Here is a 57,671-nt window from a genome sequence, read left to right on the forward strand (position 1 = left end):
AGCTGGCCGACGAGGTGACCGCGGGGCTCGAGGGCATGGAGGTCCCGCTGCGGGTGGCGGTGATGGGCTGTGTGGTCAATGGTCCGGGTGAGGCTCGTGAGGCCGACCTCGGTGTCGCCTCCGGCAACGGCAAGGGGCAGATCTTCGTCAAGGGCGAGGTGATCAAGACGGTGCCCGAGTCGAAGATCGTCGAGACCCTCATCGAGGAAGCCATGAAACTCGCCGAGCAGATGGAGAAGGACGGCGTCCCCTCCGGCACTCCGACGGTCATCGCCTCCGGCGAGGACGAGGCCGGCGCCAGCTGACGCGCCCCGCGTACGGCAGTGCTCCGCCCGCAGCGGCGGAGCACCGTCGTCTTCCCACCTCAAGGGGGGTACGCGCGGGAACCGAGCAGGTACAGTTCCAGGACCTGTTCCCCCTTGGCCTCCGGCCCGCGACGGTGAGGCAACCCGACACGTGTTGACGACGACCACCACCAAGGTCCTGGAACCCGGCGAACTCGACGCCGCTCTGGCCGTCCTCGACCGTGACCCCGTCGCCAACGCCTTCGTCACCGCACGCGTGCGCATCGCCGGTCTCGACCCGTGGCGGCTCGGCGGCGAGATGTGGGGCTGGTACGCGGGCGGGCGCCTCGAATCGCTCTGCTACGCCGGTGCCAACCTCGTCCCCATCTGCGCGGGCCCCGAGGCCGTACGGGCCTTCGCCGACCGCGCACGCCGCTCCGGCCGCCGCTGCTCCTCCATCGTCGGCCCCGCCCCCTCCACCGCCGCCCTCTGGTCGCTCCTCGAACCCCACTGGGGCCCCGCCCGCGAGGTCCGCGCGCACCAGCCGCTCATGGTCGCCCGCGCCATGCCCCCGGACATCGAGCCCGACCCGCTCGTCCGCCGCGTCCGCAAGGACGAGATGGACGTCGTCCTCCCCGCGTGCGTGGCCATGTTCACCGAGGAGGTCGGCGTCTCGCCGCTCGCCGGTGACGGCGGACTCCTCTACCAGGCCCGCGTCGCCGAACTCGTCGGTTCCGGACGCTCGTTCGCGCGCGTCGAGAACGGCCGCGTCGTCTTCAAGGCGGAGATCGGCGCCGCCACCGACCGGGCCTGCCAGATCCAGGGCGTCTGGGTCGCCCCCGAACACCGGGGCCGCGGCCTGTCCGTCACCGGCATGGCCGCCGTGCTGCGCTATGCCCTGCGCGAGGTCGCCCCGGTCGCCAGCCTCTACGTCAACGACTACAACGCCGCCGCGCGCGCGGCCTACCGCCGCGTCGGCTTCGAGGAAGTCGGCGCGTTCATGAGCGTGCTGTTCTGACCCGTTCCGGCCCACGGACCCGGCATCCCGCCAGGTAGCCTCCCGGCATGGATGACATCGTGGTCGGGCCGCTCGACCTCGCCGCGCGGGTGGACGACGCGCTGGCCGTGCAGGCACTCGCCTTCGGGCTCACCGCGGAGGAGGTCGGCGTCCGGCGGCACATCGTGCTGCGACACCTCACCAGCCCAGGTGCCCGCGCCCTCGGTGCGACGACGGAAACGGGACGCCTCGTCGGCTTCGTCTACGGCATGCCGAACGACCGCACCCACTGGTGGTCCACGGTCGTCGAACCGTATCTGCGGGCCACGGGGTGCGAGGAGTGGCTCGACGACTCCTTCGTCATCACCGAACTGCACGTCCACCCCGCCTTCCAGAACCGGCGGATCGGCCGCACGCTCATCACGGAGCTCACCGCGGACGCGCGCGAGCCCCGCTCGATCCTCTCCGCCCTCGACATCGAGAGCCCGGCGCGGGCGCTCTACCGCAAGCTCGGCTACCGCGACCTGGCCCGGCAGGTGAGCTTCCCGAGCGCGGCGAGTCCTTACGCGGTGATGGGCGCGCAGTTGCCGTTGCTGCGGTGACGGTGCGTCGGCCGGGGGTCCGGGGGTTGCCCCCGGGTGATGCGGTCCGAGCGCGGCGAGTCCTTATGCGGTGATGGGCGCGCAGCTGCCGCTGCTCCGCTGACAAAAAAGCGGTACCTCGCCGCCGTCGGCCGCGGCTACTCTCCTGGCACTTCGTACCTTTCCCGCAGGAGACCCACCATGGCCCGAGTCCAGCGCATGTCCGCGACGATGCTCAAGACGCTGCGCGACGACCCGGCCGACGCGGAGACCGCCAGTCACAAGCTGCTGGTCCGCGCCGGCTACATCCGCCGTACGTCCGCGGGGCTCTGGACCTGGCTGCCGCTCGGCAAGCGGGTGCTGGACAACGTCGCGCGCGTGGTGCGGGAGGAGATGGACGCCATCGGCGGCCAGGAGGTCCTGCTGCCCATGCTGCTCCCCAGGGAGCCGTACGAGGCGAGCGGGCGCTGGGAGGAGTACGGCGACCTCCTCTTCCGGCTGCGGGACCGCAAGGGCGCGGAGTATCTGCTCGGGCCCACGCACGAGGAGATCGCCACCCTCACGGTCAAGGACCAGTGCACGTCCTACAAGGACCTGCCCGTGATCCTCTATCAGATCCACACGAAGTACCGTGACGAGGCGCGGCCCCGCTCGGGCGTGCTGCGCGGGCGCGAGTTCCAGATGAAGGACTCGTACTCCTTCGACACCACCGACGAGGGCCTCGCCGAGTCCTACCGGCTGCACCGCGAGGCGTACGTCCGGATCTTCGAGCGCCTCGGGCTGGACCACCGCATCGTGTCCGCCGTGTCGGGCGCGATGGGAGGCTCGGCGTCCGAGGAGTTCCTGGCCCCGGCAGCGGCGGGGGAGGACACCTTCGCCAACTGCCCGGCCTGTGGCTACGCGGCCAACACCGAGGCCGTCACCGCGGTCGTGACACCTCCGGCCGCCGAGGAGCACGGCCCCGTCGAGGAACTGGCCACGCCGGACACCCCCACCATCGAGACGCTCGCCGCGCACCTGGGCATCCCCGCCTCGGCCACGCTCAAGAACCTCCTCGTCAAGGTCGACGGCAAGATCACGGCCGTCGGCGTGCCGGGCGACCGCGAGGTCGACCTCGGCAAGCTCGCCGAGCACCTGGCACCCGCCGTCGTGGAGCTGGTCACGGCCGAGGACTTCGCGGACCGGCCCGAGCTCGTACGCGGCTACGTGGGCCCGCAGGGCCTGGACCTGCCCTACATCGCCGACCCGCGCGTCGCACCCGGCACCGCCTGGGTCACCGGCGCCAACAAGCCGGACACGCACGCGCGCAACGTGGTGTGCGGGCGCGACTTCACGGTCGACCGCCACCTCGACGTCGTGGTGGTCGAGCCGGGCGACCCCTGCCCCCGGTGCGGCGAGGGGCTGGAGCTGGACCGGGCGATCGAGATCGGCCACATCTTCCAGCTGGGCCGCAAGTACGCCGACGTCTTCGGGCTCGACGTACTGGGCCCGGAGGGCAGGCCCGTACGGGTCACGATGGGCTGTTACGGCATCGGCATCTCCCGCCTGGTCGCCGCCCTCGCCGAGCAGACCCACGACGAGGCCGGCCTGTGCTGGCCCCGGGAGGCCGCCCCGGCGGACGTCCACGTCGTCGCGGCGGGCAAGGCACTGCAGACCGAACTCGCCCTGGAGATCGCGGAGAAGCTGGGCCGGGCGGGCGTCCGGGTGTTGGTCGACGACCGCGCCGGGGTGTCGCCGGGCGTGAAGTTCACCGATGCCGAGCTCATCGGTGTGCCGGCCATCCTCGTCGTGGGCCGCCGAGCTGCCGAGGGCGTGGTCGAGCTGAAGGACCGCCGCACCGGGGAGCGCGAGGAGCTGACCGTCGACGAGGCCGTCGGACGGCTCGTCGGCTGAACCCCGTCGGTTGAACCCCTGTCAGCTGACCAACCCGGCGAATTCCAGCAGGAGTTCGCCCGCCGGGCGGGCGCCGAGCGCGAGCTCGCGCACGCCCGCTTCGGTGGCCCGGAAGACCGCCCAGCCGCGCAGCCGGTCGCGGTCGACGTCCAGCGAGTCGGCCAGCTTCGTCACCCGCCGCCGGGCGGTGGCCGTCGCACCGGGCAGGGCCAGCAGCGTGTCGAGCCGGTCCCGGACCGGCCGGGCGAGGTCGTACGCCCGCTCGCCCACGAGCGGGCGCGGGCCGACGGCCAGCCATGGGGTGCGCTCGCCCGCCAGCACCTTGCCCTGGTGGTAGTCGCCGTGCAGCAGCCGGGGCGGCTCGGCCGCCCCGGCGGTCAGCGCGTCCCGCAGCTCCAGCGCCTCGTCGATCAGCGTCCGCGCGTCCGCCGCCCACGGCTGCTCGCGGTGCTCGCGCAGCACGTCGGCCGCCGCCGCGGTGTGGTCGGCCACCGTCGGGAAGCGGTGCCCCGGGGGAGGCTGTACCCACAGCCGCTGCAGGGTCGCCGAGGCCTCCAGGACGGCCTTCGGCTCCGGCAGGGACCGCAGGTTCACATCGCCGTGCAGCCGCTCCAGGAGCAGCGCGCCCGCCTCCGGCTCGGCGCGCAGCGTCCGTACCGCGCCCAGGCCGCCCCAGTGCGCCAGTGCCGCGCACTCGAGTGCTGCCGTATCACCCGGCGGGGTGAGTTTGAGGGCGGCCGGGGTGCCGTCCGCCTGCCGTACGAGGACGACCATGCTGTTGCGCCCGCCCGGAGTCTGCACTCGTTCGGGTGTCAGCTCCCAGCGCTCCAGGTACTCCTCAGCGGTGGCCGGCAGTGCCGCGAGCCACTGCCGTGCGGCGTCCCCGTGGGCGGGGTCACAGCCCAGGGCGCGTACCAGCCGCTCCGGCGGTTCGAGGCGGTCGTTCGCGTTGCCCATCCCCGTGCTGTCCCTTTCGTTGTCACTGGTCAGGCCCGTTCGGCGAGCCCTGGGAAGGCTACGCTGCCACCTCGCCAGCGCACCGCCCGCACCGCCGCCTCGCGCAGCGCCGCCGCCGCGTCGCCGCGCACCGAGCCCTCGGCGGCGCGCACGAGATCGGCGTAGACGCCCGCCACCCGGCTCTCCAGCTCCGCCGCGAGCCGCAGCGCGGCGTCCGCGTCCGGCACCGGGAACGGCAGCGCGTACGCGGGAGCCGCGGCCTCGGGCCGCCCGCCCAGGTCCCGTACGGTGCGCGACATCGCGTCCCGCCGCGCCCGGTGCGCGTCGTACGCCTCGCGCGCCTCCTTGGCCCGGGCCCCGGCCAAGTGGGCGCCGGCGACCCCGTATCCGTACACGGCGGCGTGCTCGGCGGCGAGCGCCGCCTGGGCCGCCGCGAGGGCACCGTCCGTCATGAGTCCTCTCCCAGCAGCCAGATGTGGGCCGCGCCCGCCGCAGCGACGGAGGCCAGGAGCCGGGCGAGCTCGGGCGAGGCGGAGCCGAGGGCGGCGGTACGGGTGTCGGCGGTGCGCCGCTCGGCGTCCGCGAGGGCGGCGAGAGCCGCCTTCTCGTCCGCGGGGACGGCGGTACGGGGAGCCGGTGACGCCGAGGCCCGCGGCCCGAACGCCTCGGCGTGCCGGGCCACTTCGGCCCGCAGCGGGCGCAGCCGGGGGGCGAGACCGGAGTGGGCGGCGAGGGTCGCGTCGTAGTGGTCCAGCAGCGCCGCCGAGTCCGCGGTGGCGCGGGCGCGCAGCCGCCGGTCGGCGGTGGCGCGTTCGTCTGCTGCGTCGTGCGGGCCCGTGGAGCATCCGGACAGCAGCAGGGCCGCCGCACCCCCTGCCAGAACCCCGCGTCTGCGCGGGCCGTCGCCGCCCCGCGTCGTCGTCGTGAACGGCACGATCCTCTTTCCGCCGAGCCTCAGTTGATCACCGCAGGTGAGCGTACCGGCGTGCGGGAGGGTGCCGGTGTACCCCGTGGGCGCTGCACCGAATCGTCAGTCGGCTGTCGGAACAGATAGGCTTTGACCTGACACGCGACTTTCCCACAACAGCACACGCGGCCGAGGAGTCACCCGGATGAGCACCACCCAGAGCGAGCGGCTGCGCGAGCTGCTCGCCCCTCTCGTCAGCGCACGGGAGCTGGATCTGGAAGAGGTCGACGTGACACCGGCGGGCAAGCGCCGTGTGCTGCGTGTCGTCGTGGATTCCGACGAGGGCGTCCAGCTGGACGAGTGCGCCGAGCTGAGCCGCGAGGTCTCGCAGCTGCTCGACGAGACGGACACGATGGGCGGAGCCCCGTATGTCCTGGAGGTCACCTCCCCCGGCGCGGACCGCCCGCTGACCCACCACCGCCACTACGTCCGGGCGACCGGCCGGCTGATCAAGGCACAGCTCACCGAGGGCGGTGAGCTGGTCGCGCGGATCACGGCCGTGGACGACGAGGGACTCGACCTCGAGGTGCCCGGAGTCAAGGGCCGCAAGCCCACCGCCCGCCGACTGGCCTTCGACGAGATCGCCAAGGCCCGGGTGGAGATCGAGTTCAACCGCAAGCCCGCGCAGAGCGCGGGCGACGAGAGCCAAGAGGAGGCGTAGCCGTGGACATCGACATGAGTGCCCTGCGGGGTCTGGTGCGAGAGAAGGAGATCTCCTTCGACCTGCTGGTCGAGGCGATCGAGTCGGCCCTCCTCATCGCCTACCACCGCACCGAGGGAAGCCGCCGGCGGGCCCGCGTGGTGCTGGACCGCCAGTCCGGCCATGTGACGGTCTGGGCCAAGGAGGACCCGCAGGATCTCGAGGAGGGCGAGGAGCCCCGCGAGTTCGACGACACCCCGTCCGGTTTCGGCCGGATCGCCGCGACCACCGCGAAGCAGGTCATCCTCCAGCGTCTGCGCGACGCCGAGGACGAGATCACTTTCGGTGAGTTCGCGGGCCGCGAGGGCGACGTCGTCGCGGGCGTCGTCCAGCAGGGCAAGGACCCCAAGAACGTCCTGGTCGACATCGGCAAGCTCGAGGCCATCCTGCCGGTGCAGGAGCAGGTGCCCGGCGAGGAGTACAAGCACGGCACGCGCCTGCGGACGTACGTCGTCCGGGTGGCCAAGGGTGTCCGCGGCCCGTCCGTGACGCTCTCGCGCACCCACCCGAACCTGGTGAAGAAGCTCTTCGCCATGGAGGTCCCGGAGATCGCCGACGGTTCGGTGGAGATCGCCGCCATCGCCCGCGAGGCCGGTCACCGCACCAAGATCGCCGTCCGGTCCACCCGGTCCGGGCTGAACGCCAAGGGCGCCTGCATCGGCCCGATGGGCGGCCGGGTCCGCGCGGTGATGGCCGAGCTCAACGGCGAGAAGATCGACATCGTCGACTGGTCGGACGACCCCGCCGACCTGGTGGCGCACGCCCTGTCGCCCGCGCGGGTGAGCAAGGTCGAGGTCGTCGACCTCGCCGCGCGCTCGGCCCGGGTGACCGTGCCCGACTACCAGCTCTCCCTCGCCATCGGCAAGGAGGGACAGAACGCCCGTCTCGCCGCCCGGCTCACCGGCTGGCGGATCGACATCCGTCCGGACACCGAGCCCTCGGACCAGGCGTAGCGGACGGGAACGGTCACGGCGTGCCGGAGCGGTCGGGGGGCGCGCGGAAGCGGTCCCCCCGACGGTGACGGAAAAGCCGTGTGACATCCGGTCCCGGGACCGGGATCATGGTTGAAGCGGAAGCGCTGCCGATCTGTGCCCCAAAGGGGTGAGGTTGGCGCGGGGAGGTAGACTTAAGCAGTGTCTGGCCGGACGCATGCCCGCGCATGCCCTGAGCGCACCTGTGTGGGGTGCCGGGAGCGAGCGGCCAAGGGTGATCTGCTGCGGATCGTGATGATCGAGGGAACCTGTGTCCCCGATCCTCGCGGTACGCTGCCCGGCCGGGGTGCCTCTGTGCACCCCACACTGGTCTGTCTCGAGCAGGCGGTCCGCCGCCGGGCGTTCTCCCGGGCCTTCAAAAGCCCGGGGCCGTTCGACACCGCGGAACTGCACCGGTTCGTCGAGCGGATCGAACAGCAATAGATCGAACAGCAATGTTCGGCCCCGCCGCAGGTGGGGATGGTCCACGTCAGGTACCTCGCGAGTTGGAAGTAGGTCGAGATTGCGATGAGCACTCGATGAGTACGCGATGAGTACGCCCATGAAGTAGCGACGGTCCGGTTGACAACCCGGACCTAGAAGGAGCGAAGTGGCTAAGGTCCGGGTATACGAACTCGCCAAGGAGTTCGGAGTGGAGAGCAAGGTCGTCATGGCCAAGCTCCAAGAACTTGGTGAGTTTGTCCGTTCGGCGTCCTCGACGATTGAGGCGCCGGTCGTCCGTAAGTTGACTGACGCGCTGCAGGGACCCGGTGGCAACGCCGGCAAGTCCGGTGGCGCCAAGCCCGCGGCGCCGCGCAAGGCCGCGGCCCCGAAGCCGGGCGCGCCCACTCCGGGCGCCCCTCGGCCCGCCGCCCCGGCGCCCAAGCCGGCGGCAGCCCCCACCACCCCCAAGCCCGCAGGCGCCGCCCCGGCGCCCGGCCCGCGTCCGGGTCCCAAGCCCGCCCCCGCGGCTCCGGCTCCGGCCAAGCCCGCTCCGGTCACCCCGGTGCCGGCGGCCGAGTTCTCCGCGCCCCCGGCGCAGCCCGCGGCCCCGTCCGCGCCGCGTCCCGGTGGTGCCCCCGGCCCGCGTCCGGGTGGTGCCCGTCCGGGTCCGTCCGGCCAGCAGGGCGGCGACCGTCGTGGTCAGCGTCCCGGCCAGGGCCAGGGCGGTCCGCGTCCGGGTGCCCGTCCGGCCGGTCCGCGTCCGGGCAACAACCCCTTCACCTCCGGTGGCTCCACCGGCATGGCCCGTCCGCAGGCCCCGCGCCCGCAGGGGCCGCGTCCCGGCGGCGGCCAGGCCGGCCCCGGCGGTCCGCGTCCGCAGGGCGGTCCCGGCGGCGCTCCGCGTCCGCAGGGCGGTGCCCCGCGTCCGACTCCGGGCGGCATGCCCCGTCCGCAGGCTCCGGGCGGCGCTCCGCGCCCCGGCGCCCCGGCGGGTAACCGTCCGAACCCGGGCATGATGCCGCAGCGTCCGGCTGCCGGCCCGCGTCCGGGCCCCGGTGGCGGCGGTCGTGGTCCCGGTGGCGGCGGCGGTGCCGGTCGTCCCGGCGGCGGTGCCGGTCGTCCGGGCTTCGCCGGCCGTCCGGCCGGCCCCGGCGGCGGCGGTCGTCCCGGTGGCGGCGGCGGCTTCGCCGGTCGTCCCGGTGGCGGTGGCCCCGGTGGTGGCGGCGGCTTCGGCGGCGGTCGTCCCGGCGGCTTCGGCGGTCGTCCCGGTGGTCCGGGTGCCCGTGGTGGCACGCAGGGTGCCTTCGGCCGTCCCGGCGGTCCGGCCCGTCGTGGCCGCAAGTCCAAGCGTCAGCGGCGCCAGGAGTACGAGGCCATGCAGGCCCCGTCCGTGGGCGGCGTGATGCTGCCGCGCGGCGGCGGCGAGACCATCCGTCTCTCCCGTGGTGCCTCCCTCACCGACTTCGCGGAGAAGATCGGCGCCAACCCGGCGTCGCTCGTCGCCGTGATGATGAACCTCGGCGAGATGGTCACCGCCACGCAGTCGGTCTCGGACGAGACGCTCGAGCTGCTCGGCGGCGAGATGAACTACACCGTTCAGATCGTCAGCCCGGAGGAGGAGGACCGCGAGCTGCTCGAGTCGTTCTCCATCGAGTTCGGTGAGAACGAGGGCGGCGAGGAAATGCTCGTCTCCCGTCCGCCGGTCGTGACCGTCATGGGTCACGTCGACCACGGTAAGACCCGACTGCTCGACGCGATCCGCAAGACGAACGTCGTCGCGGGCGAGGCCGGTGGCATCACCCAGCACATCGGTGCCTACCAGGTCGCCACCGAGGTCAACGGCGAAGAGCGCGCGATCACCTTCATCGACACCCCGGGTCACGAGGCGTTCACCGCCATGCGTGCCCGTGGTGCGAAGTCGACCGACATCGCGATCCTCGTGGTGGCGGCCAACGACGGTGTCATGCCGCAGACGATCGAGGCCCTGAACCACGCCAAGGCGGCCGACGTGCCGATCGTGGTCGCGGTCAACAAGATCGACGTCGAGGGTGCCGACCCGACCAAGGTGCGCGGTCAGCTCACCGAGTTCGGTCTGGTGGCCGAGGAGTACGGCGGCGACACGATGTTCGTCGACATCTCCGCCAAGCAGGGCCTGAACATCGACAGCCTGCTGGAGGCCGTGGTCCTCACCGCGGACGCCTCGCTCGACCTGCGCGCCAACGCGGAGCAGGACGCGCAGGGCATCGCGATCGAGGCCCACCTCGACCGTGGCCGCGGCGCCGTGGCCACCGTGCTCGTCCAGCGCGGTACCCTCCGCGTCGGTGACACGATGGTCGCCGGTGACGCCTACGGTCGTGTCCGCGCGATGCTCGACGACAAGGGCCAGAACGTCGAGGAAGCGGGTCCGTCGACCCCCGTCCTCGTCCTGGGTCTGACCAACGTCCCGGGCGCCGGCGACAACTTCCTCGTCGTCGACGAGGACCGTACGGCACGCCAGATCGCCGAGAAGCGCGCTGCGCGCGAGCGCAACGCCGCCTTCGCCAAGCGCACCCGCCGGGTGTCCCTCGAGGACCTCGACAAGGTGCTCAAGGCCGGTCTGGTCCAGGACCTCAACATCATCATCAAGGGCGACGCGTCCGGTTCGGTCGAGGCTCTTGAGTCCTCGCTGCTCCAGCTCGATGTGGGCGAGGAGGTCGACATCCGCGTGCTGCACCGTGGCGTGGGTGCGGTCACCGAGTCGGACATCAACCTGGCGACCGGCTCCGACGCCATCGTCATCGGCTTCAACGTCCGCGCCGAGGGCCGTGCCACGCAGATGGCCGAGCGCGAGGGCGTCGACGTCCGGTACTACTCGGTCATCTACCAGGCGATCGAGGAGATCGAGGCGGCCCTGAAGGGCATGCTGAAGCCGGAGTACGAAGAGGTCGAGCTCGGTACGGCGGAGATCCGCGAGGTCTTCCGCTCGTCCAAGCTGGGCAACATCGCGGGTGTCCTCATCCGCTCCGGCGAGGTCAAGCGCAACACCAAGGCGCGCCTCATCCGCGACGGCAAGGTCGTGGCCGAGGACCTCACCATCGTCGGTCTGCGTCGCTTCAAGGACGACGTCACCGAGATCCGCGAAGGCTTCGAGGGCGGTATCAACCTCGGAAACTTCAACGACATCAAGATCGACGACGTCATCGCGACGTACGAGATGCGCGAGAAGCCGCGCGGCTGATCGCACTGACCGTATCCGGGGCCGGTCGGCGGGAAATCCGTCGATCGGCCCCGGCCGTTGCGTGTACGGTTCGAATGAGCCGTGCGAATCACGGATACCTGAGGCCCCACGGGTGGCATGAACCCGCATTGCATGTACGTAGGGACGCTGTCCTTCGACCTCCTCCTCGGCGACGTCCGGTCGCTGAAGGAGAAGCGCTCCGTCGTCCGTCCGATCGTCGCCGAGCTGCACCGCAAATACGCGGTGAGCGTGGCGGAGGTCGGAGACCAGGACCTGTACCGCAGAGCCGTCATCGGCCTGGCGGCGGTCTCCGGGGACGCGGTGCACCTCACGGACATACTGGACCGCTGCGAGCGCTGGGTCGCCGCACGTCCTGAAGTGGAGCTGCTGTCGGTGCGGCGGCGGTTCCACGGCGAGCACGACGACTGAAACAAGTAAGGAGACGGACCAGTGGCCGACAATGCGCGGGCGAAGAAGCTGGCGGACCTCATCCGGGAGGTGGTCGCCCAGAAGCTGCAGCGCGGTATCAAGGACCCGCGCCTCGGCACGCACGTGACCATCACGGACACCCGGGTCACCGGCGACCTGCGGGAGGCGACGGTCTTCTACACGGTCTACGGCGACGACGAGGAGCGCGCGAGCGCTGCCGCCGGGCTGGAGAGCGCCAAGGGCATGCTGCGTTCCGCGGTGGGCAAGGCGGCGGGCACCAAGTTCACCCCGACGCTGACGTTCGTGGCGGACGCGCTGCCGGAGAACGCCCGGACCATCGAGGACCTCCTCGACCGGGCGCGCTCCTCCGACGCGCAGGTGCGCGAGGCGTCCTCCGGCAAGACGTTCGCCGGTGAGGCCGACCCCTACCGGAAGCCGGAAGAGGCCGGGGCCGCCGAGGACGGGGACACGACCGCCGAATGAACCGCAAGTCCACCACGCCGGACGGCTTGATCATCGTCGACAAGTCGGCCGGCTTCACCTCGCACGACGTCGTCGCCAAGATGCGCGGCATCGCCCGTACCCGGCGCGTCGGCCATGCGGGAACGCTCGACCCGATGGCGACCGGCGTGCTCGTCCTCGGCGTCGAGCGGGCCACCAAGCTGCTCGGTCACCTCGCGCTGACCGAGAAGGAGTACGTGGCCACGATCCGTCTCGGCCAGAACACCGTGACGGACGACGCGGAGGGGGAGATCACCTCCTCCGCGGACGCCTCCGGGGTCACCCGCGAGGCCATCGACGCCGGTGTCGCCAAGCTCACCGGCGCGATCATGCAGGTCCCGTCGAAGGTCAGCGCGATCAAGATCGACGGGAAGCGCTCGTACAAGCGGGCGCGCGAGGGCGAGGAATTCGAGATCCCCGCCCGCCCGGTGACGGTGTCCTCCTTCGCCGTGCACGCCGTGCACCCGGCCGAGGCCGAGGACGGCACCCCGGTGCAGGACCTGCTGGTCTCCGTCGTCTGCTCGTCCGGCACCTATGTGCGCGCCCTCGCGCGCGACCTCGGTGCCGACACGGGCGTGGGCGGCCACCTCACGGCGCTGCGGCGCACCCGCGTCGGCCCGTACGGGATCGGCGAGGCCCGCACGCTCGAGGCGCTCCAGGAGGAGCTCACCGTGATGCCGGTGGCGGACGCGGCCACCGCGGCGTTCCAGCGCTGGGACGTGACCGAGGAGCAGGCGCGGCTGCTGGGCAACGGCGTACGGATCCGGATGCCGCTCTTCGACCGGCCCGGAGCGGTCGCGGTCTTCGGCCCGGACGGCACCTTCCTGGCCCTGGTCGAGAACCAGGGCGGCCGGGCGAAGAGCCTCGCGGTCTTCGGCTGAACCGGGGCTGAACCGGGGCTGAACCGGGGCTGAACCACCGTCGGGCGGGGACCGCGGTCCACCGCGTTCCCCGCCCGACGACCCCCCTCACTCGCTGTCTATCCATCTGATACGCAGGATTCACCCCAACGGGCAGGCGCTCGGAGTGAACCAGGGGGGTGGAAGGGGGCGCGTTCGGCCCGCGATCTGTCCCGCGGATCAACCGCTGCCTACCGTCGGAACGCACGCACGTACGGGCGTACGACATGGCGGGGAGGTTCGGCGGATGAGCGGTCGGCGGACCGATGCGGACGAATCACTGGTGCGTATCACCGATCTGGCCGGGCGGCCGCGTGGCACGGGTTTTCCCGTCGACGACCGCTCCACCCTGATGACCAGCCACGAAGCCGTCGACGGCCTCGCCTGCCTGGTCCTGCACGCACCCGGTGAGCGCACCGTGGTCGTCGGCTCCGACGCCGTGACCCCGCTGCCGGAGTGCGACCTCGCCCTCATCCGTACCGAGGGGCTCGACATGCCGCCGCTGGCCGTCGCGGCGGCGAAGCCCGTCGCGTGCGGCACCAAGGTCCGGCTGCGTGCCGGACGCTGGCACCAGGCGCAGGTCGTCGGCAGCGCCGTGGTGACCTACACGGCGACCGACCGCTTCCATCTGCTCGGCACCGCGCTCGAGTTGTCGATCACCGAACGCGCCGCGCTCCGCCTCGGCGACGAGGCCACCGGCGGGCCCGTGCTCGACGCGAAATCCGGATCCGTGGTCGCTGTCCTCGGTACCGCGCTCCAGGCCGACCGCGAGGCCGCCGGATTCGCGATCCCCCTGCACGCCACCGCCGCCCGGGCGGGCGGCACGCTCGCGGAGATCCTCGAGCGCAACGCCGCGACCGTCCCCGCCTACGGCCCCGACCTCAACCTCGCGGGCGCCCTCCAGCTCACGGCCACCTCCCTGGGGTCCGTCGTCACCCCCCGCGTCTGGCGCGACCCGGTCGAACGCCCGGAAACGGAGCGGGAGTTCACCGCCTTCCTGGACGGCCGGGAGGACGGCGCACCCCGCGTCCTCGGCCTCGTCGGCGAACCCGGCACGGGCCGGACCACCGAGCTCGGCGCACTCGCCGGGCGGCGGGCGCGCGGCGCGGAGCCCGCGCCCACGCTCTGGCTGCGCGGCGCGGACCTCCGCGCGGACGACGAGAGCATGCGCGACGCCATCGCCCGCGCGCTGCGCGCCGCCGGCCGGATCGTCGCCGCCTCCGCCGGGTCCACGGTCACGGTGGCGGACATCTCCGCCGCCACCCCCGACGCCGTCGCCGAGCTCGCGCACCGGGCCGGGCGGCCCCTGCTCGTCCTCCTCGACAGCCCCGAGGAGATGCCGCCCCTCCTCGCCCACGCCCTGCCCGCCTGGACGGAGGCGACGGCCGCGTGGCTGGAGAAGGCCGGCGCCCGGCTCGTCGTCGCCTGCCGGCCGGAGCACTGGGAGACGGCCGGCGACCTCTTCCCGCCCGCCCTCCTGTACACCCCCGCCGCCACCCTCGGCGCCGCGGACACCGGAGCCGGCGCACCGTCCTCGCCCGCCCTCCCGGCGTGCGTCCGCCTCGGCGACCTCACGCCCGGCCAGGCCGCCGCCGCCCGCGGCGGCTACGCCCTCCCCGCGGACGCCGTCGACCCCGCCGACGCCTGCCACCCCCTGGCGCTGCGCCTGCTCACCGAGGTCCGCGCCGCGCTCCCGGCCGGTGCCGGCCGGGCCGCCGACCGGGGCCTCCCCGACCGCTGGGACATCTTCTCCGCCCACCTCGACCTGATCTGCCTGCGCATCGCCGTACGGCTCGCCGCGGCCCGCAGGCCGCAGCTGCGCGGCACCGCGGTGCGCAGGCTCGCCGCGCGGGTCGCCGGACAGGTGCACGAGGCGGCCCGGCTGTGCCTGGGCCCGGGCCAGGGCGAGCTGGAGCGCGACGCCTTCGAGGAGCTGTTCCCCTGGCGCACGGGCTGGGCCTCGGCGGTGCTCACCGAGGGCCTGCTCGTCCCGGCGGGCTCCGGCTACCGCTTCGCCCACGAGGAGTTCGCGGACTGGCTGCACGGCACCCATCTCGACCTCGACGCTGCCCTGCAGGCCCTGGTCCACCGCTGGTACGAGGCCGCCTCGGCGTCCGCCCCGCCCGCCGAGGCGGTCGTACGGCTCCCGTCCCGCCGCGGCGGCGGGCCCGCCCCCGGACCCGGCGGCCATGTGCCGCCCCCGCCCGGCTCCGGCCGCTCCGGCCGTACGGGGCGCCGCAAGGGCCGCCGCGGCGGGACGGAGACGCGGGAGGCGCCCAGAGCCCTGCCCGTGCCCCGGCACCGCATCGGCCCCGTCCTCCAGGCGCTCATCATGCTCGCCCGGCGCTCCGGCCCCGCCGAGCTCTCCCGCCGCCTCACCGCCCTGGTCCACGCGGTGGAGACCCTCGTGCCGAAGAAGGACGACCGCGAGGGGTACGGGCACGCGCTCACCGACCCCGCCTGGTGGGCGGCGCACCTGCTCGCCGAGACCCTGCTGCGCGTCCCCGACGCCACCCCCTACCTGGGCGTCCTGCGGCTCCTCGCCGACCGCCTCACCGCCTGCGCCCGGCTCGTCGGCGGCTTCGACAGCGGAGCGACCGACACCCTCGGCGGCCTCACCGAGTTCGGGCCCGCCTTCTGGCTGCGGCTGCGCCTCGGCCTCGCCGACCGCCTCGACCTGCTGCGCCGCCTGATCCCCGCCGACCGCCCGCCCTCCGGCGGCCCCCCGGCGAACCGCTGCGACCGCTTCCTGCCCTCGGCCGTCTCCCTGCTCCTCGAGGACCCGTGCGCCGCGCAGACCCTCGTCTGCCGCTGGTTCACCGACGACCGCCCGCTGCTCACCGCCCCTGGCGACGGCACCGACGTCGAACCGCTCACCGTCGCCGCCGCGGCCCAGGCCCTCCTGCACACCCACCGCCGGCGCGCCGTGGACGACCTCGCCGACGCGCTCGTCGCCACCGCCCACCCCCGCGCGGACGAACTGCTGGCCGCCCTCGCCGAGGACGAGACCTCCGCGCTCTGCCGCGCCGTGGACCGCTGGGCCCACGACGACCGCGTCGAACTGCACGTCGCCGCCGCCGCGTACGGCATCAAGGCGGCCCCCCACGTCACCACCGACGCCGACCGCGAGCTCCTGCGCTACGCCGCTCTCGCCCTGCTGGAGCGGTCCTCCGCGGAGGCCCTGCACGGCACCGCGCTCGCCGTCCTGCTGCGCGACCGCGCCACCCGCGCCAAGTACCTCCCGCAGGCCGTCGTCCGCTTCGCGGCGGGCGACCCCCACCTGCCGCCCGCCGCCCTGGCCGTCGCCTTCCCGACCCACTCCGAACCCGTCCTCGCCGCCTTCCGCGCCCGCCTCTACGAGCCGGGCGACGGCCCCGCCGCCATCCTGCGCACCCTCGCCGAGGCCACCACGCCCGGCCTTGCCCGCCGGGCGGCTGCCCTGGTCAGGGAGCACCTCGAGCACTGCCCCGAGGGCGCCGGGCACGCCGCGGAGTTCGTCGAACGGCGCCTGGAGTACGGCCCCGGCGCCCGCGCCGTCCTCCTCCCGCTCGTCACCGACCTGCTGCGCACCCGCCCCGCCCAGGTCCGCCGCGCCCTCGCGCCCGTCCTCGCCGCCCCCGGCACCGCGCGCTCGCGCGCGATGCGCCAGGAACTGCTCGAGGTGCTGCTGGAACGCGAGGAGAAGGGACCGTACGAGGAGGGCGTGCTCGACGCCCTGCTGCGCGCCCTGGCCGAGGGCGCCCCGGAGCGTGCCGAGGCGCGTACGCGCGAGCTCGTGCGCCGTACCGGGGAGCTCATGGTCCGCACCCCGGAGGGCTCCGCCTGCTTCGACCGCAGGCTGCTGCAGCTCGCCCGGGAGGTCCCGGTGTTCGGCGCGCAGGTGCGCCGGTGGCTGAAATCGGCGCCCGCGCAGTGGGAGGAAGTGGTGGGCGCGCGTGCCCGGATCCGGCTCACCGCCGGGGTCGCCGAGCCGGAAGCCGAGCACGGGGCCGCCGCCGACGAGGCCGACGGGAAGGAGGAGACGGGGGAGGGGACCGAGGGGGCACCGGCCGATGCGGACCGCCGACAACCGGCATGGCACTCTTAGACCTGCGTTATTCAACAGACAAGAGTTCGGGTTTCGGGTTCGGCGAGGAGCGGGCACAGTGCAGCGCTGGCGTGGCTTGGAGGACATCCCCCAGGACTGGGGGCGCAGCGTCGTCACCATCGGCTCGTACGACGGGGTGCACCGCGGGCACCAGGTGATCATCGGTCGTGCCGTGGAACGGGCGCGTGAGCTCGGGGTGCCCTCGGTCGTGGTGACCTTCGACCCGCACCCCAGCGAGGTCGTCCGGCCCGGCAGCCACCCGCCGCTGCTGGCCCCGCACCACCGCCGCGCGGAGCTGATCGAGCAACTCGGTGTGGACGCGGTGCTGATCCTGCCGTTCACGGCGGAGTTCTCGAAGCTGTCGCCCGCCGACTTCGTGGTGAAGGTCCTGGTCGACAAGCTGCACGCCAAGCTGGTCGTCGAGGGCCCCAACTTCCGCTTCGGCCACCGGGCGGCGGGCACGGTCGGCTTCCTCGAGGAGCTCGGCGCCACCTACGACTACGACGTCGAGGTGATCGACCTCGAGGTCAGGGGCGAGGGGGACATCGGGCAGCCGTTCTCGTCCACGCTGGTCCGGGGCCTGGTCGCCGAGGGCGACGTCGCGGGCGCCCGGGAGATCCTCGGCCACCCGCACCGCGTCGAGGGCATCGTGGTCCGCGGCGCACAGCGCGGCCGCGAGCTGGGCTTCCCGACCGCGAATGTCGAGACCCTCCCGCACACGGCGATCCCGGCGGACGGGGTCTACGCGGGCTGGCTGGTCGTCGGCGGCGAGTCGATGCCGGCGGCGATCTCGGTCGGTACGAACGTGCAGTTCGACGCGACCGAGCGGACGGTCGAGGCGTATGCGATCGACCGGGTCGACCTCGACCTGTACGGCCTGCACGTGGCCGTCGACTTCCTCGCGTACCTGCGCGGCATGGAGAAGTTCGACTCCATCGAGGCGTTGCTCGAGCGCATGGCGGAAGACGTCAACCAGGCCCGCGCCCTGACCGCCGACCGGCTCGACGCCTGAGGCTGCGGGGGTGGGGGTGGTCGCCCCGGCCCCACCCTTTCGCCGTTTCCCGGGGCTGCGCCCCCGGACCCCGTTTCGGGGGCTTCGCCCCCTGGCCCCCTTGTCGCGGCTTCGCCGCTCGGCCTCAAGCGCCGGCCGGGCTACAAGTCAGCCCGTCCGGCGTTTGAGGACAACCGCGCGGAGCGCGGTTTCGGGGCCCGGGGCGGAGCCCCGGAAGAAACGGTGAAAGGGCGGGGCAGGGGCACAACTCCCCACCCCGCCCCACCCCCACCCGCCACCACTACTGCTGCGGATACCCGTACCCACCCGGCTGAGGCGGCTGCGGCTGCTGAGGCCACCCACCCTGCACCGGCGGCTGAGGCTGAGGCTGCTGCGGGTACCCCGCCGGAGGCGCCCCGTACGGGTTGTACGGCCCCGGCTGCTCCGGCGCCGCATACCCACCCTGCACCGGCGGCTGAGGCTGCGGCTGCTGCGGCGCAGGCGCAGCCATCGGCTGCCCACCCCCACCCCACAGCCCCTGCTGCGCCCGCACAAAGTCCTCCGCGACCATCGACGCAAGCGTGAAGTACGCCTCACGCGTCTTCGGCCGCATCATGTCGAGATCCAACTCCGCACCCGCCGCCAGGTGTTCATCGAACGGCACCACGATGACACCCCGGCAACGGGTCTCGAAGTGGGACACGATGTCCTCGACCTTGATCATCTTTCCGGTCTCGCGGACCCCCGAGATGACCGTGAGGCTCCGCGCGACGAGCTCGCTGTAGCCGTGCGCGGAAAGCCAGTCCAGCGTGGTGCTGGCGCTGCTCGCGCCATCCACCGACGGAGTCGAGACGATGATCAACTGGTCGGCGAGATCGAGGACCCCGCGCATCGCGCTGTAGAGGAGACCGGTACCCGAGTCGGTGAGGATGATCGGGTACTGCCTGCCCAGAACGTCTATCGCCCGCCGGTAGTCCTCGTCGTTGAACGTCGTCGAGACCGCCGGGTCCACGTCGTTGGCGATGATCTCCAGCCCGGACGGCGCCTGCGACGTGTAACGGCGGATGTCCATGTAGCTGTTGAGCCGGGGGATCTCCGACACGAGGTCACGGATCGTCGCACCCGTCTCGCGCCGCACACGGCGGCCGAGCGTGCCCGCGTCCGGGTTGGCGTCGATCGCGAGGATCTTGTCCTGACGCTCGCTGGCGAGCGTCGAACCGAGCGCCGTGGTCGTGGTCGTCTTGCCGACGCCGCCCTTGAGGCTGATGACCGCGATGCGGTAGCAGGAAAGGACGGGCGTACGGATCAGCTCCAGCTTGCGCTGCCGCTCGGCCTCCTCCTTCTTGCCGCCGAACTTGAACAGGCCGCCGCCGCTCTGCTTCTTCGGCTTGGGCTTGCTCTTGAGCAGACGCTCCGACGACAGCTCCACCGCCGCGGTGAAGCCCAACGGCGCACCGTGCACGGACCGCTGACGCTGCTCGGGCGTCACGGTGGGCCAGCCGCCGGTACGCGGGTCGGCGGGCGCGGCAGGCGGAACGGGCTGCTCCGCGGCGGCCCGGGGATCCTGCACGGGAGCGGGAGCGGGAGCGGGCTGCGGCTCGGCCGGCGGCGCCGGCGCGACGGCACCGTTCGGATCGGCCTCCGGGCGCGGATAGCCGTAACCACCCTGCTGCGGACCGGGGTTGGGGGCGGGCAGCGCCCAAGGCGCCGGTGCGACGCCATCCGGCTCGGCCGGAGGCGCGGGCTGCGGCGCAGGCGCGGGCGCAGGCGGGGTCCATGCCGCCGGTGCGGCGCTCTCCGGTGCGGCCGGGAGCGCGGGTTGCGGTGCGGCTTGCTGCACCGCGAGCTGAGGCGGCACGCCCTGCGGCGGGGCCACCTGCGGCGGCTGACCGTAACCGGTTTTCGGCGCAGGCAGGTTGTAGGCCGCCGGCGCGGCAGGCTGCGGAAGCCCGTACCCCTCCGGCACAGAGGGCGGCACGACAGGCCCCTGCGCATACGGCCCCGGCTGCCCGTAACCGACCGGCGGAGGCGGCACCGCAGGGACACCCTGCGGCGCGCCGGAGTTCGCGGCGGGCGGCGCCATTGGCGCAGGAGCGGGCGGGGTCCAAGGCGCCGGTGCGACGCCGTCCGGCTCGGCCGGGGGCGCGGGCTGCGGCGCGGGCGCCGAGGCATCCGGCGCCGGAGGCGGCACCGGCAGCGGCGCGGGCGGAACCGGGGACGCGGGCTGGAAGTCCGGCGGGAGCGGGGGCAGGGAAGCCTGCGGAACGGACGGCGGAGTCCACGACTCCGTCGAGGCGTTCGGCTCGTCCGGCAGTGAGACCGGCGGCTCCTCGGCCTTCGCCTCCTCCGCTCCGCTCTCCGCGGCGACCTTGCTCCGCAGCGCCGCCGCGGAGAACCGCATCGTGCCCTCGCTGCGCAGACTGCCGTCCGTCACCTCGGGGACAACGTCCGCACCAGCGTCGGCACTGGCATCGGGACGCGAACTATCCACCGGAGCATCAGACTTATCCGGTTCGTCCGTCTTGCCCATGCGCTCCGTGATCTCGTTCAGCAGCTCGGAAGCGGACAGCCGGAGCGTCCCGTCACGCCGGACGCGCGCACCCTCGGGCGTCGCGTCCGCCACCGGGGCGGCATCGGCCGGAGCCGGAGCAGGAGCCGCATCGACCGGCGCGACTGGTGCGATCGGTGCGACCGGTGGTACGGACGGTGCAGGCGGCGGGGGCGGCGGCGCGGCAGCCGGACCCGGCGCCCCGCTGGACGGCGTGGTCTGCATGTACCAGGCGGGCGGCGTGTAGTCGATGGTGAACTCGCCGGTCCGTTCGTGCTCCTGCTCCGCGTCCCGCTCGTGACCGGCGTCGGACCGGTTCTCGCCGCCATTGACCCCGGCCGCGCGGATCTCGTCCCGATCGCTGCTCACATTGCCTCCTGCTGGTATGGCCCGGCACCCCGTGAAATCACTTGTCGGGAGCGGGCCGTTCCCGTGGTCCGACGGCCCCGGAACCCTGTCGCTGACCACGCTGCGGTCCGGCTCCGGCGCCGACTTCTCAAGTGCGTACAGTCATCAAGACTAATCGTCATTAGTGACACTGCGGCAGGCCCGCTGACCTCATCCGCCCGCGCGGTGTGTCACTGCTTCCCAGGGTGCCGTGGAGACCATGGGTGCCGTCAATCCCGGATTGACGTATGAGTAGGCTCCTGTCTCCGCAATACCGACTTGGGGGGACACAACGCATGGAACCGCTCCGCCTGGGCGACCCGGAACAGATCGGCCCCTATCGGGTGCTGGCCCGGCTGGACGCATGGTTGAGCGATGCCCCGCCCGCCGAACACCGCTTCATTGCGCGCAGCGCGAACAGCGACCGTACGGTCCTGATCCGCACCCCGCAGGACGGTGTGGACGTACACCGCGCCGCCGCGGAGGCGGAGGCCGCCCGGAGGCTGCCCGCTCCCTGGCTCGCCGCCGTGGACGAAGTGGCGCCGGGCTGGCACGCCGGACCGTACGTCCCCGCCGTGCCGTTGCCCGCCGCGCTCACCGCGCACGGCGGACCGCTTCCCGAGCGCACGGTCGTCGCCCTGGGTGCCGCACTCGCCGAGACGCTCGTCACCCTGCACCACGCGGGCATCACCCACGCGGGCATCTCCCCGTCGGCGCTCCTCCTGGCCGCCGACGGCCCCCGGCTCACCGCTTTCGGCGCGACGCGCGCAGCGGCACCCGACGGACCGCACCCGCAGCCGCAGCCGACGGACGACGTCCACGCGCTGGGCAGAGTGCTGGCCCATGCGACGGCAGGACGCACGCTCCCGGAACGCCTCCGCGCCCTCATCTCCGCATGCACGGCCAGTAATCCGCATAGCCGCCCTCAAATTACCCAAATCCTCCAGGAATTGACCGCCCCCGTCGGCGGCTTCGGTCCCGCACCGCAGCCGTACGCCCCGCACGCGACCATGCCGAACGGCGGGCACGCGGCCGCGCTGTTCGGGCCGGGCTGGCTGCCGCCCCGGGTCATCGCCGAGCTGACCCGGCAGTCGTCCGCACTGCTTGCCATGGAAACCGGGACGGACTGACCCACGTGTTCTTCCCTCTCACCCACGAAGACCCCGCGGAACTCGGCGGCCACCGGCTGCTGGCCAGGCTGGGCAGCGGCGGCATGGGCACCGTCTACCTCGCCCGCTCCGCCCGCGGCCGTACGGTCGCGCTGAAGACGGCTCACCGGCAGGACGACGACCTCACCCTGCGCACCCGGTTCCGGCTCGAGGCCGACGCCGCACGCGTCATGGGCGGCCGCTACGGCGCCGAGGTCTTCGACGCAGACCCCCTCGCCCCACTGCCCTGGCTGGCCACCGAGTACGTCCTCGGCCCGTCGCTCGACGCGGCGGTCACCATGGCGGGCCCGCTCCCGGAGCGAGCGGTACGCGCACTGGGCACCGTCCTGTGCGGAGCACTGGGACAACTCCACGCTTCCGACGTCGTGCACCGCGACCTGAAGCCGTCCAACATCCTCGTCTCCGCCTTCGGCCCGAAGCTCATCGACTTCGGCATCGCCCGTGCAGTCGGCGACGGCCGGCTGACGCAGACCGGCACCGCCGCCGGAACTCCGGCCTTCATGTCCCCGGAACAGGCCGCCGGGCAGGAACACACCCCCGCGGGCGACGTGTTCGCCCTCGCCGGAGTCCTGGTCTTCGCGGCAACGGGACGCGGCCCCTTCGGCGCGGGCAACCCCGCCGACCTCCTCTACCGCGTCCGCTACGCCGAGCCCGACCTCACCGGTGTGCCGGACGGGCTGCTGCCCGTCCTGGCGGCCTGCCTGGACAAGGACCCGGCCAGCCGCCCGTCCACCGCCGAGCTGGCCGCGCAACTCGGCCCGGAGGAGCCGCAGTTCGCCGACGCACTGCCCGACGCGATCCTGGCGGACATCGCCCGGCGCGGCGCCGAGGTCTGGCGCGTACAGCCCCGCCGGGCGCCCGCACCACCGCCCGTACCCACGGCGCCACCGCCCTCCGGCCTGTCACGGCGCGGCCTGCTGGCCGTCGTCGGCGGCTCGGTGGCCGGCCTGGGCGCGGTGGCGGCGGGCGTCGCCTGGGCATGGTCCGCGGGCGGGAGCGGCGGTAGGGCGGCCGCCAAACCCTCGCCGTCCGCCTCCCGTCCACGTCGCCCGGCGAACGTCCCGGACCGTGCGGTGTGGTGGGCCACGCTCGACAAGTCTGACACCAAATCCGTCCCCATGGCGGTCGGTGACCTCGTCGTGGTGATGTCCCGCAAGGGACTGGTCGCGTTCGACGCCAGGACCGGCCAACGGCGGTGGACTTCCGAGGGGGTCAAGAACCCCCAACAGGTCACCACGGACGGCGAGCGGCTCTATACGTTCACACCACCGGGCACCACTGGCCGGACAGCACCCGTCCTCGCCTCGCTCGACATGAAGGACGGCAGCGCTCACACCGTCGATGCCGATTTCTCCGAGTTCTACGCGGATGAGAAGTACAAGCCGCCGCAGGCGTTGGCCGCGGTCGGTGGGACGGCGTTCGTCGCCGCCGGCAAGGACGATATCCAATCGCCCTGGAACCGGTATGTCCTGGCTGTCGACGTCCGTACGGGACAGCGACGCTGGCGCCGCGACTTCAGCCTTGACTTCATGTACAACGCAGAGCAGTTCGACGCCGGGATCACCGGCGACAAACTGGTACTGGCCCGTCAAGTCAACCATTACGTGAAGCGGGCCGGGAAGTACACCACGGAGAGCAAGCTCTGGGTGGGCGCCATGAGAACGAGCGACGGTGCCAAGGCGCTGGACCTGGACATCCCCGGAAAGAGCATGTCCGTACAGTCCCTCTTCCCTGGGCAACTCGCGGTGGACGCCGGGATCGTTTGCTGCCTCACGGGGAGAGTGTTGAGCGCGTGCCGCACAGTCGATGGCAAGAAGGTCTGGGAATTCGGCGAAGGACGCAACGACACATTCACCAAAGACCTTTCTCCCTACGGCAAACCGGCCGTCAAGGACGGAGTTGTCTATGCGGCCGAGGGGCTCACAGGCTTGGTCGCTCTGGACGCCACCCGCGGGAAACTGCTGTGGGAAGGCACCCTCAACGGCCTCGTACCCAGTCTCGACATTCCGCCCCTGATCGGCGACAAGCTGCTCTACGTCCCGGCCACGACAGGCAACCGCACGAAGATCGTGGCCCTCGACCGCGGTACCTACCGGATCGCCTGGGACACGGACATCCCCGGCGGCCTCGGCGGGGGCTTCAGCGTTCACCGGCGGGCCCGGATGATCGTCTGGGCGAGCGGCGACTATGTCTGTGCCATGCCCCTGGAATGAGCACCTGCATCCCGCCAACCCCTTGACCCGCCAACCCCCTTGACCCGCAACCCTGGAAAGACCCGAACCTCATGCGCTCTCTCGGTACCGGCGACCCTCTCCGGCTCGGTCCCTACCGGCTCATCGGGGTGCTGGGCGCAGGCGGCATGGGCAAGGTCTACCTCGGGCGGGACGACGCCGGACGGCCGGCCGCGGTCAAGGTGCTGCGGACGGAACTGGCCCAAGACCCGCAGATGTCCCAGCGCTTCCTCCGCGAAGCCCACACCGCACAGGCCGTACGCAGCGCGGGCGTTGCCCGTGTCCTCGGCGCGTGGACCGACGGCGGGCGGCCCTGGATCGCCACCGAGTTCCTCGCGGGGCCGACCCTCGACCAGGCCGTCGCTCACCACGGCCCGTTCGACGATACGGGCATACGAACACTGGGCGCGGCCCTCGCCCGCACCCTGCACGACATCCACGGGGTAGGGCTTGTACACCGCGACATCAAACCGTCCAACGTGGTGCTGACCTCCTCCGGCCCGCGCGTCATCGACTTCGGTATCGCCCGCCCCGAACACGGCTTCACCCTCACCGCCACCGGCCACGTCCCGGTCACACCGGGCTTCGGTGCGCCCGAGCAGGTGTTGGGGCGGCGCGTCGGCCCGGCGGCGGACGTCTTCTCGCTCGGCGCGCTCCTGGCCTTCGCGGCCGGCGGGCGCCGGATCTTCGACGGCACCAACGTGGCTGCGGTGCAGTACAAGGTGGTGCACGAGGAGCCGGACCTCTCATCCGTACCGGACCGACTCCGCGCCCTGATCGAGCCCTGCCTGGCCAAGGAGCCGGACGGCCGCCCACTGCCGCCGCAGCTCGCCGCGGATCTCGCCCCACCACGCGGCGCCGAACGGATCTGGCGCAAGGGCCCGATCGCCGACGACATCGCACAGAGCGAAGCGGACGCCGGCAAGCTCGCGGAGTTCACCAGCGCACCCGCCTCCAAGCCACCGAGCCGGAGAGGCTTGATCACCGCGCTGGCAGTGGGCGGAGGAGCGGTCCTCGCAACCGGAGGCACCGGAGCGTGGTGGCTGCTGCGGCAGAAGGGTTCCTCGCTGGCCCGGCAGCCCGGCAACACCGCACCGACGGCCAGGACTTGGGTGGCGAAGCGTCTGACGCGGCCCGAGTACACCGACGGTGCCGCGCCGCCCGAGTTGTGGAGTGGTTACGTCCCGGGGGCGACGTCCCGGCCCGTTCCGGTCCGGGACCTGGTGGTGACCGATGGAGGTGGGGAGGTCACCGCCTACCGCGTGACCGACGGCACGGAGATGTGGAAGGTCAAGGGGGAGGGGTTCGCTGTGCCGTCGGACAAGCTCGTCGTGGTCGTCTCCCCGAAGGGCGATCTCATCGGTGTCGACAGTTCAACAGGCAAGCGGGTGTGGTCCGTCAGGACTGCCGTCAAACCCTCGGCTCTCATCGCCGCCGACCAGTCGACCGTGTACTTCACCGGCGGGGGCAGACTGTGTGCCTTCGAGATCCCCTCCCGGTCCTTCCCGTGGTCCATCACCCAGCCGGTGCCCAGCAAGGACGACAAGAAGGAATACGTCCTGGGTGCGGCAGGCGAGGGGCGTCTGGTGGCCGTCGGCACCGACGGCCACGCCGTCGTGCTCGACGCACGTACGGGGAAGACGGCATGGCCGCTGCCGGAGTCGAAGACCGGCAAGCGCATGCCCCCGGTCGTCTCCGGCGGCACTCTCTACATGGGCGGCAAGGCCCTGACGGCCTGGGACTTGAGGACGGGCAAGCAACTGTGGTCCGTGCCCGGGTCGGGCGACTGGGGCCCGCCGGGCATCGACGGCGACCTGCTGTACGTCACCGACGGCTCGCGGCTCAGCTGCCGCAACCGGCACGACGGCAAGACGGCGGTGTGGGAGCAGAACCTCGAGGACACCCAGCCGGCGCCACTGCCACCGGTGGCGCAGGGCAACACCGTCTGGGTCGCCCCCGACAACCTCCGGGGACCGACCGGCAACCTCCGGGGACGGACCGGATTCACCACCGTCCACAAGGACACCGGCCGGCCTGCCTGGACCTACGGCACCGTCGACTCCCTGGGCCTCGCCCGTTGGCAGATGGCGGGCGCGGACAACCGCGTATTCGTCGTCATCGACGACAAGTTGTACGCGATGCCCGTGTTCTGAGAAACGGGACGTACGCTCATCTTGCCGTCAAAGCTCTGAGGAGAACACCGCCCATGGAACCGCTGCGCCAGGACGACCCGCGACGGATCGGCCCGTACGGCGTGGTGGCCCGTTATGAGCCCTCAGGCGCAGAGCGCCGGTTCATCGCACGCGGCGCGAACGGCGACCGTACGGTGCTGCTCTGCGTACCGCTCGAGACCGCCGACCCGCAGCGCCTCGCCGCCTTCGCCGCCGAGGCGGAGGACGCTCGGCGGCTGTCAGGACCCTGGCTCGCGCCGGTCGACGAGACTGGCGAGGCGGGCGAACTCCCTTGGTACGCCTCCCCGTACGTCCCCGCCCTGCCACTGCCCGCCGCGCTCGCCGCACACGGCGGACCGCTGCCGGAGCACACCGTACGCGCCATGGGCGCCGCACTGGCCGAGACGCTCGCCGCGCTCCACGCATCGGGCGTGACACACGCGGGCGTTTCACCCTCCGCAGTCCTGCTGGGCGCCGAAGGCCCCCGGCTGGCGTCCTTCGGCGCAGTACGCGCCGCGGCGCCGGACGGCGAACCGCGTACAGGGCTGCCCGGTTGGGCCTCCGGCACCGTGCCGCCCGAGCAACTGTCCGGCGGACGCCCGCGACCGCTGGGCGACGTCTACGCCCTCGGCGCGACCCTGGCGTACGCGACCACCGGACACACCGTCCCGGAACGGAGCGAACTGCCGGAAAGCCTGCGCCGCACCGTCTCCACCTGCCTCGCCCGCGACCCTGCCGACCGGCCGTCCATGGAGCAGCTGGCGAACGAACTGGCGGGCGGCGACACGGCCCCCGGCGCCGGATTCGGCGCCGCGCCGCAGGCATTCGAGCCTGAATCGACCGTGCTGGGTGGCGAAGTGAGCCGCGCGGCCGGGCTCTTCGGGCCGGGGTGGCTGCCCGCCCGGGTCATCGTGGCCATCGCCCGCCAGTCCGCTGAGCTGCTTTCAGCGGCTGGTTGACGCGTAGGTAGGCTCCTGTGCTCGTAGATCCCGTAGGGGAGATTACGAAGGGGAGTTGCCGTCCATGGAACCGCTGCGTCATGACGACCCGCAGCAAATCGGTGCGTACCGGCTCGTCGCGCGGCTGGGCGGCGGCGGGATGGGCACGGTCTACCTCGGCCGCTCCGCCGACGGCCGTACGGTCGCGCTGAAGACCGTGCATGCGCGGTTCGCCGCGGACGACGCCTTCCGTGCCCGCTTCCGTCTGGAGATCGACGCGGCGCGGGTCATCGGCGGGCAGTACGGTGCCGCGGTCGTCGACGCGGATCCGTTCGCCACGACGCCCTGGCTGGCCACCGAGTACGTCCTCGGTCCGCCTCTGGACACCGCCGTGGAGGCGTACGGCCCTCTGCCGGAACGATCCGTCCGCGCCCTGGGCGCCGCGCTGGCCCGCGGACTGGGGCAGCTGCACCGGTCGGACGTCGTGCACCGGGACCTGAAACCGTCCAACATCCTCCTCTCCGCCTTCGGCCCGCGCGTCATCGACTTCGGCATCGCCCGCGCTATCGGCGATGACCGGCTCACCCGCACCGGCACCGCAGCCGGCACCCCGGCCTTCATGTCCCCGGAGCAGGCGACCGGCCTCGAACACACCTCGGCGGGCGACGTATTCGCCCTGGCCGGCGTTCTGGTCTTCGCGGCCACGGGACGCGGCCCGTTCGGCGGCGGCCAGCCTGCGGATTTGCTCTACCGCGTGCGGTACGCGGAGCCCGACCTGTCGGGGACCCCGGCCGGGCTGCTGCCCATGCTGTCGCAGTGCCTCGCCAAGGACCCCACGCGGCGTCCTGGCACGGACGAGCTGGCGCAATGGCTCGGCGGTGCTGACGGCGAATTCGCCGAGGTGCTGACCGATGCGGTACTGGCGGACATCGGCCGACGCAGCACGGAGGTCTGGCGCGTCCAGCCCCGCCGATTGCCGATGCCGCCGGAGCTCGTGGACGCCTCGACGGCGCCCGGTCCGCGGTCTTCCGCCGGTATGTCCCGGCGCAAGCTCCTTGTCACTGCCGGGGGTTCGGTCCTCGGCATCGGCGCGGCAGGGGCGGGAGCGTGGGCGTGGCTCGGGCGGAAGAGCAGCGGCGGCACTCCGCCGAAGCCGACGCCGTCGCGGTCCTCGGCCCGGCCCCGCCCGGCGGGCATTCCGGAGAGCGCGGTGTGGTGGGCGACCGTCGACAAGGCCCATGAGGCGTTCGTGCCAATGGCGCTGGACGACCTGGTCGTGGTGTTGACCGGCAAGGGGCTGGTGGCACTTGATGTGAAGAGCGGGAAGCAGAGGTGGGTGAGCACCAAGGTCACGAGTCCCTTCCAGGTGACCACGGACGGGGAGCGGCTGTATGCGTTCCTGCTGAGGGACAAGGACCAGGGGAGCCTGGGGCTCTATTCCCTGGATCTGAAGGATGGCAGCACGCGGGTTATCTCCGAGAACTTCCCAGATTTCTATTCGATTGATTTCTTCGTCCAGGTCCAGGCTCTGGCCGCGGCTGACGGGACGGTCTATCTCTTGGCCTGCAAGGGCAAGCTGAATGCCAAACCCGAGGCGTCCACGACCAGTTACCACATCATTGCTGTAGACGCCCGCACCGGAAAGGAGTGGTGGCGGTATCACGTGGGCCATCTCGACCTTTCCTACAAGGGAAACCAGTTTTCTGCGGCGGTTCTCGGCGACCGTCTGATGCTCACGCGGACCAACACGGACAGGAATGACGACTGGCTGGGTTCCGTCAGGACGAGCGATGGAGCCGAGGCATGGAAGACGGTTGTTCCCCGGGTGCTCGGTGACGTCGACGCCACGAATCTGCCCGGGCAGTTGGCGGCGGAAGGCAAGGATGCCTTCGTCAGCGGCAAGAGGCTGGGCGCGTACCGTGCAGCCGACGGCAAGACGGCCTGGGAGGTCGGGGCTGGCCGCGACGTGGGCCGTATCGAGGAAGGCACCAGGTCGTACGGAAAGCCTGCGGTCAGGAACGGTGTCGTCTATGCGGCCGAGGGAACGCGTGGGCTTGTCGCCGTCGCGGCCGACAGCGGAAAACCGCAGTGGGTGGCGAGCCTCGAAGGTCTGACACCGGGCCTCGGCCTGCCTCCCGTTGTCGGTGAGAATTTCGTCTATGCCCAGGCGATGGGCACCGGAAACCGCCCGAGGATCGCGGCCGTCGATCTCCGTGCCCGTCGGGCCGCATGGACGATCGACGTTCCGGGCGGCCTTGGCGCGGGTCTTGTGGCGCATCGGCGTGGCAGGGTGATCGCCTGGGCAAGCAACGATTTCGTCTGTGCCACCCCTCTCGAATAACACCACTTTCCATCTCCTTTCGGCAGGAAGACATCCACAGCATGGAACCTCTCGGCACCGGCGATCCGTTGCGCCTCGGCCCCTACCGGCTCATCGGAGTCCTCGGCGCGGGCGGCATGGGCAAGGTCTATCTCGGCCGTGACGGTGCGGGTGTCACCGTCGCGGTCAAGGTGCTGCTCCCGGAGCTGGCGGGCGACCCGCACATGTCCCAGCGCTTCGTGCGGGAGGCCCAGGCCGCACAGGTGGTCCGGAGCGCAGGCGTCGCGCGTGTGCTCGGGGCGTGGACCGAGGGCGGACGGCCGTGGATCGCGACCGAGTTCCTGGCGGGGCCGACCCTCGACCAGGCCGTCGAACGGTACGGTCCCCTCGACGAAGCCGCCGTACGGGCCGTGGGCGCAGCCGTCGCCCGTACGCTTCGGGACATCCACGCCACCGGGCTCGTGCACCGCGACCTCAAGCCGTCCAACATCGTGCTGACCTCGACCGGTCCGCGCGTCATCGACTTCGGCATCGCCCGCCCCGAACACGGCCTCACCCTCACCGCCACCGGCCAGGCCCCAGTCACGCCGGGCTACGGTGCGCCGGAGCAGGTCCTGGGACAGCGGGTCGGCCCGGCAGGCGATGTCTTCTCGCTGGGTGCGGTCCTGGTCTATGTGGCCACCGGCCGCCGCGCGTACGACGGTTCTCACGTGGCGGCCGTGCAGTACAACGTGGTGCACGGAGAGCCTGACCTCCAGCACCTGACGGAGCCGCTCCGCGCGCTGATCGCGCCCTGCCTGGCGCGGGAACCGGGCCACCGTCCCACGCCGGACCGGATCGCGGCGGCCTTCGCGCCGCCGCACGGGGCGGAGAATGCCTGGCGCAAGGGTGCGCTTGCGGCCGACATCGCACAACGCGAGTCAGAAGCGAGGAAGTTGGCGGCAATCTTCACCGCCGATACAGAGCCCGCCCACACGACGCGAAGGAGCTTCGTCACTGCCCTGGTGGCGGGTGGAGCCATGGCCACGGTCGCAGGAGGCGCCGGCATCTGGTGGGCGGTGCGCAAGGATGGCACACCGGGCACGGAGCCGACCCCGCGCGCGAGCACCCCGTCGGCGAAGCCCTGGGAGGCCGAGCGCCTGACGGTGGGCCAGTACAAGGACGGTGCTGCACCGGCGCCGTTGTGGGGGCCGGTGACCGTGACTTCCTCACCTGCCTCTGCACCTTTGCCGGTCCACGATCTTGTGGTGGTCAACGCTGAACGCGGCGTGGTGGCCTATCACGTGACCGATGGCAGTAAGAAGTGGGCTGTGAGTGGCGGCGATTGGGGCGCTCCCTTCATCGCGCCGTCGGACAAGCTCCTTGTGACCACCAATCGCTCTGGCTGGTTCATGGGTCTCGATATTTCCACAGGCAAGGAGCGGTGGGCGGTCAACTCCGGTAAGAACCTGAATGGCTTCCTCGGGACCGACGGCAAGGCCGTATATTTCGAGTACTGGGACAAGGATCCGAAGGCGAGGTGTCTGGGTGCCTTCGACCTGTCGTCCCATTCCGTCCCATGGTCCCGTCCCATGCCTGTGCGACGTGACGTGAGCGATCCAGCCTTGGGGGCTGTCAACAGCGGTCGACTTGTCGTGTCGGGCGTCGATGGCAACATCGTTGTCCTTGATGCAGGAACGGGGCGGCAGGTGTGGAAGCTGGCCGGACAATCAAAGGCCGCTCGTGGCATGGTCCCGGTGGTGTCCGAGGGGGTCGTTTACCTGGGTGGCAAGACCCTGACTGCTCGCTCCCTGAAAGATGGCAAGGAGATATGGTCTGCGGCTGCCAAGAACAAGGCGGATCTGTACTGGGGTGGATGGACCCCGCCGGCCATCGACGGTGACATGCTTTACGCCATAAACGGCGCGCAGCTCAGTTGCCGGAGGAAGCAGGACGGCAAGGTGCTTTGGACGCAGGAACTCGGAGACGTCATGCCGCCGCTCACACCTCCGGTAGTGCAGGGAAATACTGTCTGGTTCGACCCCGACTCCAACGGTCAAATGGGTGTCGCAGCCGTACACAAGGATTCGGGAAAGTCTGCCTGGACCTATAAGCAAGAAGGATCAGACTGGGTGATGTCCGGTGCGGACAACCGTGTGTACTTGGTGCGGAACGACACCATGACCGTCATGCCCGTGTTCTGAGCCCGTGGCTTCGCAGCCTCAGTCCATCCGCCGCGCCGTGCCCAGCAATCCCGCCTCGGGGTCGGTCGGTTGCGTGGTCACGTACACCCGCGAGGAGCGCGTGCACCACAGGGTGACCCCGTCCGGAAGGTTCGGCAGCGCTTCGACATCAGCGGCTGACAGCCCCATCGTCCGCCCGATCTGCTGTGCCTCCTCCGGGGACACCCGCTGGATGCCCACCAGACCCGCGTGCGTCATCAGTCGTGTGGTCGTCGGGCCCGGATAGGGGAGCAGGGTCACCACGGCCTGCCAGGGCGCGGGGCCGACCCGGCCGTGCGGCGGGCGTACACCGCAGTCGCGGACGATCAGCACGGGGCTGTGCACCGACGCACCCTGCGGCGGTACGCGGCCGACATCGTGCAGGGTGATGGACTGCTGCCCGGTGTTGGCCCCTTGCGCCAGCGCGCTCCACAGCTGCTGCCGCCCCGTCTCCACCGCGACCCGCGCACCCGTGCCGACCGTCCGCAGGGCGAGGACCTGTGCCGTCCACGCCCCGCCGACCAGGAGCACGTCGAAGGGGGCCGGGCGGAAGAGCCCGAGCACGGCAGGCGCGCCCTGCGCGTCCGTGCCGATGACCACGCCGTCGTCGCCGACCGGCAGGCCCAGCATCTCGAGCTGCTCGGGACCGACTTCGTGCTGCCCGCGCCTGGGCCCGCGCAGGCCGAAGCCGAACCGCGGCTTGCGCATCGCCGGAACAGTGGGGGTGGTCATCAGCGCGTTCCTCCCAGCGGCAGGGTGGCCAGCACCCCGGGCACCTGCTCATGGTCCAGCCGGACCAGCCCGACCTTCACTCCGCGCGCCGCCCGCTCCAACTCCCGCCGGACATCCGCCAGTTCATCGGCACTGCGGCCGCACACCCGGACATGACCGGTCAGGGACGGCACCTGCTGCCCGCCGTTCGCCCGGCCGCGTCTGAGCGTCAGGCTCAGGGTCGACGAGAGCGCCGGCAACGACGTGAGCAGCGCGGCCAACTGCGGCAGCGAGGCGGCACCCGGCCCCAACTGGGGCCAGCGCCCCACCCAGTAGGCCGTGTGCCAGCGGTCGTCGCACCGCCAAGTGCGCGAAGTCTCGACCGTACGCCGCCCGGGCGTGGCCGCCCGGCTCGCCTGCGCCGTCGCGGCCGGGTTGACGTTCGCCGCCACCGACACCGCGGAGGTCAGCTCCTCGCCGGACAGCACCGTGGCCGTGAACCCGGCGCCCTTCAGCCGGCTCGCCAACTGGTCGGCCGCGCGCAGCACACAGCGCCGGGCACCCTCCACCCCGCCGCCGCGGGCCGCGACGGCCTCCGGGCACAGCTCGGGGTCGAGCTTCAGGGCGACCCAGGTCAGCCGCACGGCGGGCGAACCCGTCTGGGCCTGCAGCGCCGCGTAGTTCCGGGCGGCCAGCCCCTGGCTCGGCAGATGCGGCGCGGGCGCGGGCAGGGCGCTCTGCACCACCTGTATGGACTCCAGGTGGATGTCGGCGACATCCATCACATCCCGCAGCAGCGCGAGCGGCAGCGCCTTCTCCACGCGGTGCGGACGCAGCGGCGCGTCCACCGCCTCGATGCGCAGCACAGCCGTGACGAACGTACCGTCACCGACCACGCCCACCTGCCGGCCCTCGCGGTCGGTGAACGCATCGACGCGCAGCGCCGGTTCGCACTCCACGACCGGCGCCAGCCGGGGATCCACGCCCACCGGGGCCGCATCCTTGGCCGCTCGCCGGCTCCGCTGCCGCAGGGCCACCCACGCACCCAGCCACTCGACTATCGGACGCCGCGCCCGCCGCACCACGGCGAGCAGCACCAGCACCACGGCCAGCACTCCCGCTGGCACCAGCATCATCCGGCCGCCGGCGACCCAGGCCGCCAGCACGACAGCAGCGGCCACCTCGACCAGCACCAACTGCTGCAACCGCACCGGGCCAACGCGCCCCGGCTCCGCCGCGATCCGCGGCACAACCGCCACAGGTTGTGCTGTCACCGTGGACGCGGACGTACGCGACCGCCCGCCCCGGCGCCCCGGCCCCTGCCGGTCCGCCGGACGATTCCCGGACCGCCCGGACCGTACGCGCGTTGCGACAGCCATCCGCGCCGCTACCCCCTCGAAGAACCGAATGTGGACTACCGGCATAGTAGAGGCTCCCTACGACAACGGGACCGAGGGCAAGGGCCTGCCCGACCGACTCAACCAAGGCTGACAACCGGGGAGAAACAGCTACAGATGGCATCACGGCGGGATGAGCTCAACGCCTACACCTTTGCGAGAAAACGGACGGTTGCCGCATTCCTCCAACCGTCGTCCACCGGTACCGAGGAAGGCGCCCCGCGTCCGCTCCGGACGGTGCTCCCCGGCATCGTCGTCGGCGCCCTGCTCGTAGCGGGCTTCGGCGCCTGGGGCATGTTCAAGCCCACCGCCCCCAAGGGCTGGGACGACGTCGCCGCCCACGTCATCGTCGGCAGCGACTCCACCACCCGGTACGTCGTGCTGATGACGGACGGCAAGAAGCAGCTCCACCCCGTGCTCAACTTCGCCTCCGCCAAGCTGCTCCTCAAGGGCGAGAGCTCCTCCGTCATCAAGGTGAAGGAGTCCGAGCTCGACAACGGCCACATCCCGCGCGGCCCGACGATCGGCATCCCGTACGCGCCGGACCGCCTGCCCGGCTCCGGCGAGGCCGGCAAGAAGAAGCAGTGGGCCGTGTGCGAACAGCCCGGCGGCAACGGCCGGACCACGCAGAAGGCCGTCTTCCTCTTCGCCGACCGCGACCCCAAGCTCAAGAAGCTGACCGGCAGCCAGCGCCTGCACGGCAGCCAGGCCCTCTACGTCCAGGGCCCGGACGACGCTGGACCGCGCTACCTCGTCGACCCTCAGGGCACCAAGTACTTGCTCGGCGGCCCCGACTGGGATAGCGCCAGCCCCGCCGACCACAACCTGCTGCTGCGCTCCATCTTCAAGGACGGCGCCCGGCCGCAGCGCGTCACCAAGGACTGGCTGAACACCTTCAACGATGGCACCCCGATCGTCTTCCCGGACGTACCGGGCGCCGTCGGAGCCAACGCCGGGATCCCCACCCTCCCTCCGAATGCCAACAAGGTCGGCATGGTCCTGGAGGCCCCCACCGGCACCGGCACCCAGAACTACGTCGTCCTGCCGGGCAAGGTGCAGCGCGTTTCCGAGTTCGTCGCCAAGCTGCTCCTCAGCAGCAAGAAGCTGGCCTCCCTCGGCCAGGCGGGCACGCCCGCGCGCGTCAGCGCCGCCTCCTTCACCCCGAGCGACGAGGAGTTCTCCGGCGCGTACCACTGGCCCGCTCAAGTACCGCAGCAGGTCAACTCGGTGGACGCGACCGCGGGGGGCTCCGCCAACAACACTGTCTGCAGCATCTTCGGCGGCCTCACCTCCCAGGGCACCCCTGAACTCGGCACCTGGGCGGGAGGCGACTACCCGGCCACCATCCCGGACGGCGCCAGCAGCGCGTATGTCACGCCCGGTTCCGGACTCCTCTACCGGCAGGTGACGGGCCACCAGACGAAGAGCGGCTCGGTCTTCCTCATCACCGACACCGGCTTGCGCTACGCGGTCCAGTCCAACAACGACAGCGGCACCGGCAAGGCGAAAATCGGCAACGGCGACGACAAGAAGACCCCCGGCGCTGACGCCGACCCGGCCGACCCGGACCAGCAGGAGAGCCCGGCCCCTGCCCAGCCGCAGGTCAACGAGGCTCAGACCAGGCTCGGTTACCAGAACGTGGACCCCGTCCCCGTACCGGCGAACTGGTCCAACTTCCTGCCGACCGGACCCCGCCTGGACACCAACAGCGCCAAGCAGCCGCAGGGCGCGTAGGGGACGACGTGACCACACCCGTACGCCTACGCCGCAGGACCACCGCCGCGGCCCTGACCCTGCTCACCACGGCGGCCCTCACCGGCGCGGCCCCTTCGCCCGCCGCACGGCTCTCCCTCGCCGGAAGCGGCGAATGCACGTACCCGGCCAAGCAGATCAAGGGCACGCCCTGGTCGCTGCAACGCGTGCTGCTCGACCAGCTCTGGCAGAACACGATGGGCAAGAACGCCAAGGGCCGGTCCGTCCGCGTGGCTGTCATCGACACCGGCGTCGACATCTCCAACCCCCAGCTCAAGGGCGCCGTGGACGCCAAGGCGGGGGCCGATCTCCTCTCCGGCCCCAAGGACCCCGACAAGGGCCAGACCCATGACGCCGTCGGCCACGGCACCAAGGTGGCGGGCATCATCGCCGCCCGCCCCGCCCCGGGAACGGGTTTTGTGGGCCTCGCCCCGGAATCCACCATCATCTCGATCCGCCAGAACGACGAAAAGGGAACCGGAACTTCCAGGACCCTGGCCGCAGGCATCAAGAAAGCCATCGACGACGGCGCCGACGTCATCAACATTTCTCAGGACACCACCAAGGCGCTGAAGCCCGATTCGGATCTCGAACTCGCGGTGAAGGACGCCCTGGCGCGCGACATCGTGGTCGTCGCCTCGGCAGGCAACGACGGCTTGGACGGATCCGTCAAAAGCACCTACCCGGCGGCCTACCCCGGCGTCCTCGCGGTCGGTGCCTCCGACCGCAACAACGAGCGCGCCTCGTTCTCCCAGTCCGGCGACTTCGTCGGCGTCGCCGCTCCCGGCGTCGGCATGGTCTCCACCGTGCCGAAGGGCGGCCAGTGCGTCGACAACGGCACCAGCTTCTCCGCCCCGTACGTGGCCGGCGTCGCCGCCCTGATCCGGGCCAAGCACCCGGACTGGAAGCAGAACCAGGTCGTCGCACAGATAGAGCAGACCGCCGAGCGTCCCACCAACGGCCACGACCCCTACGTCGGCTGGGGCGTCGTCGACCCGGTCCGCGCCCTCACGGATGACGCCCACCCCGTCGACCGCGTGACGATCGACAAGAGCTCGGCGCGCGACGTCCGCGCCCCGGCTCCGGCGGCCCTGGTCCTGGGGGAGACCCCCGAGCAACGACGGGAACGCCTAGCCACGTACGCGCTCGGCGCGACGGCGGTTGTGGTCGCTGTGATCGGGGGTACGGCCGTGGTGCTGCGCGACCGGAGACGGCGCCGGGCCGATGGTACGGATCGAAACTAGTTCCGAAACTGTCAAGGACCCTTGACGGGAAAGTAGTTGGTGACCACACGCTGTGTGGATACAGTTGCTGGCTGGCAGCTGTGGTGAAACTGTATGGGGGAGGGACACAGTGCAGCCGGTGGACCGCGGCGACAGAACGCACACGTCGTTCGGCAAGAGCAACCTGGTCAAGGAAGCGGAGACGCTCACCAAGTTCAAGAGCCGGATCGACGAGGTTCTGAAGAACCTCGAAAAGTCGCCCTCATCCCAGAAGTCGATCGGTGACCTGAAGATCGCCGGAGATTCCTACGGCAACTTCTCGACGGCAACGCAACTGGCCGGTGTGTACGACAAGGTCCACCAGCAACTCGCCGAGATGTCGAAGACATTCGGCGACCTGATCGAGGGCATGGGCCTCGCCGCCCTGGCCGCCGAGCACGGCTACGACAGCCTCGACGCGGAAGAGGCGGCCCGGCTGCGCGCCATTCAGCAACGCGTGCGAGATCACTACCACGACGATACGCAGCCCAAGCCGGGTGAGCCGAAGCGCGGCAGCGGCAAGCAGATGGAAAGCTAGGTTCCGGGTTCCGGGGAGGGGATCAACATGACCGGCAAGCCAGGGGGCGGTTACGGCCCTCCCTTCGACGGCTACAGCTTCGACGAACTCGTGAGCATGCTGGCCAGCGCCAAGGAAAGCCCGCTGTTCCACGCGTCCGAGACCTTGAAGCTGGTGCACGACGACATCAAGGGCATCGGCGAGGAGATCAAGTCCCACATCGAGCACGTGAAGTGGGAGGGCGACGGCGGCGACGCCTTCCGCCAGTGGGGCAGCCACATGGTCCTGCAGACCTACGCCATGGCCGACTACGCCAAGAACGCCGGCGACATCATGGGCGCGGCGGGGCAAGGCCTGAGCAAGGGCAAGAGCCACATGCCGACTGCTGCCAGTGAGCTCTGCTCCACGGACCAGAAGCCGGTGCAGCACGCGTGCGGCCGTGATGAGAAGCACGAGGCTGCCATCCAAGCGATGACCACCGTGAACTCGTACTACGAGGTCGCGGTCAAGGATTTGGGCGGGCTCAAGGAGCCGAACTTTCCGCCGATGCCGGCGGTGGCCTTGCCGGGCGGGGGATTTAATGACGGGGAAAGGGAGACGCCAATTGGCGCGGCTTCGGCGGGCCCTGGTGTAGGCGGCTCGGGCAGTACGCCTTCGGGCAGTTCACCTCTGGCAGAGTCATCGTCCGTTGCCGAATCAAACAGAAACACACCGGTCGGTACAGGTCCCACGGGTGACGACGGATCGACTGGGAGAGAGCACATGCCTCAGCCCACCGATCGCACAACAGGCACAAGGGTCGACTCCACAACGACCCTTCCTTCGCCTAGCCACACCACTACGCCGCCTCCGTCAACTCCTGTGCCCGACAGCCGGGTGCACCCGAACGGACACGTGCCGCCGCAAAGCCCTGTGGTACTGCCTCCTGTCGTGCCGAGTAAACCCACTTCGCGCTCGACTGGTCCCATCACGCCTGGGCGCGTTCCGTCTCTCCCGGGGGAGCCGTTGCCTCCCGTCAGCGGTGCGCCCGGACGCGTGCCGTCCGTCGGGTATCCCACAGGCTCCGGGCCTATTTCCGTAGCCCCGGGTGGTATCCCCCGGGTCGGTATGAACGATGGAGTGGTCGGCTCTGTGCCTGGGCGTCCCACCGGCCCGCCCGACACTCAACGGTTGTCACGCGGCTTGGTTGTGGGTGAGGAACGGTCCGTAGGAACCCGTGGGCCTCTTGGCGGAACACCGATGCCAATGGGAGGCCATGGCGCTGGTGCTGTTGGTGCGCCGAACAGTGGAGCTGCGCGACGGATCGCCAGGGAGCCGGGCAGAGCTGTCGGCTATCAGCCTCCGCGTGATAAAAGACGATCCGAATTCACCACGGGTGGTTCGGGGCTTGTACGCGGGGCAGCCGACAAGGAGGCTCACGAGCGCAGCCGGTCTCGCCAGAAATCCGGAGACACGGAGACCGGAACAAGCAACCAGCGTCCCCCGGTACCGCCGGTTGTCGAGTAGCTCGATAATTGGTCTTGTCCAGCCTCAAGGAGACCCACCACATGTCGTCGAAGTACCGCAGCCCGATCCGAGCTGCTGCGCTTGCGCTGGCTTCAATGGGGCTTGCTCTGTTCTCGCCGATGGGAATTGAGTCCATGGCGTCTGCTCAGGACTTCCGGTCCCAGGAATGGTACCTGGACAAGATGAATGCCGACGACATGTGGAGGGTCAGTAAAGGCAAGGGCGTTACGGTTGCTGTCGTGGACACCGGCGTGAACCCATCACTTCCGGAGCTGCGCGATCAAGTGCTGGATGGCGCAGACTTTTCCAGTGCATCCACTGGGGCGCATGTCGATGAACAAGGCCATGGATCGAACATGGCTGCCATCATCGCCGGTAACGGAGCTGGTGGAGGAATTCAAGGGATTGCGCCCGAGGCCAAGGTCCTTCCGGTCAAGGTCCAGGCCAAGAAAGCGGAGGTATTCGCCTGGGACCGCCTGATGGCCAAGGCCATTCGATATGCGGTGGATCAGCACGCCCAAGTCATCAACGTATCAATGGGCGCGGACGGAGTGAGCCAAGATTTCCGAGAGATTCAAGCGGCAGTCAACTATGCGTTGAAGAAGGGGAGTCTGATCTTCTCGTCCTCAGGTAACAGTGGAGACAAGGGAAATGCGCCGGCCTTTCCATCTGCGCTGTCAGGGGTTGTTGCCGTAGCGGCGGTCGATCGTGAAGGCACGGTGTCCAAATTCTCGACCTATGGCCCTCAAGTAGCGTTGGCCGCTTACGGGGACGAGATCGCCGGTCACTGTTTGAAGAACCGAGACAGGGACTGCACAGGATGGGGCACCAGCCCGTCGTCCGCCATCGCCTCCGCCTCCGCCGCCCTCATCTGGTCCGCCCACCCGGACTGGACCAACAACCAGGTCCTCCGCGTGATGATGCAGACCGCAGGCAAACCCACCGAGGGCGACATCCCCAGCAAGTACATCGGCTACGGTGGCGTCCGCCCCCGCAAGGTTCTCGTGGACGGAGAGGGCAACCCCGGCCCCCCGGACGTGAATCCACTCCTCGCGGCAGAGGGCGCGACAACGAAGGGCGCAGCCAATCCGTCACCCCCTGCGAGCCCAAGTGGCGAACGCGACCGCAACGCGCACGCTGGCTCCGCGGTCGCGGAACCTGCGGAACCCAAGCCAAGTGGCAACGACCACACCATGACCTGGATCGGAGCGGGAGCAGGCGCAGCCGTACTCGCCGCAGCGGCGGCCACTTTCGTGGTCGTCCGGCGACGACGGGGCTAAGTCCTCACCTCCTCCGGGAAGTTCCTTGGCGGCATCAGCCGCCAGCACACACACCACAACGAAAGGCGGAACATGTCTACCGGCAGGCAGCATGTAGATGACCAGCATTTCAAGGCATTCAACGACACCATGCACCGCGCCAGCACCGCGTTCCACCAGAACGTGCGGACGATGCTCGACACGCTCTCGCGGCTCGAGGGAGGCCAGTGGAAGGGCGGCGCGATGAACGCCTTCCGCACCGCGCAGACGACGCTCACCGAAGAGCACTCGTCGGTCAACCAGATGATCAAGAACCTCAATGAGGCAGTGGTCATGACCCACCGCGCCTCCGGTGCCACGGACACCGAGATTGAGGGCAGGATGAAGCGCGTTGACGCCGGCGGCGTCAGCGACAGCGCGATCGACAAATTCTGAGTCGTCGCCAGCAGGCCTGTAATTCACCACCACACAAAGACGGAGAGCAGAGAGAGATGCCTGGAGACAGCGGAGAGCTTGTAGTTCATTACAGCTCGCTGGAGGAAGCCTCGGTCGACATCAAGCATGTCGCGAACGCCCTCAAGTCCGAGCTCGAGGAGATGGCCAGCGCGTCGAAGAAGGTCGCGGAGGGCTGGGAGGGCGAGGCCTACCAGTCGATGCTGCAGGCCCATGACGCCTTCCAGAAGAAGGGCGACAGGATCCACGCTGCCCTGATGGATGTCGTGATGAACCTGCACGACGCGGGCACGCACTACCGGGACACGGACAAGAAGGCAGCCGGCTTCTTCCACTGAGGTCCATGTGGTCGAGCAGAGGGGGTGGGCAACCGTCGATCGGTTACCCACCCCCTCTCACGCTCAGGTCAGGTCGAACTCCCCGTCCCGCGCACCCAGTACGAAGGCCCGCCACTCGGACTCCGTGTAGCGCAGCACCGTGTCCGGATCCTCCGATGACCGCATCGCCACCGCGCCGCCCGGCAGATAGGCGATCTCGACGCGCGGCAGATCCGGAGGGCTGTCAGGAGCGCTCAGCCACTCGACGCCGGAGATGTCGAGGGCATACAGCTTCTCTGTCTCCTCTTGGGTTGCCATGGGTCAAGGACTCCCTTTCGGAAAGCGTCACTGTCGTCCAAGCAGGCGTGTAGCTCGGCCAGTTGACGCTGCTGGCAAGCATTATCCGTCAGCAGCGTACTCCGCGGAGCGGCCGCGTAAACCCGGAGTGACGACAAGATCCGCGTCATCCGGCCGATGCCGTGCGCAAGACGTCAACCAGCAACTGCGCCACCTCCGGCCGAACCCCACCGAGCTGGACGATCTCGTGTCCGCCGGCGACCTGCTCGACCCGCAGCGACGGCAGCTTGACCCCGTGCCGCGCCAGTTCAGTGCGCAACTGGGTCAGGGCGGCGTAGGCGCAGGGACTGTTCCGGGCGTCAGATCCGCGCATAGTTCCTCGCCGCCTCTCGCGGGAAGACGGTCCACATCTTGCTGCCGATCAGGGGTCGTCGAGCTTCCTCCAGCCCGCAGATGCCGCCGCAGACGGCAACGATGGCGTCCAACGTCGACAGTGCTTCCCGCCGCCGAGCGCGGCATTCGGCCGCGGTCTCCCTGGTGTGTGCCGGATGCTCGTCGAATACGGTCAGCCGCAGCATCCCGTACCGCCACCTCAGAGACAGGTGTGTTTCGCGACCAGGGGTGAACAGACAGGCGTTGGTGAGGAGTTCGGATGTCGCGAGCACGCCGAGGTCGGCCATATCGTCCAGGCCGTGCTCGGCGAGCAGATGTCGTACGAGCGTCCGGGCGGTAGCGAGGCAGTACGTGCCACCCGGTAGGCCGAGGGAGTAGTTGAGGCTTCCGGGGCTGGGTTTGTGGGGTGCGGCCGCCTGCATGTCGTAGGGCAGGCAGGGTGGGCTGATGCTCATGCGTCACTCCAAGCACTGTTGCGTGTAGGGGAGTTCTTGCACGCTGGCAGCCGCCGGTGGCTCACCTCCCTGGGATGGGCGCACCTGTCCCAGGGAAGGAAGGCGTGCTTATGGGGTGTACTTCCGGGCGCTGTCACGTGTGAGCGGTGCGTTACGGACTGTAGGGGTAGTCGGCTGTCTCGGACAACCTTGTCTGGAAAGACAACCCTGTCGATGGACCGCGCCCCAGCCTGCGCGGCATGCTTCGCTTGGAATCAGGGAGGGGTCACATGCCATCGAGGAGCCATCCGACCCAGCGGCAACGGCGTTTGGGGCTTGAGCTGCGCAAGCTCCGTGAGGCTGCGGGCATGAGCGCGGAGCAGGCTGGGGCGCTGGTCAACATCAAGGCTTACCAGCTCAGCCACCTGGAGGCTGGCCGTGTCGGCGTAAGCCCCAACCGCCTCAGAACCCTTGCTTGTAACTACGGCTGCGCAGACAGACTACTCGTGGGCGCGCTGGTGGAAATGTCCGACGAACGAGACAAGGGGTGGTGGGAGGAGTACCGCGGCGCCCTGCCGCCCGGCTACCTTGATATTGCCGAGCTTGAGCACGGGGCGCGTCGGATGCGTACGTCATCCAGTGTCCACATCCCTGGACTGCTCCAGACCGAGGAACACGCTCGTGCGGTCTTTGATGAGGCGGTATCGCCCTTGCCTGCAGATGAGTTGGAGATCAGAACCGCTCACAGGATGAGGCGCCAAGCTGTCCTCGTGCGCGAAGACCCACCACAATTCGAGGCAATCATTCATGAAGCAGCCTTGCGTATTCAGTTCGGTGGTCGCAAGGTTGCGGGCAAGCAGCTCGGCCACCTGCTGGCTGTAACCGAGCGGGAGCATGTGAGAATCCGTGTGATTCCCTTCACTTCGGGCGGTTTTCCTGGTGCAGGACAAACCGCACTGTATGCGTATGGTGCGGTTCCGCAGCTTGACACGGTGCAACTTGATGCGGCGCATGACACCGTGTTCCTCACTGCTGACCGGCAGTTGGAGAACTACAGGAGCTTGTTTGAACGCCTGGAGCGCAAGTCGCTACCACCGGAGCAGTCCCGTGCACTGATTCAGTCCATCGTCAAGGAAGTCTGAGAGGAGTGGCATGTCCGAGATTCAATGGGAGGAACCGTACTGCGCTGGCGGCGGCAATGCGTGTATCCAGATCGGTCTTACGTCGAGTGGTGCTCCGATACTGAGAGAGACCAGGCGTCCCAACGAGATGATCACCACCACACGTGAGGGCTTGCGTAACCTTGTCGAGGCCGCCAAGCGCGGGGAACTGGATCACCTGCTCTGATCAGCGGTCATGCCTCGGCGCGCAGCACCGGGGTGGTGGGGCTGGTGACGGCTACCAGGATGCTGCCGGTGGTTGAAGGGACGATTTGGGAGACGGTGCTGTCCTCAGTGTTGAGAGCAACGAGGGCAGGGATGCTCCCCGTAGGGGGGACGTGGCGTACCTTCCAGCCAGCGCTCTGGAAGTGGTCCCTGGCCCGCTCCATCGCCCGTATCCGCTCGCCCTCTTCCAGCGGTTCGGTCGACCAGGCATGGTGTATCCAGATGCCGTCTGCATCCTGGATCGTACGTAGTTCCTCACCCTCCTGCGGGGCGTGCCGGGCATGAAGAGCGTCGTAGATCCGGCTTGAGTGGCTGAGAACGCGACGCTGGGCGAGCTCGTCGGTCTGGGTGGGGTGCAGGGCAGTGGTGCTCGCTTGAGTTGCCGGGGAGGCGGCAGGGGAGAAGCAAGGGGAGGTGACCTTGATGGTGACGAGTCCTTCACCCTTCTTCTCGTCGAGGACTCCCGTGATCACATCCATCCAGAAGTCGTCCGGTGTGGTGCGCATATCGACGGAAGGAAACGGGCTGGACCAGTTCCCGTCGGCATCCGAGCCCTGGAATTGATAGCCCTGTTTGACCCAGGCATCCCGGGCCTGCCGCACCAAGTCTTTGGCTTGTGTTCCTGGAACTCCGGTGAGTTGGTAGGCAAGCCTCAGCTGTACCCGGTCGTCGTGACCGTGATCTTCTCGCGCCAGGCAGGCGCCGGCTGAGGGACCTTCGACGAGTTTCAGGGAAGGCTTCGGCGACATGCTGTCCACTGCCTGGTGGATGATTTGCTCGGCACGTTGTGTTGCCTGCTTTTCGTCCATCTTGATCTGCCTCGCATCGGATCCACATGCTGTCGTTGCGATGGCCGCGGCCAGGAGCATCGCGGCTACGGTTACCCTTCGCATTTTCACGACTGTCCCTTCGTCACGATCTTCGCCATATTATTGAGGGACTTCCCTTCCCAGTATTGTGAATGTGCAGGCATAAGTCCGTCCGACAACGGGAGTTTGCCGTCGTCGACCCCGAACGTCTGCCCACCGAAGGCGTGCGAGGTGGGGTCGTAGCCGTAGAGGACGTCATGATCGTTGAACCATCGGTAGTACGCCATGGGGTTCAGCGGAGCCAGTTGTCCCGGGTTGGGCGGGGCAAGGTTGATGAGGTCGCTTGCGGCAGTTGCCGACCACACGTGATCGGCGGGTATGTGCAGTTCCTCGGCGTGTTTGACACCAACTCCGGGGCTGCCCACAAATATTGCCTTGTCTACCGGGAGATCGGGATTGTCCCGCATGGTCTCTCCGGCTACAAGGCTGCCGTAACTGTGTCCTATAACAGTCGAATTCACGTGACTGCCGTGGGCAGCTTGGATTCCGGTTAGGAAGTTACCAAGCGGCTCGCGTGCATTGTTGGCAAACTTCGCATCTGTGGCATCGCTCATGATTGATTGCGGGGCATCGTAGCCAAGCCAGAGGATGGATGCCGTCTTGTGATTGGGGTCGGCATACTGCGCTGCCTTCTGCAGTTGCTCGGCGCGATTGATGTCTCCATTAATATCGCTCAATTTGGCCCCTGTGCCCGGTACGTAGGTTGCCACGTTGTCCGCGGTGTCAGGATTCCCGATAGAGATGACGACATGACCCAGGTTTTTGTTGTCGAAGCCGAGCAGGTATGAGTTTGGCTGGTTGTCATCTCCGGTCTTGTTGAGATGTGATTGAACGCTGTCAATTCCCTTGAGGCGGTCCTCAATCTCCTTCTTCTGCTCGTTCCACTCCTTCCACTCCTTGGTCTCGACCACCGCTCCCGGCACAGTGCGGCGCAGTTCGCGGTCATAGTACTTCTGATACCGTTCCGGCTCCTTTTTGAGCCAATCGTTCAACTCCATCCGGGTCTGGCCATGTGTCTCGTCGAGTATGGTTCGGTTCGCCTCATCGCGCACAGTTGTGGGAAGGCCATCCAGCTTGCCAACGCTGGCCGGGTACATGGCTGTGTAGTCGGACTTGTCTTGCTCTGAAAGCCCATTCCACCAGTCGCGGTTCTTCTCGGGAGTGCCGTTCTCGGGCGGCGGCTTGATGTGGCTCAGGTAGTCCTTTGCGCCATCGCGGACTTCGGCCATGTTCTGCTGGACATCGACCCAGTCCCGGTCGGAGACGGTCAGATCATCGTCGGCCGTCAGCCGCTTCAGTTTCGGTGCCCATTTCTCGTCAGTCTGGGTGGCGCTCTTGAGCGCCTCGGCTATGAGGTTGGCGCATTCCTGGGCGTGCTTGTAGTTCGGGTTGGGGTTGAAGTTGGCGGCCTGTTGGCCGACAGCCTTGGCCGTCTCGTCGGTGAGACCGTTCGCTGTGCCGCCCTGCGGTGCCTTGCCGTTGACCTGCTCGCCTGCTGCCGGGTAGCTGACCGAGCCGTCAGACCCGATCGTGAGCTTCCTGTTCTGTGCGAGCTCGATGGCGCTGTCAAGCTTCTTCTTGGCGGCCTGGATGTCGGACGCGAACGCGTTGAGGGCGGTGCTGGCCAGGCCGCACTCGGTCTGGATGTAATGGAAGTCCTTGGTGAGCTCCTGGAGTTGGTGCAAGGCGGCGTCCGCTGCATCGCCCTTGAGGGAACTCCGCATCTTGGCAGTGATCTCGTTGTCGAGACTCTCCCTGGCGTGGCCTGCCATTTCGCCGGTCGTGCGGTATCCCTTGGCTGCGTCCTCGTAGTCGGAGGGCTTCAGTGACTTGAGTGCTGCGAAGTCCATCGTCTGTTCACCGGCCCCGGTTCTGGCTGCCGGTGGCGGGGGTGTCCTTGTACTTGCCGTTCAACTCGTCGAACGCACCCTTGATTTCCTGGTCGTTCTTGTACTGGTGGTTGCCCGCCTTCTCGAGACGTTCTCGGAGTGCTTCGCATCTGCCGCTCACGCCATCGAGGTAGTGCTTCCAGGATTCGTAGACGGCCCGTTGGGCCGCAGCGGTCTGCACACCGCTGCTGGAAGCCAAGCCCTTCTGCCCCTGTTCCAGCGCCGATGACGCCTTCTTGGCGTTCCCGCCGAGTCGGCTCACACCGGATCCCGCTGCATTCCACACGCTTCTGTCGGACTTCACCCCACCCGAGCCGCCTGACTCGCTGGCGCTCGCCAGAGTCATCCCGGAGGCAGCAGAGGCCTTCCGCTTGAGCTGATCCCACTCCCCGTCGAAAGAGTCCACGCTCTCTCGCCCCTCCACCTCACGCTGTTCTCGGACACAACAGCGGCCGAGTCTACGGAGTCTTTCGAACGAGATCTTGAGTATCCGTACTCATGTCTGAGGTGATCCCTGTATGGCGACTGCTGATGCCACGTCAGCGGTGGATTGGTGACGTGGCGAAAACGGGATATGTCACGACTTGTAACGTAACCAACTCACCGCTGACATGTCGTCAGCTTGTTGTCAAAGGGGCTCCACCCACATGCTCCTCACGTCGGCAGCGAGGTCAGCTCTTCAGCCCGGGGCGGTAGAGGAACAGGGCGCCGCGCACTACCGAGGCGATGCCGAGATGCTGCTTCTCCCGCAACGAGCACGCTGTGGTTGGTCATCTCGTGGAGCCCTTGGCGTGGACGCGTTGGCCAAGGCCCGGCTGGGCGCTGGCCACGGTCTCCGGGCATCTCTCGCCGCAGAGGCACCCGTAGCCACCATCTCCAATGAGCCGAAGTCACTCGTTCACCGGCGTGGACATGCCGTATCGGGCTGTCGGGCTTTTACTGGCCTCGGGCCCTGTAAGCGACCGGCGGAGGCGAGCGCGCGTGCCCGGTGAGGCGAGTGCGGAACCGCCGGTGCAGGGGTGGCTGTGGCGGGTGGGGGAGTGGTGCGCGCGGCGGTTTGTTGTGGTGATCGTGCTGTGGGTGGTCGCCGTGGGTGGGTTGCATGGGGTGGACAGGGCGTTCGGTGGGGCGTTTTCCGACAACCTCACGCTCCCCGGTACGCAGTCGGTGCGGGGGCTGGACGTGCTCAAGGCGCACGATCCAGCGGCTGGCGGGTACAGCGCGCCGGTGGTGCTGCATGACGGTGCGGAGCCGCTCGTTGATGTGGCCGGGCCGGTGGGGAAGGCGGTGGCCCGGCTGCGGCGGCTGCCGCATGTGCTTGCGGTGACGAGTCCGCTGGCGGGCGGCGCGCAGGCGGGTGCGTTGTCGGGGGATGGGAAGACCGGTTACATCACGGTGCGGTTCGACACCACGCCCCTGCTGCTGAGCCAGAAGTATTTGGACGGCGTCGACCGGGCCGTTGCGCCCTTGCGGGCAGCGGGTGTGCAGGTGGAGTACGGCGGGGCGCTCGGCGAGTTGGCGCGGCCGTTGCCGGATGACCGGGTCAGTGAGCTCATCGGGTTCGGTGCGGCGGTGGTGGTGCTGTTGGGTGGGTTCGGCAGCGTACTGGCCGCGGGGGTGCCGTTGCTCACGGCGATCGTCGGCATTGCCGCCGGGCTTGCCTGTCTGGGGCTGTTGGCGGCCGCGTTCACCTTTTCCACCGTGTCGCCGACGCTGGCCACCATGATCGGGCTGGGGGTGGGCATCGACTACGCGCTCTTTCTCCTCACCCGCCACCGGCAGAACGTGATGGACGGCATGGACCCCGCCGTCAGTGCGGGGCGGGCTGTGGCCACCAGCGGGCGGGCCGTGCTGGCCTCCGGCTGCACCGTCATCATCGCCCTGGCCGGGCTGTGGGCCTGCGGCATCTCCTTCGTCGGGAAGCTCGGTACTGCCGCCGCCATCACCGTCGTTACCGCCGTACTCAGCGCCCTCACGCTCGTACCTGCCCTGCTCGGGCTGATCGGGCGGCGCATCGACCGCTACCGCGTACGCACCCCGGTCGCCGAGCGGGCGCCCGACAGCGGCGGGATGGGCTGGCACCGGTATGCCCAGCGCGTGGAGCGTCGGCCCTGGTGGTTCCTGGCCCTCGGCACCGTCATCGTCGGCATCCTCGCCATCCCGCTGTTCTCGATGCGGCTCGGGCACATCGGCGACGGCGCCGACCCGACCAGCTTCACCGATCGCCGCGCCTTCGATCTGATGTCCTCCGCCTTCGGGCCCGGCTCCAACGGCCCGTTGACGGTCGTCGTCGACGGGACCGCGGTGCCGCCCGCCGACTGGAACAGCCTTGTCCGGAAGGTCAGTGGGGCACTCGCCCACCTACCCGGGGCCGCAAGCGTCAGCCCCTTGTACACCACCCCCGACGGCGATGTCCTGACCTCCACCGTCGTCCCCACGACCTCGCCCCAGGACGCCGCCACCACCACGCTGGTCGACCACCTCAAGGGGACCGTTCTGCCCAAGGCCCTCTCCGGCACCGCCGCCCACGGCTATGTCACCGGCACCACAGCCATCCAGGTCGACTTCATCGACCTGCTCGCCAGCCGTCTCCCGCTCATCATCGCGGTCGTCGTCTGCCTGGCCTTCCTCATCATCCTCACCGTCTTCCACGGCGTACCGGTGGCGCTCAAAGCCGCCGTGCTCAACGTGGCGTCGATTGCCGCCTCTTATGGCGTCGTTGTCGCCGTCTTCCAGTGGGGGTGGGGCGGGCCCGCTCTCGGCGTCAACGGGAAAGTGCCCATCGAGAGCTTCGTACCGATGATGATGTTCGCCATCGTCTTCGGCCTGAGCATGGACTACGAGATCTTCCTGCTCTCCCGTGTCCAGGAAGCGTGGTTGCGTGGGGTGGACCCGCGCGACTGCGTCGCCCACGCCCTGGAGATGACCGCACGCGTGATCACCTGCGCCGCGCTCATCATGGCCAGCGTCTTCGCCGCCTTCATCGTCAGCGAGAACGTCATCGTGAAGATGCTCGGGCTGGGCCTGGCCGTCAGCGTCCTCATCGACGCGACCGTCATCCGCCTCCTGCTGGTCCCCGCGACCATGACGCTGCTCGGCAGCAGCAACTGGTGGGCTCCGCGGTGGCTCGAACGGATCCTGCCCCGCATCGATACCGAAGGGCGGTAACTTACGAGCGGGGGCACAAGCCCCGTGCGGTGCCGATGATTTGTGCCGTCTGCTTCGGGGTGATGGCCAGTTCCTTCATGGTCTTCTTGGCCTGGTCGCCGATGAGCTTGCCCCGGGCGACACAGAACGCATTGCCATGGGACACGAGATCGTCATCACTGATGCGCGCCATGTCCGGATAGTTGTCCCGGATGGTCTTCAGGTAGAGCGCGGACGCCAGCTTCGTCATCTTGGGGGTTTCCGTGAAACCGGCCGACGGGCTCGCGGAGGGGGAAGCAGTGGACGGTGCCGCCGAGGTGCTGGAGGAGCTGCATGCCGATGTGCCGAGTGCGGCGGCGGTGGCGAGGCAAAGGGCGAGCAGGGGCAGGCGCTTGTACATGAATCTCCTGGTGCATAGGTAAGCGAGGGATATTCTCACCTATGTCCGAGGTGTCCGCTGAAACAGGCGATAGGCGCCCGCGCCGAGCACCCACAGCAGAATGGGAAACGCCGCGACCCGCTCCATGCCGCCCATGCCGAGCCCGAGATAGTGCTCGGAGAGAAACAGCCCGCAAGCCGCGATCGCCACAACGCCCAGCAGGCGCGTCCCCCAGCGCAGAGGGCCCGGAACACGCTCCGCGAGGCCGAATCCCGCCAGCAGAAGGCCTATGTTGCCCGTTCCCATGATGAGCAGGGCACCCAGCGCGTGCTGGTTCTCATTGACGTCTGCGGGCGCCAGCCCGGCCAGTACGAATCCCACCCCGGCGCCGGCGAGGAGAATCCGGGCCACGGTGGCGGCCGTACCCCTGCGCCACAGCGAGCCCGTGAGAGCGGCGCCGACGATGAGCAGCGCTCCCAGGGCGATGAACGAGCCGTTCATCAGGCCGTGTTCGGGCGAGCATATGTACCGCGGCTCGGGATCAGGCTGTATGGCGCAGTGGGCGTTCCCCAAGTCGCTGATGTTGTTCCGCGCCCAGCTGTACGGCCGTTCCCAGGCCGATTCGACGACCACGTGGAACACGAAGAACTGTGCTACGCCCGTGATCCATGCGACGTATCCGATTCGATCTTTCACGGGGAACAGCGGATCACGCGGCGTCGGCCCCGGGCACTCCTGCCGGCCTCCGGAACGGGGGTGGGGAAATCCCCACCCCCGTATCCGTCATCCGTCACTGCTCCGGCGGTACCCAGCCCACCTGCACCAGCGGAGTGCCCCGCTTGCGGGAGACGAAGTAGCCGCGGCCCGGCGGCATCGGGCGGGGGCGGACGCCGCCCATCAGGTCGCCCTCGCTCGGGTCGCCGGAGAGGACGATGCCCTGGGCGCCGAGTTCCTTGATGCGCTGCATGAAGGACTCGTACATGGACCGGGAAGCACCCGCCGAGCTGCGCGTGATGATGAAGCGGACACCGACATCACGTGCGAACGGGAGGTTCTCCGTGAGCACCGCCATCGGATTCCCACCGCTCGTGGCGATGAGTTCGTAGTCGTCGACGAACACGAAGAACTGCGGGCCCGTCCACCAACTCCGGTCGCGCAATTGCTGCGGGGTGATGTCGGGTTGGGGTGCCCGGCGTTCCATCAAGCCGTTGATGGCGTTCATGTGGACCGTCATGGAGGAGGCGGTCGGCGCGTACTCCAGAAGGTGGCCGGCGGGGACGACGTCCAGCAGGGTGCGCCGGTAGTCGCCGACGACGATGCGGGCCTCCTCCGGGGTGTACCGCTCCGTGATCTGCTTGGCGAGCAGGCGCAGCAACGCCGTCTTACCGGATTCGCTCTCGCCGAAGACGAGGAAGAACGGGTCGGTCTCGAAGTCGACGAAGACGGGCGCGAGATTGGTCTCGTCGAGGCCGATGGCCACGCCGTGCTGCGGGTATTCGAAGCCCTTCGGAAGTTCGTCGGCGCGCAGGCGGCGCGGCAGGAGACGGACCCGGGGGGCGCTGGGGCCCTGCCAGGCGGCGTTGACGGCACGGATCATTTCCGCCGTCGCGTCCGTCATGGTGTCGGGGTCGCAGTCGGAGTCGATGCGGGGCTGGCCGCCCATGAAGTGGAGCTTCTCCGGGAGCTGGCCCCGGCCGGGGACACCCGCCGGGACGTTCGCCGCGACCTTGCGGTCGAACTCGGAGTCCATGGGGTCGCCGAGGCGCAGCTCCAGGCGGCCCAGGAGCTGGTCCTTGAGGGAGGCGCGGACCTCCATGTTGCGGGAGGCGGTGATGATGACGTGCACGCCGTAGCCCAGACCGCGCCCGGCGATGTCGGTGACGATGGCCTCCTGCAGGTCGTACTCCTGCCGGAAGGCGCCCCAGCCGTCGACGATGAGGAAGACGTCGCCCCAGTCCTGGTCCGCGAACTGGCCCGCGGCCCGGCCCCGTCGGTAGGTGGCGATGGAGTCGATGCTGTTGGCGCGGAAGTACTCCTCGCGGCGGGCCAGGATGCCCGCCACCTCGGCGACCGTACGGCGCACCCGCTCCGGGTCGAGGCGGGAGGCGACGCCGCCGACGTGCGGCAGGTCGGCGACGGCGCTCAGGCCGCCGCCGCCGAAGTCGAGCCCGTAGAACTGGACTTCGGCCGGGGTGTGGGTGAGGGCGAAGGAGCTGACGAGCGTCCGCATGAGCGTGGACTTGCCGGACTGCGGGCCGCCGACGACGAGCATGTGGCCCGCCGCGCCGGAGAAGTCGCGGTACAGGACGTCGCGTCGCTGCTCGAAGGGCTTGTCGATGAGGCCGAGCGGCACGACGAGCTGGCCCAGGCGCGGGTAGTCGGGCGCGGTCAGGCCGCGTCCCTCCACCACGGCCAGCGGCGGCAGCAGCTGGTCCGCCGACGGTGCGGTGTCGAGCGGCGGCAGCCAGACCTGGTGGGCCGCCGGGCCCTGGCCCTCGATCCTGCGGACGACGACGTCGAGGACCGTGTCGGCGAGCGCGTCGTCCCCCTTGGCGCTGTTGCCGGAAAGCAACTCGCTCGGGTCCGGGGTGGTGTAGGTGACCGGCACCGGTTCGGCGGTGAACCGGACGGGCCGCAGCTCGATCGGCAGCGGTCCGCTGTCGGGGTGGGCGGCGGTCGTGCCCGTGCGGTACGTACCCGACACGTACGCCGCCTTGAAGCGCGTCATCTCGTCCGTGCCGAACTTGAGGTAGCCCGAGCCCGGCACGGACGGCAGGTGGTACGCGTCGGGCACGCCCAGGGCCGTACGGGACTCGGCGGCCGAGAAGGTGCGCAGACCGATGCGGTAGGAGAGGTACGTCTCCAGGCCGCGGAGCCGGCCCTCCTCCAGGCGCTGCGAGGCGAGCAACAGGTGCACGCCCAGCGATCGGCCGATGCGGCCGATCTGGATGAACATGTCGATGAAGTCCGGCTTGGCGGTGAGCAGCTCGCTGAACTCGTCGATGACCAGGACCAGGGAGGCGAGTGGTTCGAGTGGTGCGCCTGCCGCCCGGGCCTTCTCGTAGTCGTGCATGTTGGCGTAGTTGCCCGCCGACTTCAGCAGCTCCTGGCGGCGCTGCAGTTCACCGGTGATCGAGTCGCGCATGCGGTCGACGAGGGTGAGGTCGTCCGCGAGGTTGGTGATCACGGCCGCGACGTGCGGCAGTTCCGACATGCCGGCGAAGGTGGCGCCGCCCTTGAAGTCCGCGAGGACGAAGTTGAGGTTCTCGGAGGAGTGGGTGACCGCCAGGCCCAGCACCAGGGTGCGCAGGAGCTCGGACTTGCCGGAACCGGTCGCGCCGACGCACAGGCCGTGCGGGCCCATGCCCTCCTGCGCGGCCTCCTTCAGGTCGAGCATCACGGGCGCGCCGGACTCGTCCACGCCGATCGGTACGCGCAGCCGCTCGGCGATGGACCGCGGACGCCAGGTCCGCGTCACGTCCACCGAGCCCGCGTCGCCGAGGCCCAGCAGGTCGGTGAAGTCCAGGTTGGCGAGCAGCGGTTCGTCGTCGTCACCGCCGCTGCCCATGCGCAGCGGGGCGAGCTGCCGGGCCAGCGACTCGGCGGCCTCGGCGGACAGGGTGTCCGGTACGCCGTCGTACGAGGCGACCTGCGACAGCAGTTGCAGCTTCCCGGGGTGGACGACGACGGACAGACCGCCGCGCAGTTCGTCCAGTTCGCCCGGAATCACCTCGATGATGGTGACGCCCTGGAGGCCCTCGGGAGCGGCGAACGCCGAGTCCGGCGGCACCAGTCCGCCGGCCAGCAGGACCACGATGTGGGGCTGGTCGAGCACCGGCTGCCCGTCGCGGCTGAAGCGCGTACGGCCCTCGAGGCGGGGGCCCAGCAGGCCCTCGAGCTCGCCGAGGTCGTCGCCGATCAGCCGCCGGGTGCCCGCGCCGTCGAGGGTGCCCGGCACCTGGACGTGCGGCAGCCACTTCGCCCACTCCCAGTGCTCGGCGGCGCCGCGTGCCGTGACGACCACGACGACGAGGTCCTCCGGCGAGTGCAGCGTCGCGAGCTGGGCGACGAGCGCACGTGCCGTGCCGCGCACCGTCTCCGGTGCGCCGGAGAGCGTCACGTGGTAGAAGGCGCGCAGGGACAGCGCGAGCGGCATCCCGCCCAGCGTCCCGTGCGTGGCCAGGAATTGCTGCATGGCGCCCGCCGTCAGCGGCTCCAGCTCGTCGACCGGCGCCGTCTCGGGGGCCACGAGCGCCGTGGCGAGCTGCTGGGAGCCCAGGCCGATGCGGACCTGCCCGAAGTCGTCGTCGCCGACCCGCCGTTCCCACACCCGGCCGGGCGTCTCGCCGCCGACCCGGGTGGCCGTCGCCTCGGCGACCACCGACCACAGCTGGTCGGGCGCGGGGTGCAGATAGAACTGGGAGGCGCGCTGCGCCCGGGCCGTGCGCCACACGGTCCTGCGCGTCTGGGAAAGGTACTTGAGGTAGTCGCGGCGCATGTCCGACATCTGCCCCTGCGAGCCCTGACGGTGCCTGATGAACATCGCGACCGTCATGCCCGCGGTCGACACCATCATCATGGCGCCCATGATCTTCATCATCGGGGCGGCGCCCGGCATGAAGAAATAGACCATCGACGAAGCCATGCCGAGCGTCGGCAGCAACTGCATCAGCACGCTCTCCTGACGCCCCCGGGGGAGCTCGGGAGGCGCTTGCAGGCGCACTTCCTCGCTCGGCACCTCCGGCGGGAGAGCGCGCGGTTGGCGCTTGACGACGACTTGGCTCACCGGATGCTTCAACCCCTCCGCACGGCAAGGACAGTTCTGATCCGCCGCCCCTTCGGCGATGGCTCCCTGCGCGAACGGCGATCCTATCGACGTACGCATCGGCGGCCCCGATAGGGTGGCCGCCGCGCGCAAGCACGAGCGAAGACGCGAGCGAAGAACAGATCTAGCCCAGGGGGCCCCGAAGGTGAGTACGTCCGCTACGACCGGCTTCTGCAGAGTGACTGTCGTCGCACCGGACAGCCGGATCGATGTCGCTCTGCCCGAGGACATCGCCGTCGCCGACGTGTATCCGGAGATCCTGCGCCTGAGCGGGCAGACCCAGCCCGCCGGCGCCCCCACCGGCTACCACCTCGTCCGCCGCGACGGCGCCGTCCTCGACGGCTCCCGCTCGCTCGCGGCCCAGCGCGTCCTTGACGGCGAGCTGCTGTCGCTGCGCCCCTTCGCCGAGTCGCTGCCGCCCGCCGTCTTCGACGACGTGTCCGACGCGGTCGCCTCCGCCGTCACCCGCGACCGCACCCTGTGGAACGACCGGCTCCTGCGCGCCTGCGGCCTGTTCGGCGGTGCGCTGCTGCTCGTCCTCATGGCCTTCCTGCTGTGGTTCGCCGACCCGGTCAGGCACGACATGCACGGGCTGCCGGGCATCATCGCCGCCTCAGTCGGCGTCCTGCTGACCGCGCTCGCCGGGGTACGGGTCCGGGTCTACGAGGACCGCACCTCCGCCGTGGCCCTCGGCCTGGCCGCCCTGCCGCACCTGATGGTCGCGGGCTCCGGCATCCTCGCCCTGGACAAGGGGGACGGCATCGGCCGGCTCCAGTTCCTGCTCGGCTGCGTCACGGTGCTCGTCGCCTCCGTCGCGCTCGTCGCCCTCATGCCGGGCGGCGACGCCCCCTTCGTCGCCGCTGTGCTGGCCTCGGCCACCGGCACCCTCGCCTCCTTCGGCGCGATCCTCACCGGCGCCAGCCCGACCGGCACCGCCGCCGTCTGCGCCGTCGTCGCGATCGGCGCCATCGCCTTCCTGCCGGGCCTCTCCGCACGCGTCGCCCGCCTGCCCATCGGCTACGCCGCCCCGCGCTCCGCCGCCGCGGACGGCCCCGACGGCGAGCCCTCGGCCGCCACCGCCACCCCCGTCGACGCCGACCGGATCGCCGACCGGGCCCGGCGCGGCCACGAGATGCTGCTCGGCCTCGTCGGCGGCTGCAGCGCCGTCGTCGTCGGAGCCGCCGCCGTGCTCGGCTTCTCCGACAACATCTGGGGCCAGCTCCTCGCTCTCGCCTCCGGCCTCGCGATGCTGCTGCGCGCCCGCCTCTTCCGCTACACCGCCCAGGTCGCCGCGGTGCTCGGCGCCGGCCTCGCCGCGCTGGCCCTGCTCGTCCTCGGCCTGTCCCTGAACCCGCCCGTCTCGGCCCTCCGGTCGCTCGTCCAGAACGACCACGGCCCGCTCGACATCCGTACGCTCTGGCTCGCCGCCTCCGTCGCCGCGGGCGCCACCCTGCTCACCGCCGTCGCGCTGATCGTCCCCCGGAAGGGTCTGTCACCCTTTTGGGGGCGTCTGAGCGACATCGCCGAGAGCGCCTTCCTGCTCGCCCTGGTGCCGCTGTGCCTCGCCACGCTTGACGTGTACGCCTCGGTCAGGGGTCTGACGGGGAGCTGACCGGGCCGGTAGCGGGTGCTGGTACTCTGTGTGACGGCCGTTTGTGTACGCGCCCCCGGAATGCTCTGGGGACAGCGCCCAGCGGACCCCGCCTCCCGAGTAACGGAAGCTCCCCTGAGATCGAGACCAGGGGCACTCGGTGGCTGAAAAAAGACTCAGAAGGAGTACCGCGTGTCGCTCGACGCCGCTACGAAGAAGCAGATCATGGCCGAGTTCGCCACCAAGGAGGGCGACACCGGCTCCCCCGAGGTCCAGGTCGCGATGCTCACCCGCCGCATCTCGGACCTGACCGAGCACCTGAAGATGCACAAGCACGACCACCACTCCCGTCGTGGTCTGCTGCTCCTGGTCGGTCAGCGCCGCCGGCTGCTGCAGTACCTGGCCAAGAAGGACATCACGCGCTTCCGCGCCCTGGTCGAGCGCCTCGGCATCCGCCGCGGTGCGGCCGGCGCCAAGTAAGACGTCGTGAAGGGAGCGGTTCCCACCTTTGGGGGCCGCTCCCTTTGCGTATCTCGTGGGAAGCAGAAGCTTTGTAGTCTGGTCCCACAACGCAAGACCGTATGAGGAGGAGCGCTCCGCTCGCCGCCGGTCCTCGGTAGTGGCCCCCGGATCAGGGAAATCCGGGTGCTTCGATCGAAGACCGGCCAGCACAGCGCCCTCCGCCACCGCCCCCGCCACACGGGCAGGGGCGCAGACGAGGAGATATCCCTGGTGGAGAACGAGACCCACTACGCCGAGGCCGTCATCGACAACGGCGCCTTCGGCACCCGCACCATCCGCTTCGAGACGGGCCGCCTGGCCAAGCAGGCCGCCGGCTCCGCCGTCGCGTACCTGGACGACGACACCATGGTGCTGTCGGCCACCACCGCCTCCAAGACCCCGAAGGACCAGCTGGACTTCTTCCCGCTGACCGTCGACGTCGAGGAGCGGATGTACGCCGCCGGGAAGATCCCCGGTTCCTTCTTCCGCCGTGAGGGCCGCCCCTCCGAGGACGCGATCCTCACCTGCCGCCTGATCGACCGCCCGCTGCGCCCGTCCTTCAAGAAGGGCCTGCGCAACGAGATCCAGATCGTCGAGACGATCATGGCGCTCAACCCCGACCACCTCTACGACGTGGTCGCGATCAACGCCGCCTCCTGCTCCACGCAGCTCGCGGGCCTGCCCTTCTCCGGCCCCGTCGGCGGCACCCGCGTCGCCCTGATCAAGGGCCAGTGGGTGGCGTTCCCGACCCACACCGAGCTCGAGGACGCCGTCTTCGACATGGTCGTGGCCGGCCGCGTCCTGCCGGACGGCGACGTCGCGATCATGATGGTCGAGGCCGAGGCCACCGAGAAGACCATCCAGATGGTCAAGGATGGCGCCGAGGCTCCGACCGAGGAGGTCG

At 70.0% G+C, this 57,671-nt stretch carries 44 protein-coding genes and 1 pseudogene (1 of these 45 running past the window's edge); 30 read left to right on the plus strand and 15 right to left on the minus strand.

The annotated features are described in order from the left end of the window. From ACV530_RS30925 to ACV530_RS30940, 4 genes and pseudogenes are all read left to right on the plus strand, one after another. A pseudogene (locus tag ACV530_RS30925) lies at nt 1–305 on the plus strand (flavodoxin-dependent (E)-4-hydroxy-3-methylbut-2-enyl-diphosphate synthase); the annotation flags it as partial. Between the two features lie 151 nt (nt 306–456). Next, complete coding sequence (locus ACV530_RS30930) at nt 457–1,302, plus strand: GNAT family N-acetyltransferase (protein WP_494335972.1); 846 nt, start codon at nt 457–459, stop codon at nt 1,300–1,302. A gap of 47 nt (nt 1,303–1,349) precedes the next feature. After that, nucleotides 1,350–1,883 (plus strand): GNAT family N-acetyltransferase, encoded by a 534-nt coding sequence (locus ACV530_RS30935; protein ID WP_494335973.1) that lies wholly within the window; start codon nt 1,350–1,352, stop codon nt 1,881–1,883. Nucleotides 1,884–2,063: 180 nt separating this feature from the next. Beyond that, a complete protein-coding gene (locus ACV530_RS30940) occupies nt 2,064–3,755 on the plus strand; it encodes a proline--tRNA ligase (RefSeq protein WP_494335974.1) in 1,692 nt (563 codons plus the stop codon). A 21-nt stretch (nt 3,756–3,776) separates the two neighbouring features. Here ACV530_RS30940 and ACV530_RS30945 read toward each other — a convergent pair whose 3' ends face one another. Genes ACV530_RS30945 through ACV530_RS30955 form a run of 3 tightly spaced genes read right to left on the minus strand, consistent with a single transcriptional unit; the run spans nt 3,777 to nt 5,646 of the window. Then, nucleotides 3,777–4,712, minus strand: coding sequence for an aminoglycoside phosphotransferase family protein (locus ACV530_RS30945; protein ID WP_494335975.1), 936 nt, complete (start codon nt 4,710–4,712; stop codon nt 3,777–3,779). A gap of 29 nt (nt 4,713–4,741) precedes the next feature. Continuing rightward, nucleotides 4,742–5,164 (minus strand): ferritin-like domain-containing protein, encoded by a 423-nt coding sequence (locus tag ACV530_RS30950; protein ID WP_494335976.1) that lies wholly within the window; start codon nt 5,162–5,164, stop codon nt 4,742–4,744. After that, nucleotides 5,161–5,646, minus strand: coding sequence for a hypothetical protein (locus tag ACV530_RS30955; RefSeq protein ID WP_494335977.1), 486 nt, complete (start codon nt 5,644–5,646; stop codon nt 5,161–5,163). Before ACV530_RS30955 ends, ACV530_RS30950 begins: the two co-directional genes overlap by 4 nt. A gap of 178 nt (nt 5,647–5,824) precedes the next feature. On the opposite strand from ACV530_RS30955, the gene rimP reads away from it, so the two are divergent. The 9 genes from rimP to ACV530_RS31000 all read left to right on the plus strand — a co-directional run bounded on the left by rimP (nt 5,825) and on the right by ACV530_RS31000 (nt 17,939). Beyond that, a complete protein-coding gene (rimP, locus tag ACV530_RS30960; protein WP_494335978.1) occupies nt 5,825–6,340 on the plus strand; it encodes a ribosome maturation factor RimP in 516 nt (171 codons plus the stop codon). Nucleotides 6,341–6,342: 2 nt separating this feature from the next. Further along, nucleotides 6,343–7,332, plus strand: a complete 990-nt coding sequence (gene nusA / locus ACV530_RS30965; protein ID WP_494335979.1) for a transcription termination factor NusA — start codon at nt 6,343–6,345, stop codon at nt 7,330–7,332. A 180-nt stretch (nt 7,333–7,512) separates the two neighbouring features. Then, nucleotides 7,513–7,794: a YlxR family protein gene (locus ACV530_RS30970; RefSeq protein ID WP_494335980.1), complete on the plus strand. Its 282-nt coding sequence runs from the start codon at nt 7,513–7,515 to the stop codon at nt 7,792–7,794. A gap of 166 nt (nt 7,795–7,960) precedes the next feature. Continuing rightward, entirely contained in the window at nt 7,961–11,011 is a 3,051-nt protein-coding gene (gene infB / locus ACV530_RS30975) for a translation initiation factor IF-2 (RefSeq protein WP_494335981.1), read from the plus strand. A gap of 132 nt (nt 11,012–11,143) precedes the next feature. Next, nucleotides 11,144–11,440, plus strand: coding sequence for a DUF503 domain-containing protein (locus ACV530_RS30980; protein ID WP_494335982.1), 297 nt, complete (start codon nt 11,144–11,146; stop codon nt 11,438–11,440). Nucleotides 11,441–11,461: 21 nt separating this feature from the next. Further along, entirely contained in the window at nt 11,462–11,923 is a 462-nt protein-coding gene (rbfA, locus tag ACV530_RS30985; protein WP_494335983.1) for a 30S ribosome-binding factor RbfA, read from the plus strand. Beyond that, a complete protein-coding gene (gene truB, locus ACV530_RS30990; protein ID WP_494335984.1) occupies nt 11,920–12,822 on the plus strand; it encodes a tRNA pseudouridine(55) synthase TruB in 903 nt (300 codons plus the stop codon). The genes rbfA and truB overlap by 4 nt, the downstream gene beginning before the upstream one ends. A gap of 265 nt (nt 12,823–13,087) precedes the next feature. Further along, on the plus strand, nt 13,088–16,927 hold the full coding sequence (locus tag ACV530_RS30995; RefSeq protein ID WP_494335985.1) for a serine protease: 3,840 nt from the start codon (nt 13,088–13,090) through the stop codon (nt 16,925–16,927). Nucleotides 16,928–16,985: 58 nt separating this feature from the next. Further along, nucleotides 16,986–17,939, plus strand: a complete 954-nt coding sequence (locus ACV530_RS31000) for a bifunctional riboflavin kinase/FAD synthetase (protein WP_494335986.1) — start codon at nt 16,986–16,988, stop codon at nt 17,937–17,939. Between the two features lie 280 nt (nt 17,940–18,219). Here the strand turns inward: ACV530_RS31000 and ACV530_RS31005 are convergent, their stop codons facing one another. Then, complete coding sequence (locus tag ACV530_RS31005) at nt 18,220–20,835, minus strand: SCO5717 family growth-regulating ATPase (RefSeq protein WP_494335987.1); 2,616 nt, start codon at nt 20,833–20,835, stop codon at nt 18,220–18,222. A gap of 314 nt (nt 20,836–21,149) precedes the next feature. Here ACV530_RS31005 and ACV530_RS31010 point away from each other — a divergent pair, with 314 nt between their 5' ends. The 6 genes from ACV530_RS31010 (at nt 21,150) to ACV530_RS31035 (ending at nt 31,865) form a co-directional block, all read left to right on the plus strand. Then, entirely contained in the window at nt 21,150–21,983 is an 834-nt protein-coding gene (locus ACV530_RS31010) for a protein kinase family protein (RefSeq protein WP_494335988.1), read from the plus strand. A gap of 5 nt (nt 21,984–21,988) precedes the next feature. Beyond that, a complete protein-coding gene (locus ACV530_RS31015) occupies nt 21,989–24,235 on the plus strand; it encodes a protein kinase domain-containing protein (protein WP_494335989.1) in 2,247 nt (748 codons plus the stop codon). Between the two features lie 71 nt (nt 24,236–24,306). Further along, nucleotides 24,307–26,406 (plus strand): protein kinase domain-containing protein, encoded by a 2,100-nt coding sequence (locus ACV530_RS31020; RefSeq protein WP_494335990.1) that lies wholly within the window; start codon nt 24,307–24,309, stop codon nt 26,404–26,406. Between the two features lie 53 nt (nt 26,407–26,459). Continuing rightward, complete coding sequence (locus ACV530_RS31025; protein ID WP_494335991.1) at nt 26,460–27,383, plus strand: protein kinase family protein; 924 nt, start codon at nt 26,460–26,462, stop codon at nt 27,381–27,383. 64 nt (nt 27,384–27,447) lie between these two features. Further along, nucleotides 27,448–29,703 carry a protein kinase domain-containing protein gene (locus tag ACV530_RS31030; RefSeq protein WP_494335992.1) on the plus strand — a complete coding sequence of 752 codons (2,256 nt, stop codon included), beginning with the start codon at nt 27,448–27,450 and terminating at the stop codon, nt 29,701–29,703. 41 nt (nt 29,704–29,744) lie between these two features. Then, nucleotides 29,745–31,865, plus strand: coding sequence for a protein kinase domain-containing protein (locus ACV530_RS31035; protein WP_494335993.1), 2,121 nt, complete (start codon nt 29,745–29,747; stop codon nt 31,863–31,865). Nucleotides 31,866–31,883: 18 nt separating this feature from the next. Here the strand turns inward: ACV530_RS31035 and ACV530_RS31040 are convergent, their stop codons facing one another. Both ACV530_RS31040 and eccE read right to left on the minus strand, forming a co-directional pair. After that, the gene (locus tag ACV530_RS31040) at nt 31,884–32,615 is read right to left on the minus strand and encodes a hypothetical protein (RefSeq protein WP_494335994.1); all 732 of its coding nucleotides are present in this window, start codon (nt 32,613–32,615) and stop codon (nt 31,884–31,886) included. Further along, nucleotides 32,615–33,973, minus strand: a complete 1,359-nt coding sequence (gene eccE, locus ACV530_RS31045; protein ID WP_494335995.1) for a type VII secretion protein EccE — start codon at nt 33,971–33,973, stop codon at nt 32,615–32,617. The genes ACV530_RS31040 and eccE overlap by 1 nt, the downstream gene beginning before the upstream one ends. Nucleotides 33,974–34,108: 135 nt before the next feature. Between eccE and eccB the strand changes: the two genes are divergently transcribed. The 6 genes from eccB to ACV530_RS31075 all read left to right on the plus strand — a co-directional run bounded on the left by eccB (nt 34,109) and on the right by ACV530_RS31075 (nt 41,078). Beyond that, nucleotides 34,109–35,725, plus strand: a complete 1,617-nt coding sequence (gene eccB, locus ACV530_RS31050) for a type VII secretion protein EccB (protein WP_494335996.1) — start codon at nt 34,109–34,111, stop codon at nt 35,723–35,725. An 8-nt stretch (nt 35,726–35,733) separates the two neighbouring features. Continuing rightward, nucleotides 35,734–36,987 carry a type VII secretion-associated serine protease mycosin gene (gene mycP / locus ACV530_RS31055; RefSeq protein WP_494335997.1) on the plus strand — a complete coding sequence of 418 codons (1,254 nt, stop codon included), beginning with the start codon at nt 35,734–35,736 and terminating at the stop codon, nt 36,985–36,987. A 118-nt stretch (nt 36,988–37,105) separates the two neighbouring features. Beyond that, entirely contained in the window at nt 37,106–37,543 is a 438-nt protein-coding gene (locus tag ACV530_RS31060) for a DUF2563 family protein (RefSeq protein ID WP_494335998.1), read from the plus strand. A 1,526-nt stretch (nt 37,544–39,069) separates the two neighbouring features. Continuing rightward, a complete protein-coding gene (locus ACV530_RS31065; protein WP_494335999.1) occupies nt 39,070–40,308 on the plus strand; it encodes a S8 family serine peptidase in 1,239 nt (412 codons plus the stop codon). Between the two features lie 72 nt (nt 40,309–40,380). Then, the gene (locus tag ACV530_RS31070; RefSeq protein ID WP_494336000.1) at nt 40,381–40,722 is read left to right on the plus strand and encodes a WXG100 family type VII secretion target; all 342 of its coding nucleotides are present in this window, start codon (nt 40,381–40,383) and stop codon (nt 40,720–40,722) included. Nucleotides 40,723–40,778: 56 nt separating this feature from the next. Continuing rightward, on the plus strand, nt 40,779–41,078 hold the full coding sequence (locus ACV530_RS31075; protein WP_494336001.1) for a WXG100 family type VII secretion target: 300 nt from the start codon (nt 40,779–40,781) through the stop codon (nt 41,076–41,078). 63 nt (nt 41,079–41,141) lie between these two features. On the opposite strand, the gene ACV530_RS31080 is transcribed toward ACV530_RS31075, so the two are convergent. From ACV530_RS31080 to ACV530_RS31090, 3 genes are all read right to left on the minus strand, one after another. Next, the gene (locus ACV530_RS31080) at nt 41,142–41,375 is read right to left on the minus strand and encodes a DUF397 domain-containing protein (protein WP_494336002.1); all 234 of its coding nucleotides are present in this window, start codon (nt 41,373–41,375) and stop codon (nt 41,142–41,144) included. 145 nt (nt 41,376–41,520) lie between these two features. Further along, the gene (locus tag ACV530_RS31085; protein ID WP_494336003.1) at nt 41,521–41,727 is read right to left on the minus strand and encodes a hypothetical protein; all 207 of its coding nucleotides are present in this window, start codon (nt 41,725–41,727) and stop codon (nt 41,521–41,523) included. Further along, a complete protein-coding gene (locus ACV530_RS31090) occupies nt 41,714–42,202 on the minus strand; it encodes an ATP-binding protein (protein ID WP_494336004.1) in 489 nt (162 codons plus the stop codon). The genes ACV530_RS31085 and ACV530_RS31090 overlap by 14 nt, the downstream gene beginning before the upstream one ends. 269 nt (nt 42,203–42,471) lie before the next feature. On the opposite strand from ACV530_RS31090, the gene ACV530_RS31095 reads away from it, so the two are divergent. Further along, entirely contained in the window at nt 42,472–43,323 is an 852-nt protein-coding gene (locus tag ACV530_RS31095) for a helix-turn-helix domain-containing protein (RefSeq protein ID WP_494336005.1), read from the plus strand. Between the two features lie 212 nt (nt 43,324–43,535). On the opposite strand, the gene ACV530_RS31100 is transcribed toward ACV530_RS31095, so the two are convergent. Genes ACV530_RS31100 through ACV530_RS31110 form a run of 3 tightly spaced genes read right to left on the minus strand, consistent with a single transcriptional unit; the run spans nt 43,536 to nt 46,730 of the window. Further along, a complete protein-coding gene (locus tag ACV530_RS31100) occupies nt 43,536–44,435 on the minus strand; it encodes a hypothetical protein (protein WP_494336006.1) in 900 nt (299 codons plus the stop codon). A 26-nt stretch (nt 44,436–44,461) separates the two neighbouring features. Next, complete coding sequence (locus ACV530_RS31105) at nt 44,462–46,285, minus strand: alpha/beta hydrolase (protein ID WP_494336007.1); 1,824 nt, start codon at nt 46,283–46,285, stop codon at nt 44,462–44,464. Between the two features lie 7 nt (nt 46,286–46,292). Next, on the minus strand, nt 46,293–46,730 hold the full coding sequence (locus ACV530_RS31110; RefSeq protein ID WP_494336008.1) for a hypothetical protein: 438 nt from the start codon (nt 46,728–46,730) through the stop codon (nt 46,293–46,295). A 506-nt stretch (nt 46,731–47,236) separates the two neighbouring features. Here ACV530_RS31110 and ACV530_RS31115 point away from each other — a divergent pair. Beyond that, nucleotides 47,237–49,492, plus strand: a complete 2,256-nt coding sequence (locus tag ACV530_RS31115) for an MMPL family transporter (RefSeq protein ID WP_494336020.1) — start codon at nt 47,237–47,239, stop codon at nt 49,490–49,492. Between the two features lies 1 nt (nt 49,493). On the opposite strand, the gene ACV530_RS31120 is transcribed toward ACV530_RS31115, so the two are convergent. The 3 genes from ACV530_RS31120 to eccCa all read right to left on the minus strand — a co-directional run bounded on the left by ACV530_RS31120 (nt 49,494) and on the right by eccCa (nt 54,636). Next, a complete protein-coding gene (locus tag ACV530_RS31120; protein WP_494336009.1) occupies nt 49,494–49,871 on the minus strand; it encodes a hypothetical protein in 378 nt (125 codons plus the stop codon). Nucleotides 49,872–49,910: 39 nt separating this feature from the next. After that, the gene (locus ACV530_RS31125; RefSeq protein ID WP_494336010.1) at nt 49,911–50,546 is read right to left on the minus strand and encodes a DUF998 domain-containing protein; all 636 of its coding nucleotides are present in this window, start codon (nt 50,544–50,546) and stop codon (nt 49,911–49,913) included. Between the two features lie 94 nt (nt 50,547–50,640). Continuing rightward, complete coding sequence (gene eccCa / locus ACV530_RS31130; protein WP_494336011.1) at nt 50,641–54,636, minus strand: type VII secretion protein EccCa; 3,996 nt, start codon at nt 54,634–54,636, stop codon at nt 50,641–50,643. A gap of 184 nt (nt 54,637–54,820) precedes the next feature. Here eccCa and eccD point away from each other — a divergent pair, with 184 nt between their 5' ends. From eccD to ACV530_RS31145, 3 genes are all read left to right on the plus strand, one after another. Next, complete coding sequence (gene eccD, locus ACV530_RS31135) at nt 54,821–56,287, plus strand: type VII secretion integral membrane protein EccD (protein ID WP_494336012.1); 1,467 nt, start codon at nt 54,821–54,823, stop codon at nt 56,285–56,287. A 171-nt stretch (nt 56,288–56,458) separates the two neighbouring features. Next, entirely contained in the window at nt 56,459–56,746 is a 288-nt protein-coding gene (gene rpsO, locus ACV530_RS31140) for a 30S ribosomal protein S15 (protein ID WP_168094146.1), read from the plus strand. A gap of 252 nt (nt 56,747–56,998) precedes the next feature. Next, nucleotides 56,999–57,671, plus strand: the start of a protein-coding gene (locus ACV530_RS31145; RefSeq protein WP_494336021.1) for a polyribonucleotide nucleotidyltransferase. The gene runs 1,553 nt beyond the window's last position; 673 of the gene's 2,226 nt are visible here — the first part of the coding sequence; its start codon is at nt 56,999–57,001; its stop codon lies off the right edge, out of view.

The sequence above is a fragment of the Streptomyces sp. SX-6 genome (assembly GCF_059089585.1).

Bases quoted from the DNA above. Each gene is read 5' to 3' on its own strand.
- ACV530_RS30945 (WP_494335975.1), bottom strand. From the start codon at position 4,712: ATGGGCAACGCGAACGACCGCCTCGAACCGCCGGAGCGGCTGGTACGC.
- ACV530_RS31075 (WP_494336001.1), top strand. From the start codon at position 40,779: ATGCCTGGAGACAGCGGAGAGCTTGTAGTTCATTACAGCTCGCTGGAG.
- ACV530_RS30995 (WP_494335985.1), top strand. From the start codon at position 13,088: ATGAGCGGTCGGCGGACCGATGCGGACGAATCACTGGTGCGTATCACC.
- ACV530_RS31010 (WP_494335988.1), top strand. From the start codon at position 21,150: ATGGAACCGCTCCGCCTGGGCGACCCGGAACAGATCGGCCCCTATCGG.
- ACV530_RS31120 (WP_494336009.1), bottom strand. From the start codon at position 49,871: ATGTACAAGCGCCTGCCCCTGCTCGCCCTTTGCCTCGCCACCGCCGCC.
- ACV530_RS31095 (WP_494336005.1), top strand. From the start codon at position 42,472: ATGCCATCGAGGAGCCATCCGACCCAGCGGCAACGGCGTTTGGGGCTT.
- ACV530_RS31085 (WP_494336003.1), bottom strand. From the start codon at position 41,727: ATGCGCGGATCTGACGCCCGGAACAGTCCCTGCGCCTACGCCGCCCTG.
- rimP (WP_494335978.1), top strand. From the start codon at position 5,825: ATGAGCACCACCCAGAGCGAGCGGCTGCGCGAGCTGCTCGCCCCTCTC.
- ACV530_RS31070 (WP_494336000.1), top strand. From the start codon at position 40,381: ATGTCTACCGGCAGGCAGCATGTAGATGACCAGCATTTCAAGGCATTC.
- ACV530_RS31020 (WP_494335990.1), top strand. From the start codon at position 24,307: ATGCGCTCTCTCGGTACCGGCGACCCTCTCCGGCTCGGTCCCTACCGG.
- ACV530_RS31115 (WP_494336020.1), top strand. From the start codon at position 47,237: ATGCCGTATCGGGCTGTCGGGCTTTTACTGGCCTCGGGCCCTGTAAGC.
- ACV530_RS31080 (WP_494336002.1), bottom strand. From the start codon at position 41,375: ATGGCAACCCAAGAGGAGACAGAGAAGCTGTATGCCCTCGACATCTCC.
- truB (WP_494335984.1), top strand. From the start codon at position 11,920: ATGAACCGCAAGTCCACCACGCCGGACGGCTTGATCATCGTCGACAAG.
- ACV530_RS30940 (WP_494335974.1), top strand. From the start codon at position 2,064: ATGGCCCGAGTCCAGCGCATGTCCGCGACGATGCTCAAGACGCTGCGC.
- ACV530_RS31105 (WP_494336007.1), bottom strand. From the start codon at position 46,285: ATGGACTTCGCAGCACTCAAGTCACTGAAGCCCTCCGACTACGAGGAC.
- ACV530_RS31040 (WP_494335994.1), bottom strand. From the start codon at position 32,615: ATGACCACCCCCACTGTTCCGGCGATGCGCAAGCCGCGGTTCGGCTTC.
- ACV530_RS31065 (WP_494335999.1), top strand. From the start codon at position 39,070: ATGTCGTCGAAGTACCGCAGCCCGATCCGAGCTGCTGCGCTTGCGCTG.
- ACV530_RS30950 (WP_494335976.1), bottom strand. From the start codon at position 5,164: ATGACGGACGGTGCCCTCGCGGCGGCCCAGGCGGCGCTCGCCGCCGAG.
- ACV530_RS31030 (WP_494335992.1), top strand. From the start codon at position 27,448: ATGGAACCGCTGCGTCATGACGACCCGCAGCAAATCGGTGCGTACCGG.
- ACV530_RS31035 (WP_494335993.1), top strand. From the start codon at position 29,745: ATGGAACCTCTCGGCACCGGCGATCCGTTGCGCCTCGGCCCCTACCGG.
- eccB (WP_494335996.1), top strand. From the start codon at position 34,109: ATGGCATCACGGCGGGATGAGCTCAACGCCTACACCTTTGCGAGAAAA.
- ACV530_RS31025 (WP_494335991.1), top strand. From the start codon at position 26,460: ATGGAACCGCTGCGCCAGGACGACCCGCGACGGATCGGCCCGTACGGC.
- ACV530_RS31090 (WP_494336004.1), bottom strand. From the start codon at position 42,202: ATGAGCATCAGCCCACCCTGCCTGCCCTACGACATGCAGGCGGCCGCA.
- ACV530_RS30935 (WP_494335973.1), top strand. From the start codon at position 1,350: ATGGATGACATCGTGGTCGGGCCGCTCGACCTCGCCGCGCGGGTGGAC.
- eccE (WP_494335995.1), bottom strand. From the start codon at position 33,973: ATGGCTGTCGCAACGCGCGTACGGTCCGGGCGGTCCGGGAATCGTCCG.
- ACV530_RS30980 (WP_494335982.1), top strand. From the start codon at position 11,144: ATGTACGTAGGGACGCTGTCCTTCGACCTCCTCCTCGGCGACGTCCGG.
- ACV530_RS31100 (WP_494336006.1), bottom strand. From the start codon at position 44,435: ATGCTCCTGGCCGCGGCCATCGCAACGACAGCATGTGGATCCGATGCG.